General features: G+C 41.5%; 64 protein-coding genes, 7 tRNA genes, 1 pseudogene and 1 riboswitch (1 of these 73 running past the window's edge). Of the genes and pseudogenes, 16 read left to right on the top strand and 56 right to left on the bottom strand.

Going from position 1 to position 56,066, the window contains the following annotated elements; genetic code table 11:
- Nucleotides 1-33 precede the first annotated feature (33 nt).
- The 5 genes from MHH65_RS02825 to MHH65_RS02805 all read right to left on the bottom strand — a co-directional run bounded on the left by MHH65_RS02825 (nt 34) and on the right by MHH65_RS02805 (nt 3,464).
- The gene (locus tag MHH65_RS02825; protein ID WP_098677651.1) at nt 34-1,086 is read right to left on the bottom strand and encodes an LLM class flavin-dependent oxidoreductase; all 1,053 of its coding nucleotides are present in this window, start codon (nt 1,084-1,086) and stop codon (nt 34-36) included.
- Between the two features lie 17 nt (nt 1,087-1,103).
- Nucleotides 1,104-1,727 (bottom strand): nitroreductase family protein, encoded by a 624-nt coding sequence (locus tag MHH65_RS02820; protein WP_024425425.1) that lies wholly within the window; start codon nt 1,725-1,727, stop codon nt 1,104-1,106.
- A complete protein-coding gene (locus MHH65_RS02815; protein ID WP_025093552.1) occupies nt 1,711-2,184 on the bottom strand; it encodes a MarR family transcriptional regulator in 474 nt (157 codons plus the stop codon). The genes MHH65_RS02820 and MHH65_RS02815 overlap by 17 nt, the downstream gene beginning before the upstream one ends.
- 108 nt (nt 2,185-2,292) lie before the next feature.
- On the bottom strand, nt 2,293-2,835 hold the full coding sequence (locus MHH65_RS02810) for a dihydrofolate reductase family protein (RefSeq protein WP_098677652.1): 543 nt from the start codon (nt 2,833-2,835) through the stop codon (nt 2,293-2,295).
- A gap of 77 nt (nt 2,836-2,912) precedes the next feature.
- Nucleotides 2,913-3,464, bottom strand: coding sequence for a TetR/AcrR family transcriptional regulator (locus MHH65_RS02805; RefSeq protein WP_081124034.1), 552 nt, complete (start codon nt 3,462-3,464; stop codon nt 2,913-2,915).
- Between the two features lie 149 nt (nt 3,465-3,613).
- On the opposite strand from MHH65_RS02805, the gene MHH65_RS02800 reads away from it, so the two are divergent.
- The 3 genes from MHH65_RS02800 (at nt 3,614) to MHH65_RS02790 (ending at nt 5,237) form a co-directional block, all read left to right on the top strand.
- Nucleotides 3,614-4,237 (top strand): GNAT family N-acetyltransferase, encoded by a 624-nt coding sequence (locus MHH65_RS02800; RefSeq protein WP_024427797.1) that lies wholly within the window; start codon nt 3,614-3,616, stop codon nt 4,235-4,237.
- Nucleotides 4,238-4,305: 68 nt separating this feature from the next.
- On the top strand, nt 4,306-4,701 hold the full coding sequence (locus MHH65_RS02795; RefSeq protein WP_024425420.1) for a VOC family protein: 396 nt from the start codon (nt 4,306-4,308) through the stop codon (nt 4,699-4,701).
- Entirely contained in the window at nt 4,698-5,237 is a 540-nt protein-coding gene (locus MHH65_RS02790) for a GNAT family protein (RefSeq protein ID WP_024427798.1), read from the top strand. The genes MHH65_RS02795 and MHH65_RS02790 overlap by 4 nt, the downstream gene beginning before the upstream one ends.
- On the opposite strand, the gene MHH65_RS02785 is transcribed toward MHH65_RS02790, so the two are convergent.
- Nucleotides 5,234-5,503, bottom strand: coding sequence for a YesK-like family protein (locus tag MHH65_RS02785; RefSeq protein ID WP_024425418.1), 270 nt, complete (start codon nt 5,501-5,503; stop codon nt 5,234-5,236). The genes MHH65_RS02790 and MHH65_RS02785 overlap by 4 nt on opposite strands.
- Before the next feature lie 41 nt (nt 5,504-5,544).
- Here MHH65_RS02785 and MHH65_RS02780 point away from each other — a divergent pair, with 41 nt between their 5' ends.
- Complete coding sequence (locus MHH65_RS02780; protein WP_098677653.1) at nt 5,545-6,018, top strand: GNAT family N-acetyltransferase; 474 nt, start codon at nt 5,545-5,547, stop codon at nt 6,016-6,018.
- Here the strand turns inward: MHH65_RS02780 and MHH65_RS02775 are convergent.
- The 3 genes from MHH65_RS02775 to MHH65_RS02765 form a co-directional block, all read right to left on the bottom strand.
- Nucleotides 6,010-6,798: a GNAT family N-acetyltransferase gene (locus tag MHH65_RS02775; protein WP_098677654.1), complete on the bottom strand. Its 789-nt coding sequence runs from the start codon at nt 6,796-6,798 to the stop codon at nt 6,010-6,012. The two genes, MHH65_RS02780 and MHH65_RS02775, sit on opposite strands and share 9 nt — an antisense overlap.
- A gap of 140 nt (nt 6,799-6,938) precedes the next feature.
- Complete coding sequence (locus MHH65_RS02770) at nt 6,939-8,141, bottom strand: MFS transporter (protein WP_098677655.1); 1,203 nt, start codon at nt 8,139-8,141, stop codon at nt 6,939-6,941.
- Between the two features lie 31 nt (nt 8,142-8,172).
- Nucleotides 8,173-8,778, bottom strand: coding sequence for a TetR/AcrR family transcriptional regulator (locus MHH65_RS02765; protein ID WP_034284099.1), 606 nt, complete (start codon nt 8,776-8,778; stop codon nt 8,173-8,175).
- A 422-nt stretch (nt 8,779-9,200) separates the two neighbouring features.
- Here MHH65_RS02765 and MHH65_RS02760 point away from each other — a divergent pair, with 422 nt between their 5' ends.
- Both MHH65_RS02760 and MHH65_RS02755 read left to right on the top strand, forming a co-directional pair.
- Nucleotides 9,201-9,653 carry a helix-turn-helix domain-containing protein gene (locus MHH65_RS02760; protein ID WP_025093559.1) on the top strand — a complete coding sequence of 151 codons (453 nt, stop codon included), beginning with the start codon at nt 9,201-9,203 and terminating at the stop codon, nt 9,651-9,653.
- Between the two features lie 56 nt (nt 9,654-9,709).
- Nucleotides 9,710-10,603: an alpha/beta hydrolase gene (locus MHH65_RS02755; protein ID WP_098677657.1), complete on the top strand. Its 894-nt coding sequence runs from the start codon at nt 9,710-9,712 to the stop codon at nt 10,601-10,603.
- A gap of 35 nt (nt 10,604-10,638) precedes the next feature.
- On the opposite strand, the gene MHH65_RS02750 is transcribed toward MHH65_RS02755, so the two are convergent.
- On the bottom strand, nt 10,639-11,787 hold the full coding sequence (locus tag MHH65_RS02750) for a type II asparaginase (RefSeq protein ID WP_098677658.1): 1,149 nt from the start codon (nt 11,785-11,787) through the stop codon (nt 10,639-10,641).
- A gap of 267 nt (nt 11,788-12,054) precedes the next feature.
- Between MHH65_RS02750 and MHH65_RS02745 the strand changes: the two genes are divergently transcribed.
- From MHH65_RS02745 to MHH65_RS02735, 3 genes are read left to right on the top strand one after another with little or no spacing between them, the layout of a single operon-like run.
- Nucleotides 12,055-12,840 carry a S8 family serine peptidase gene (locus MHH65_RS02745; RefSeq protein WP_051627376.1) on the top strand — a complete coding sequence of 262 codons (786 nt, stop codon included), beginning with the start codon at nt 12,055-12,057 and terminating at the stop codon, nt 12,838-12,840.
- A gap of 9 nt (nt 12,841-12,849) precedes the next feature.
- Entirely contained in the window at nt 12,850-13,707 is an 858-nt protein-coding gene (locus tag MHH65_RS02740) for an SAR2788 family putative toxin (protein ID WP_051627377.1), read from the top strand.
- Nucleotides 13,692-14,048: a hypothetical protein gene (locus tag MHH65_RS02735; protein ID WP_051627378.1), complete on the top strand. Its 357-nt coding sequence runs from the start codon at nt 13,692-13,694 to the stop codon at nt 14,046-14,048. Before MHH65_RS02740 ends, MHH65_RS02735 begins: the two co-directional genes overlap by 16 nt.
- A gap of 299 nt (nt 14,049-14,347) precedes the next feature.
- Here MHH65_RS02735 and MHH65_RS02730 read toward each other — a convergent pair whose 3' ends face one another.
- The 5 genes and pseudogenes from MHH65_RS02730 to MHH65_RS02710 form a co-directional block, all read right to left on the bottom strand.
- Entirely contained in the window at nt 14,348-15,109 is a 762-nt protein-coding gene (locus MHH65_RS02730; protein WP_098677659.1) for an SDR family NAD(P)-dependent oxidoreductase, read from the bottom strand.
- A gap of 166 nt (nt 15,110-15,275) precedes the next feature.
- Nucleotides 15,276-15,404 (bottom strand): annotated as a pseudogene (locus MHH65_RS02725) (MmcQ/YjbR family DNA-binding protein); the annotation flags it as partial.
- 103 nt (nt 15,405-15,507) lie between these two features.
- Nucleotides 15,508-16,401: an alpha/beta hydrolase gene (locus MHH65_RS02720; protein WP_034284107.1), complete on the bottom strand. Its 894-nt coding sequence runs from the start codon at nt 16,399-16,401 to the stop codon at nt 15,508-15,510.
- 201 nt (nt 16,402-16,602) lie between these two features.
- A complete protein-coding gene (locus MHH65_RS02715) occupies nt 16,603-18,042 on the bottom strand; it encodes a DHA2 family efflux MFS transporter permease subunit (RefSeq protein ID WP_046313989.1) in 1,440 nt (479 codons plus the stop codon).
- Between the two features lie 79 nt (nt 18,043-18,121).
- A complete protein-coding gene (locus MHH65_RS02710; RefSeq protein ID WP_098677671.1) occupies nt 18,122-18,694 on the bottom strand; it encodes a TetR/AcrR family transcriptional regulator in 573 nt (190 codons plus the stop codon).
- Nucleotides 18,695-18,965: 271 nt separating this feature from the next.
- On the opposite strand from MHH65_RS02710, the gene MHH65_RS02705 reads away from it, so the two are divergent.
- Nucleotides 18,966-19,694 (top strand): glycoside hydrolase family 16 protein, encoded by a 729-nt coding sequence (locus MHH65_RS02705; protein ID WP_046313988.1) that lies wholly within the window; start codon nt 18,966-18,968, stop codon nt 19,692-19,694.
- 42 nt (nt 19,695-19,736) lie between these two features.
- On the opposite strand, the gene MHH65_RS02700 is transcribed toward MHH65_RS02705, so the two are convergent.
- Nucleotides 19,737-20,138, bottom strand: a complete 402-nt coding sequence (locus tag MHH65_RS02700) for a MerR family transcriptional regulator (RefSeq protein WP_008346757.1) — start codon at nt 20,136-20,138, stop codon at nt 19,737-19,739.
- A 218-nt stretch (nt 20,139-20,356) separates the two neighbouring features.
- On the opposite strand from MHH65_RS02700, the gene MHH65_RS02695 reads away from it, so the two are divergent.
- A complete protein-coding gene (locus tag MHH65_RS02695) occupies nt 20,357-21,406 on the top strand; it encodes an NAD(P)-dependent alcohol dehydrogenase (RefSeq protein WP_098677661.1) in 1,050 nt (349 codons plus the stop codon).
- Between the two features lie 329 nt (nt 21,407-21,735).
- A complete protein-coding gene (locus MHH65_RS02690) occupies nt 21,736-22,197 on the top strand; it encodes a CarD family transcriptional regulator (protein ID WP_098677662.1) in 462 nt (153 codons plus the stop codon).
- Between the two features lie 277 nt (nt 22,198-22,474).
- Here MHH65_RS02690 and MHH65_RS02685 read toward each other — a convergent pair whose 3' ends face one another.
- From MHH65_RS02685 to MHH65_RS02615, 15 genes are all read right to left on the bottom strand, one after another.
- Entirely contained in the window at nt 22,475-22,678 is a 204-nt protein-coding gene (locus tag MHH65_RS02685; RefSeq protein ID WP_003214229.1) for a cold-shock protein, read from the bottom strand.
- 367 nt (nt 22,679-23,045) lie between these two features.
- Nucleotides 23,046-23,423 carry a hypothetical protein gene (locus tag MHH65_RS02680; RefSeq protein WP_034284113.1) on the bottom strand — a complete coding sequence of 126 codons (378 nt, stop codon included), beginning with the start codon at nt 23,421-23,423 and terminating at the stop codon, nt 23,046-23,048.
- 337 nt (nt 23,424-23,760) lie between these two features.
- Nucleotides 23,761-23,844 (bottom strand) — tRNA-Leu (locus tag MHH65_RS02675).
- A 48-nt stretch (nt 23,845-23,892) separates the two neighbouring features.
- Nucleotides 23,893-23,975: transfer RNA gene (locus MHH65_RS02670), tRNA-Leu, on the bottom strand.
- A 7-nt stretch (nt 23,976-23,982) separates the two neighbouring features.
- Nucleotides 23,983-24,058: transfer RNA gene (locus MHH65_RS02665), tRNA-Lys, on the bottom strand.
- Between the two features lie 31 nt (nt 24,059-24,089).
- Nucleotides 24,090-24,164, bottom strand: a tRNA-Gln gene (locus tag MHH65_RS02660).
- Between the two features lie 20 nt (nt 24,165-24,184).
- Nucleotides 24,185-24,256, bottom strand: a tRNA-Glu gene (locus tag MHH65_RS02655).
- Nucleotides 24,257-24,265: 9 nt separating this feature from the next.
- A tRNA-Ser gene (locus tag MHH65_RS02650) sits at nt 24,266-24,356 on the bottom strand.
- 4 nt (nt 24,357-24,360) lie between these two features.
- Nucleotides 24,361-24,435, bottom strand: a tRNA-Asn gene (locus tag MHH65_RS02645).
- Between the two features lie 223 nt (nt 24,436-24,658).
- Nucleotides 24,659-26,506, bottom strand: coding sequence for a sigma-54-dependent Fis family transcriptional regulator (locus MHH65_RS02640; protein WP_024427386.1), 1,848 nt, complete (start codon nt 26,504-26,506; stop codon nt 24,659-24,661).
- A gap of 103 nt (nt 26,507-26,609) precedes the next feature.
- Nucleotides 26,610-27,989, bottom strand: a complete 1,380-nt coding sequence (lpdA, locus tag MHH65_RS02635) for a dihydrolipoyl dehydrogenase (protein ID WP_024427385.1) — start codon at nt 27,987-27,989, stop codon at nt 26,610-26,612.
- 16 nt (nt 27,990-28,005) lie between these two features.
- Entirely contained in the window at nt 28,006-29,136 is a 1,131-nt protein-coding gene (locus MHH65_RS02630; RefSeq protein WP_024427384.1) for a dihydrolipoamide acetyltransferase family protein, read from the bottom strand.
- Between the two features lie 17 nt (nt 29,137-29,153).
- Nucleotides 29,154-30,191 (bottom strand): alpha-ketoacid dehydrogenase subunit beta, encoded by a 1,038-nt coding sequence (locus MHH65_RS02625; RefSeq protein ID WP_024427383.1) that lies wholly within the window; start codon nt 30,189-30,191, stop codon nt 29,154-29,156.
- 19 nt (nt 30,192-30,210) lie between these two features.
- Nucleotides 30,211-31,188, bottom strand: coding sequence for a thiamine pyrophosphate-dependent dehydrogenase E1 component subunit alpha (locus MHH65_RS02620; RefSeq protein WP_024427382.1), 978 nt, complete (start codon nt 31,186-31,188; stop codon nt 30,211-30,213).
- A 200-nt stretch (nt 31,189-31,388) separates the two neighbouring features.
- Entirely contained in the window at nt 31,389-31,862 is a 474-nt protein-coding gene (locus MHH65_RS02615) for a SprT family protein (protein ID WP_024427381.1), read from the bottom strand.
- A 99-nt stretch (nt 31,863-31,961) separates the two neighbouring features.
- On the opposite strand from MHH65_RS02615, the gene cmpA reads away from it, so the two are divergent.
- Nucleotides 31,962-32,096: a cortex morphogenetic protein CmpA gene (gene cmpA / locus MHH65_RS02610; protein WP_008346893.1), complete on the top strand. Its 135-nt coding sequence runs from the start codon at nt 31,962-31,964 to the stop codon at nt 32,094-32,096.
- A gap of 20 nt (nt 32,097-32,116) precedes the next feature.
- Here cmpA and MHH65_RS02605 read toward each other — a convergent pair whose 3' ends face one another.
- The 14 genes from MHH65_RS02605 to acpS form a co-directional block, all read right to left on the bottom strand.
- Nucleotides 32,117-34,276, bottom strand: coding sequence for a Tex family protein (locus MHH65_RS02605; RefSeq protein WP_098677663.1), 2,160 nt, complete (start codon nt 34,274-34,276; stop codon nt 32,117-32,119).
- Nucleotides 34,277-34,352: 76 nt separating this feature from the next.
- Nucleotides 34,353-34,952 (bottom strand): PP2C family serine/threonine-protein phosphatase, encoded by a 600-nt coding sequence (locus MHH65_RS02600; protein ID WP_034283944.1) that lies wholly within the window; start codon nt 34,950-34,952, stop codon nt 34,353-34,355.
- The gene (gene sigB / locus MHH65_RS02595; protein ID WP_024427378.1) at nt 34,952-35,740 is read right to left on the bottom strand and encodes an RNA polymerase sigma factor SigB; all 789 of its coding nucleotides are present in this window, start codon (nt 35,738-35,740) and stop codon (nt 34,952-34,954) included. The genes MHH65_RS02600 and sigB overlap by 1 nt, the downstream gene beginning before the upstream one ends.
- On the bottom strand, nt 35,706-36,194 hold the full coding sequence (gene rsbW / locus MHH65_RS02590) for an anti-sigma B factor RsbW (RefSeq protein WP_041107445.1): 489 nt from the start codon (nt 36,192-36,194) through the stop codon (nt 35,706-35,708). Before rsbW ends, sigB begins: the two co-directional genes overlap by 35 nt.
- Complete coding sequence (locus tag MHH65_RS02585) at nt 36,191-36,520, bottom strand: anti-sigma factor antagonist (protein WP_024425392.1); 330 nt, start codon at nt 36,518-36,520, stop codon at nt 36,191-36,193. Before MHH65_RS02585 ends, rsbW begins: the two co-directional genes overlap by 4 nt.
- 59 nt (nt 36,521-36,579) lie before the next feature.
- The gene (locus MHH65_RS02580) at nt 36,580-37,587 is read right to left on the bottom strand and encodes a PP2C family protein-serine/threonine phosphatase (RefSeq protein ID WP_024425391.1); all 1,008 of its coding nucleotides are present in this window, start codon (nt 37,585-37,587) and stop codon (nt 36,580-36,582) included.
- A 10-nt stretch (nt 37,588-37,597) separates the two neighbouring features.
- Nucleotides 37,598-37,999 carry an anti-sigma regulatory factor gene (locus MHH65_RS02575; protein ID WP_024427376.1) on the bottom strand — a complete coding sequence of 134 codons (402 nt, stop codon included), beginning with the start codon at nt 37,997-37,999 and terminating at the stop codon, nt 37,598-37,600.
- A gap of 2 nt (nt 38,000-38,001) precedes the next feature.
- On the bottom strand, nt 38,002-38,370 hold the full coding sequence (gene rsbS, locus MHH65_RS02570; RefSeq protein WP_003214235.1) for an RsbT antagonist protein RsbS: 369 nt from the start codon (nt 38,368-38,370) through the stop codon (nt 38,002-38,004).
- A gap of 4 nt (nt 38,371-38,374) precedes the next feature.
- Entirely contained in the window at nt 38,375-39,205 is an 831-nt protein-coding gene (locus tag MHH65_RS02565; RefSeq protein ID WP_098677664.1) for an RsbT co-antagonist protein RsbRA, read from the bottom strand.
- Between the two features lie 116 nt (nt 39,206-39,321).
- Complete coding sequence (ndoA, locus tag MHH65_RS02560) at nt 39,322-39,672, bottom strand: type II toxin-antitoxin system endoribonuclease NdoA (protein ID WP_024425388.1); 351 nt, start codon at nt 39,670-39,672, stop codon at nt 39,322-39,324.
- Nucleotides 39,673-39,676: 4 nt separating this feature from the next.
- The gene (locus MHH65_RS02555; RefSeq protein WP_003214273.1) at nt 39,677-39,958 is read right to left on the bottom strand and encodes a hypothetical protein; all 282 of its coding nucleotides are present in this window, start codon (nt 39,956-39,958) and stop codon (nt 39,677-39,679) included.
- 294 nt (nt 39,959-40,252) lie between these two features.
- The gene (gene alr, locus MHH65_RS02550) at nt 40,253-41,434 is read right to left on the bottom strand and encodes an alanine racemase (protein ID WP_098677665.1); all 1,182 of its coding nucleotides are present in this window, start codon (nt 41,432-41,434) and stop codon (nt 40,253-40,255) included.
- A 141-nt stretch (nt 41,435-41,575) separates the two neighbouring features.
- Entirely contained in the window at nt 41,576-42,592 is a 1,017-nt protein-coding gene (locus MHH65_RS02545; protein WP_098677666.1) for an outer membrane lipoprotein-sorting protein, read from the bottom strand.
- A gap of 160 nt (nt 42,593-42,752) precedes the next feature.
- Nucleotides 42,753-43,118 (bottom strand): holo-ACP synthase, encoded by a 366-nt coding sequence (gene acpS / locus MHH65_RS02540; RefSeq protein ID WP_041116756.1) that lies wholly within the window; start codon nt 43,116-43,118, stop codon nt 42,753-42,755.
- Nucleotides 43,119-43,212: 94 nt separating this feature from the next.
- On the opposite strand from acpS, the gene MHH65_RS02535 reads away from it, so the two are divergent.
- On the top strand, nt 43,213-43,818 hold the full coding sequence (locus tag MHH65_RS02535) for a rhomboid family intramembrane serine protease (protein WP_041116754.1): 606 nt from the start codon (nt 43,213-43,215) through the stop codon (nt 43,816-43,818).
- A 54-nt stretch (nt 43,819-43,872) separates the two neighbouring features.
- Here MHH65_RS02535 and MHH65_RS02530 read toward each other — a convergent pair whose 3' ends face one another.
- The 7 genes from MHH65_RS02530 to MHH65_RS02500 all read right to left on the bottom strand — a co-directional run bounded on the left by MHH65_RS02530 (nt 43,873) and on the right by MHH65_RS02500 (nt 51,313).
- Nucleotides 43,873-45,369: a PH domain-containing protein gene (locus MHH65_RS02530; RefSeq protein WP_046313966.1), complete on the bottom strand. Its 1,497-nt coding sequence runs from the start codon at nt 45,367-45,369 to the stop codon at nt 43,873-43,875.
- Nucleotides 45,359-45,838, bottom strand: coding sequence for a PH domain-containing protein (locus tag MHH65_RS02525; protein WP_024425383.1), 480 nt, complete (start codon nt 45,836-45,838; stop codon nt 45,359-45,361). The genes MHH65_RS02530 and MHH65_RS02525 overlap by 11 nt, the downstream gene beginning before the upstream one ends.
- Before the next feature lie 114 nt (nt 45,839-45,952).
- Nucleotides 45,953-47,443, bottom strand: coding sequence for a DEAD/DEAH box helicase (locus MHH65_RS02520; RefSeq protein ID WP_061110633.1), 1,491 nt, complete (start codon nt 47,441-47,443; stop codon nt 45,953-45,955).
- A 165-nt stretch (nt 47,444-47,608) separates the two neighbouring features.
- Nucleotides 47,609-47,947: a glutamate synthase gene (locus tag MHH65_RS02515; protein ID WP_034283957.1), complete on the bottom strand. Its 339-nt coding sequence runs from the start codon at nt 47,945-47,947 to the stop codon at nt 47,609-47,611.
- Nucleotides 47,948-48,074: 127 nt separating this feature from the next.
- A complete protein-coding gene (locus MHH65_RS02510) occupies nt 48,075-48,767 on the bottom strand; it encodes an alpha/beta fold hydrolase (RefSeq protein ID WP_061110634.1) in 693 nt (230 codons plus the stop codon).
- 18 nt (nt 48,768-48,785) lie between these two features.
- Nucleotides 48,786-50,150 (bottom strand): UDP-N-acetylmuramoyl-tripeptide--D-alanyl-D-alanine ligase, encoded by a 1,365-nt coding sequence (gene murF / locus MHH65_RS02505; protein ID WP_070326711.1) that lies wholly within the window; start codon nt 50,148-50,150, stop codon nt 48,786-48,788.
- A gap of 80 nt (nt 50,151-50,230) precedes the next feature.
- Nucleotides 50,231-51,313 carry a D-alanine--D-alanine ligase gene (locus tag MHH65_RS02500; RefSeq protein WP_041107469.1) on the bottom strand — a complete coding sequence of 361 codons (1,083 nt, stop codon included), beginning with the start codon at nt 51,311-51,313 and terminating at the stop codon, nt 50,231-50,233.
- A 184-nt stretch (nt 51,314-51,497) separates the two neighbouring features.
- Between MHH65_RS02500 and MHH65_RS02495 the strand changes: the two genes are divergently transcribed.
- On the top strand, nt 51,498-51,818 hold the full coding sequence (locus tag MHH65_RS02495) for a thioredoxin family protein (RefSeq protein WP_034283964.1): 321 nt from the start codon (nt 51,498-51,500) through the stop codon (nt 51,816-51,818).
- 315 nt (nt 51,819-52,133) lie between these two features.
- On the top strand, nt 52,134-52,283 hold the full coding sequence (gene fbpB, locus MHH65_RS02490; RefSeq protein WP_065215285.1) for a Fur-regulated basic protein FbpB: 150 nt from the start codon (nt 52,134-52,136) through the stop codon (nt 52,281-52,283).
- A 98-nt stretch (nt 52,284-52,381) separates the two neighbouring features.
- On the opposite strand, the gene MHH65_RS02485 is transcribed toward fbpB, so the two are convergent.
- From MHH65_RS02485 to MHH65_RS02470, 4 genes are all read right to left on the bottom strand, one after another.
- Nucleotides 52,382-52,717, bottom strand: coding sequence for a hypothetical protein (locus MHH65_RS02485; RefSeq protein ID WP_024427366.1), 336 nt, complete (start codon nt 52,715-52,717; stop codon nt 52,382-52,384).
- Nucleotides 52,718-52,834: 117 nt separating this feature from the next.
- Entirely contained in the window at nt 52,835-53,602 is a 768-nt protein-coding gene (locus tag MHH65_RS02480; RefSeq protein ID WP_024427365.1) for an ABC transporter permease, read from the bottom strand.
- Nucleotides 53,595-54,506, bottom strand: coding sequence for an ABC transporter ATP-binding protein (locus tag MHH65_RS02475; protein WP_025093589.1), 912 nt, complete (start codon nt 54,504-54,506; stop codon nt 53,595-53,597). Before MHH65_RS02475 ends, MHH65_RS02480 begins: the two co-directional genes overlap by 8 nt.
- A gap of 124 nt (nt 54,507-54,630) precedes the next feature.
- A complete protein-coding gene (locus MHH65_RS02470) occupies nt 54,631-55,872 on the bottom strand; it encodes a dicarboxylate/amino acid:cation symporter (RefSeq protein WP_024425376.1) in 1,242 nt (413 codons plus the stop codon).
- A 76-nt stretch (nt 55,873-55,948) separates the two neighbouring features.
- A riboswitch (cyclic di-AMP (ydaO/yuaA leader) is annotated at nt 55,949-56,066 on the bottom strand (it continues 16 nt past the right edge of the window).

Below are 56,066 nucleotides of genomic sequence, written 5' to 3'. Positions count from 1 at the left end.
GATCAAGCCTATTCTCTTGATCGGCCTTTTTATTTATTTTTGCTCTGCTTCCCAGCGGGCAACCTCTTCTCTTACTTTAGGAGCCACTTCTTTTCCAAATAGCTCAATGGCTTTCAGCACTTGATCATGCGGCATTGAACCAACCGGTACATGAAGCATAAAACGTGTGATGCCTACATTTTTTCTAAGGTGAATGACTTTCTCTGCCACTGTATCTGGATCTCCTACATACAGCGCGCCTTCTAAAGTTCTCGCTGCATCAAACGTAGAACGAGTATAAGGTCCCCAGCCGCGCTCTCTCGCTAATGTGTTCATCACATGCTGTGTAGATGGGAAGAATTGATCTGCTGCCAGGTCTGTTTCTGCCGCAACAAATCCATGAGAATGTGATGCTACAGTTAATTTCTCAGGGTCATGTCCAGCGTGCACTGCCGCTTGCTTGTACAGCTGAACGAGCGGTGCGAACTGTCTAGGACTTCCGCCAATGATGGCAAGTACAAGTGGTAACCCTAGTAATCCAGCACGTACGACAGATTCACGGTTTCCTCCACTGCCGATCCAGATTGGAAGCGGATCTTGAACAGGTCTTGGGTACACCCCAACATCCTGAATGGACGGGCGATGCTTTCCGCTCCATGTTACACGCTCTGACTGCTGTAATTTCAACAGCAAATCAAGCTTTTCTTCAAATAATTCTTCATAGTCATCCAGGTCATAGCCAAAGAGCGGGAATGATTCAATAAATGAACCACGGCCTGCCATAATTTCTGCACGTCCGTTTGATAGTCCATCCAGCGTTGCAAAATCCTGAAATACACGAACAGGATCTGCTGATGAAAGAACTGTCACTGCACTTGTCAGACGAATATTTTTTGTTTGTGTGGCTGCAGCCGCTAAGACGACAGCTGGATTCGAAGCGGCGAAATCCTCACGGTGATGCTCACCTACGCCAAATACATCAAGACCGACTTGATCTGCTAAAATAATTTCTTCTACTACTTCTCGAATACGCTGTGCGTGACTGACTGTATTTCCTGTTTGAAAATCGGGTGTTGTTTCAACAAATGTACTAATTCCTAGTTCCATGATGGGAACCCCCTGTCTTATAAATATGTCACAAATTCAGAAACTGGCTTTCTATAGCCTCTCGCTTGTCTGCTCTCTACTTTTTCTTTTCCGAGTGTAATCATTAACACAGGAACCAAATCTGATTGAATGTTTAATACCTTTTTCATTGCTTCGGGATCAAAACCGATCATCGGGCAAGTATCCCAGCCTTTATTTTTAGCGGCAAGCATAAACAGCATGGCAGATAAGGAAGCATTGCGGATCGCCTCTTCCTTCTGGAAATCGGCTCCTCTCTGCACATAAAAGCTCATGGTCTCTCTGACCATTTCTTCATATTGCTGCGCATTGATAATGCCTAGCATTTTTAGGCCTTCATATATGTTCCCTGCGTGCTCATAAGCTTTTGGATCTCCGAGTACGATGATCGCTGCTGAAGCAGAGTGCACTTTATATTGTCCAAATGCCGCTTCTCTTACTTGTTCTTTCAGCTCTTCTGTTTGGACGACAACATATTGTGTATGCTGCAAGTTAAAAGCGGATGGTGCCAGCTTGACCTCTTCAAATATGCTGTTAAGCTCTTCTCTCGAAATCGAGATATTAGGCAAAAAATTTGATGCGGATCGTCTTTCACGTACCAACGTATCAAAGCTGAGTGTCATCTTGTTTCCCCTTTTCGCGAAGTTGTTTTGCACCTAAACCGATTTTTTTCAGTAATTCAATGAGCTGCTCTTTTTCTTCTTTTTCAATAAAGGCTAGATTTTGCGAAATGACCTCTGTGTGTTTAGGGAAAATATCGTCAAACAATTGCTTCCCTTTTTCCGTCAGCCATACATGAAATACCCGCTTATCTGAAGGCGCACATTGCCTTTTCACCAGTTCTTGTTTTTCTAGTTTGTTCACGACATATGTCATGCTTCCACTTGGGATTGAGAGGATATCGCTAATTTTTTGAACAGGCTGAGGCCCTTTACTGTAGAGCAATTCAAGGATCTGAAAGTTTTCAAATCCGATATCATAACGTTCAATGTCTTTTTGGATATTTGTAAAAAGGGCTTGATAGGCTTTCATCCACACGCGGAATAGCCTTAAATCTAATTCATGATCATGCTGCACCATGGCAACTACTCCTTTTTCAAGAAATCCTAAAACTAGGATAAATTTATCCTAACACTAGGATATTTTCTTGTCAACGAGTTTATTTCATAAAAAAAAGACCACCTTGGTTCAGTGATCCTCTTCTTTTAAGATAAAATGCATTTCAGCAATTTGTTTATATTGATTTACTTCCTGTAATGAAAACTTGGATTCCAGATCCGCCGGCGAAAAGAGAGGAATTCCTCTTCCAATGATGACAGGTACGATTTGAAGAAAAAGCTCATCAACCAATCTTTCTTTTATGAAAGATTGAAGCAGTCCCCCGCCGCCGACAATCCAAATATTCCGGCCTGTTTCATTCTTTAATTTTTTCACAAATGATAAGACATCTTCGCGAATGATATGAGTTCCTTCCAGACTGTCTTGTAATGTACGTGACATGATATAACAAGTCTTTCCTTCATAAGGAAACCCATCTGGTGACAGCTGAAGAACTTGTTCATATGTATTGCGCCCCATGATCAGTGTATCGACTGACGCATAAAAGGTGTCATAGCTCGTTTCTTCTTCGCCCTCTGTCCCTATCAGCCAATCGAGCCGGTGATCCTCTCTCGCTAAATATCCATCGATACTCATCGCCCCATAAAAAAGCAGCTTCCTTTTCTCACTCACTCCCACCACTCCCTTACTTCAAATAAGAACATATATTCTATTTTATCAAAAAGGAAAGACAAAGGCTACATAACTTTTTACGATTCCTGTTCCACCTTGAGGAGAAGCTCGTATAATTTATGCGCGAGCTTGCCGGCATCAATGGTCATTTCTTCGTGAATCCATTCCTCGAGTACACCCACGACACCAGACACGACAAAAGAGGCCTCTATTTGCTCATTCTCTGTAATCGGCCGCTGATCAAGCTGCCACTCTTTCATGATTTTTTCTTTGAAAAATGCTTTGAATTGGTTTGTCGTTGGACCATTTGGTTTTACAAATAACGTCAACATATATTGATTCTCTTTCAAGTACTCCGTCGTTTTGTTTAAAAAGGAAAGCATATCAAGAGGATTCTGACTTGGAAAGGTTTCATCATATAACCCTCCGAGCTGATCGAATAGTTCTTTCTCAAGCTGTTCATATAAATCAAACACATCTTGATAGTGCAAATAAAAGGTTCCCCTGCCTAAATCCGCTTTCCTTGATAGCTCTGATACCGTAATCTGCTGCACTTCCTTTTCCTTTAACAGCTCAAGGAAACTTTCCCGAATGGCTCTTTTTGTTTTGATTGTTCGTCTGTCCTTCATGACATCCCCTCCATTGTTGAACAATCAGGCGCCAAATGTCTATTTATGAACAGGATCTCATCCATTGCCGATGTTCGATTGGTTTACTTCTTATTATACTCAACACATGTTCAATAATCTATATGTGTTCAGTAAAGGAGGACCATTATATGTTTCATTTTAGACTTGCTAGAGAGGATGAACTGCCTCAAGTGGCAGAGTTGTTAGATGATTCGTTTCAGGACTATTCATTTTTTGACCTATTATGTGAAAAGGTCTCAAACCGGTCTGCTTTCGCTCGTCAGCTGCATTTGGTCAATACAAAGGTGTATTTTCAGCATCAAATCTGTTTGGTCGGGGTTGAAAACGAGAACATTGTGTCTGCTGCCCTTTTAAAGCATCCGCGTCTTCCTGAACCAAGCGTCATGGATTATGTGTTATCAGGTGGGTTAAAGCTGCTCTTCATTGGCGGTATATCGGCGGTTCAGCATGTGTTCCGTGTGTTAAAGGAGGCGAAAAAGGCATGTTCTTCCTTAAAGCAGCCTTACTGGTATTTAGAAGCACTTGTCGTGGCAAAAGACCAGCAAGGAAAAAAACTCGGAAGCCACATGTTAAAGCAATGCCTTTTTCCCTTTATCGCCCGGCAAGGCGGCGGACTGTTTACACTGATGACACACAACGAGGCCAATCGTCATTTCTACCGAAAAAATGGCTGGATGGAGTTTGATGAAAGGGTACTGCACGGAAAGGAAATGTCCTTGGAAAGCTGGAGCTATAAAACCGTGATTAAATAAGGTATCCTCTTCAGGTGATGATATAATAGAGTCAGTTCAATCAATGATCATACTTGGAGGAGAGACTGATGATACGACGACTTGATCATATCGTGTTGACTGTACAACATATGGAGGACACCATTCGTTTTTATACAAACGTATTAGGGATGAAGGAAGAAACTTTTGGTGAAGGCCGTAAAGCGCTTCGTTTTGGTTTACAGAAGATCAACCTTCATGAAGCTGGTCATGAATTTGAGCCAAAAGCAGCTCATCCTCTTCCTGGATCTCATGATTTGTGCTTTATCACCGATTTAGACATGGACAGTTTGCTGTTGCACCTCCGGAAGCAAGTGGTCCCCATTGAAGAGGGGCCGGTCAGACGCACAGGTACATTAGGTCCAATTGAATCTGTTTATATCCGTGATCCTGATCTGAATTTAATTGAAATCTCTCGATATATAGAGGAGGGTGATCCGTCATGACTCGTATATTTTTGAGACCGATTGAAGAGCAAGATTATCCTGGTATTCAAAGAGGATGCCAGCATGCAGAAACACTTTATATGACTGGCACACGCAAAACGTTCACACTAGAAGAAATTCGCTCCGCCTATACCCGCTTTTTGCAAGATGACAGCAGACGAGATTTCGCCATTTGTCTGCTAGACACGAAAGAGATGATTGGAGATGCGGCGATTGTGGACATTGATCCAATCAATCATACGGCAAGCTTCCGCATTGCGCTTCACGGGCCAGAGCATTTTCAAAAAGGCTATGGCACTGAAGCTGTTCGGATGGTTCAAGCATTTGCCTTTGACACATTAGAACTCAACCGTCTTGAGCTTGAAGTCTTTTCCCACAATCCAAGGGCTTTTCGAAGCTATGAGAAAGCCGGATTTCAATACGAAGGAAAAAGACGCCAAGCGCTCTATTTTAACGGTACATACTCAGATGTCATCATCATGGGCATCCTTCGTGAAGAATATAAAAACATGATGAATACAGATGCTCCTGCTTAAGAAGGGTCATCTTTTTTAAAAAATTGAATCCCAGTGACGATGATTAAACAAATGATGGAAGAGAGAACGATAGAGATACTCGCTAGACTAAGCACCATGCCTTCCCATCTGCCAATAAAAAAACTAACAATCAATAAAACCAAACCAAATAAAATCAAGCATATTGGGACAATGAACCCCGCATGGCGCTGCCGGCGTCTTTTCCCTGCCCACCATGAGAGACACAAGACAACGATCGTAAAAAAGGCGGTTTGCAGCCAGAACATGTGATATCAACTCCTAACCCATAACAATGGAGGTACTTCAAATGAACATTAGACCCATTGAGCAAAAAGACAACCCGTATATCGCAGCGATTATCCGCCAGTCACTAGAATCAGCGAATCTAGCGATTGAAGGAACAGCCTACACTGATCCCCAACTTGACCAGCTTTTCGAATACTATCAATCATTGACTCATGCAGCCTATTGGATTGCTGAAGAGCAGAGTGAGATTGTGGGCGGTATAGGGATTGCTCCATTTAAAAATGGAGTATGTGAATTACAAAAACTTTATTTAAGTCCAAAAGCACAAGGAAAAGGTGCGGGCAAAAAACTGATGGATACGGCGCTGGAGTATGCCTCTACATACTACGAAGCCTGTTATTTAGAAACCCGCCGGGAATTAACAGCAGCTATAGGCCTTTATCAGCGATATGGCTTTTCTCTTCTTTCAGAACCGCTTGAAGGCTCTGAGCATTCTGCAATGGATGCTTGGTATCTCAAAACCTTCTCATCTTGAACCATAAAACAATCGATAGGTTTTGAGCCTCTGAAAGCCTAACTTCTCTGCCAGTTTGATTGAAGCTAGGTGATGGACATCGCAATCCCAATGCGGTGTCCTCTTTTTTTCAAGACAGATGCTGATCATATGCTGAGCTGACAGCAGCGCTAAACCTTTTCCGCGATAAGACTCATCTGTCCAAATATCTATCTCCGCACGATCCATACTTGAAAAAATAGAGACGCATTCACTTACCACGTTCTCTCCATTTAAAATGGCAATCCCGATTCCCTTTGATAGAAAACGAGCTGTTTCTCCCCAATAGGCTTCGTAATAGCTAGGAGGGAAAGCACTGCTTGCAGTCATCACCTGCTCATTTGTCCGCTCTACTCTATAGCCTGGATGAGGCTGAGTGGCATGAGAATATGCCTGTGAATAAACGTACGCATGTCTTTCCATTTCATTCAGATGTAACCCAAGACATTTTTTCATCATTGCATCTGTTAATGGATTTGCTGAAAATAAGGTGAATCGGCCGTTTTGTCTTTTCTGCCTTTCGTACACATCCACAATGAAGGCTGAGCAGCGTAACAGCTCCGCTTCACTCCTTCCTGACACATAATAAATGCCGCATGAAGCTTCGAGAAAATAAACAAGCGGATGCGCTTCATTATCTACATAAAGATTTCCTTGAATAAAACCATCCATGACCGCATCTACAAACACTGGATATGCCGGATCAATCTGCCGAATTCCTTTTTTCATTGATGGTGTCTTTTGCCGTTCTAAGAGATGCACGATTTCTCCTCCTTTCCTTCCATTATAAAGAAAAAGCTGCTGACATTCAGGTCTCTTTTCAGCAAAAGGAATTCTTCTGCATCAATAACGCAATTAAAAAAAGAGACCTTAGTTAAAAGGTCTCTTACTTCTGCATGACATTATTCTGTCGCTGCCTCTTCTGACACTTTTCCCTTCCAAATCAGGGTTAAGCCTAATCCAAGAAATAAGACAACACCTGCGAATAGAAATGGGAAGTGAATATTTTGGTCAAATAAGATGCCGCCAAGTGCCGGCCCGAAAATCGTACCTAGGCTTGTGTAGGTGGAGTTCATTCCTGCGACAAATCCTTGCTGGTTGCCAGCGATTTTAGATAAGAAGGTCGTTAATGCTGGACGTAATAAATCAAACGCAAGGAAAATGACACATGTGACAATCAGAACAACCAAAAAGCCTGAAACAACAGTTGAAACGAAAGCAAGGACAGCCCCGATAATCAGACATAGCTGAATGACTCTTTTTTCTCCTAGGGCATTTACCAGTTTACCAAACACAAGTACTTGTATGATGACAGCCACAATCGAGCTGACGGTAATGATCACGGCAATATCTTTTGGACCAAATCCAAACTTATGATTTGTGAACAAGCTAAAGACTGTTTCATATGCAGATAGTCCAAATGCGAGGACAAACACAATGATAAAGGCGATGAGGTAGCTTGGATGAATTGATTTTTTCAAATCTTTAAAGAAAGTCGATTCTTTCACTTCATTCATTTGCTTCGCTCGCTCTTCTTTTGTTAAAGGCTCCTTCAGCATAAACATAGACGAAATAACGGCAATAAACGCAATCCCTGCCGCAAAGAAGAATGGCAGGCGTACGCCGTATTCTGCAATAAACCCGCCAATTCCCGGGCCAATGATAAAACCGGTACTAATGGCCGCAGAGACATAACCCATCGCCTTTGATCTTTCTTGAACGGTCGTAATATCTGCGACATACGCAGTGACAGCCGGCATAATAAATGCCGCACTAATACCGCCTAGAAGCCTTGCAACATACAGAACATACACGTGTGTACCAAGACCAAAAACGAGTTCTGATAATGCGAATAGAAACAGCCCAGACACAATCATAATCTTTCTTCCGTAGCGGTCTACCCATCTACCTGCAATAGGTGATGCGATGAGCTGAGCAACGGCAAACGCCGCCACAAGGTATCCCATTGTACTTCCTGTTAGATGCATGACATTCATGAATAGCGGCATGACAGGAATAATGAGACCGATGCCTAAAAACGCAATAAATATATTACTTAATAAAATAACGAGTACTGCTTTTTGCTCACGAATCGGTTTTTGCATGATGTTTGTTTCCCCTTTACTGACTCACTTGTTACTCATGATGGTTGATTCCGTGAATAAACAATGAGATCGCCTCTTTTTGTAACTCTTTCTTCTGCTCGATGGTGTCATTTTTATATAACACGTCTAATCCATAAAAAACGGAAAGTAATATTTTCACTTTTGACTCCACATGCTGGATTGACCAGCTGCCATCTTTGTTTCCTTCAAGTAAGATATCTCTCATCACATCATCAAAATCGACATCAATCTTGTTCAGCCGTTCCATGACTTCGTCTGATGTAAAGGCACTGGCACAAAATTCCTCACTCGCTCTCATTAATGGGTAGTTAATGCCCATTTGACTGAGCAGTTCTGCAAACCCGGCAAGCTTGTCGATAGCTCGGTTCAGTGTTTTCTTCTCCTCTTGCCACGTTTCCATCATCAAACGGTGATCCTCTTCCATAATATGAAGAAACAAAAACTCTTTTCCTTTGAAATGATGATAGAGATTGCCTTTACTCACCTCAGCAGCCTCTAAAATATCGCGCACGGATGTTTCTGAATATCCTTTTTTCGCAAATAAATCACGAGAAGCTGTGACGATTTTTTGCTTCGTCTTCTCACTCTTTCCAGCCCCGCTTTGTGTACTTGTCATGTGTCACAATCCCTTTCTACCCTGCATTTCTTCATACGGACAAAATAAAACCGACCAGTTGGTTTATTTTTTTATTATAAATGGATTTTCCTCATAATACAATGAAAAAAGCATTGGACTTCATAAGGAGTGATTCATGTGAAAACAAACAGAACAGTCATTTGCGCTATCACAAAAAAGGACTTATACGTATTTTTCTTCTGCGACCTTTTCATGGCTACTTTGGCGTACTACGTGTTCAAATTCAAGCCAACGACATTTTATGAATGTGCGGGAGTCATGGGAAGTATTCTTTGTCCCTTTTTGATGAAAAAGTGGATATACCGGTGATCTCCCTTTCAAGTATATCCGTCATTCATTTAACTTATCTTTATATTTAATTTCACTTAAATATAAAGATTGCCTATAATAGAAGAGAGGTGATGTCATTGGATGAGGAAATCATTCATTACGGTAAAAAGATCATTGAATACTCGAATGCACTAGGCTCAATTTATGTAGAAGAGTATCAGCGATTTTTAAAACATGAGTATGCAGATTTATCAGCCAAACAAGAGCTGACACTTGAGCTATTGCGCACGAAAACGAGAACAATCAATGAATTAGCTGATTACTTTTCGATTTCTGCCAGCGCAGCTAGCCAGCTTGTATCAAAGCTTGAGAAGCTCGGCTATGTCAAACGAGAAATTAATCCACATAACCGAAGAGAAATCATTGTTGATTTTGCTCAAAAGGGCCATGACTATCACAAGAATACGGAAGACATTCAACTGCACCTTATACAAAAATATTATGCAAAGCTTCCAAAAGAAGATTTAAAAACATTACTATCTCTATACGAAAAAATCTATCAGATTGCAAAAGAAGCGCCTTAATACGGTGTTTCTCTCATCAACACTTAAGTTATCTAAACTATTAAGGGGATGAAAATATGCAAAGCATTCATTTACAAGATGGCCGGTACATCGGTTTGACTCAATACGGTGATCTTGAAGGGTTTCCAGTATTCTTTTTTCATGGGACACCTGGATCAAGAGTGATGTTTTTAGATGATGATCCAATCTCTCAAGAACTCGGCATTCGTCTCATCTGTGTTGATCGACCTGGATTTGGTTTATCTACCCCTCTACCTGACCGTACAATTTTAGACTGGGCAAAAGACGTGCTAGAAGTGGCAGATGATCTTGGTATTCAACATTTTTCAGTGATGGGTGTATCTGGAGGCGGCGCATTCGCTGCTGGTTGTGCCTATCAATTGCCGGATCGCGTCCTTTCAGCTGCACTGATCTCAAGTACAACCCCTTTTCAGAACGGGAAACCGCCGAAAAACATGCTGAAAGAAAATAAATTAGCCTTTTTCCTTAGTAAGAAGTTTCCTTGGCTATTGAAAGCAAGCTATCATTCCCAAAAGAAAATGATTGAGAACAAACCAGAGAAATTTAAGAAGCTGGCCAAAAACGGTAACAAGCATTTACATCCGTGGGATCGGCAATTCCTTCAAACCGATGAGCAGTTAGAGATGATGATGACCCATTTATACGAAGCAACTCGTCAATCGGTGGATGAATGTATTCGTGAACCCATTTTACTCTCGAAACCATGGGCATTCGATATGAAAGATATTCAAATCCCTGTTGATGTCTGGCACGGAAAAGAAGATACAATGGCTCCATTTGTAGAAATAGAAAAAATAGCTCAGGCGATTCCAAACGTCAAAACCCATTATATAGATCAAGCGGGGCACTTTCTTACTGATGTAGACGATATTTGGCGAGATATTTTACTCTCTTTAAAGGAACGTGCTGAACATCAGAAACATGCATAAAAAAAGACCCAATATGACTTGGGTCTTTTTCTTCATTAATACTGTTCATAATACCTTTGCACTTTAACTGGATCTTTTGTCTTCGTCAGTGCCAGCATGAGCAGAATACGTGCTTTTTGCGGGTTTAATGAATCAGAGGACACAAAGTGATGTTCATCATCCGTTTTTTCGCGGGTGACAATTCCATTCCCCGTACGGCTTGATCTCACAACAACCACATCTTTTTTCACTGCATCTGTTGCCCCTTTGATGGCTTCTGTAGACATCGTTCCATTTCCAGCTGCAGCCACGACAATCCCTTTCGCACCTGCTTTGACTGCGGCATCATACATATATTTTTGATCATTTTGATAGCCGTATAAAATATCAACTTGCGGCAATTCTTTTATCTTTGATACATCAAATTCACTTTCAGTCGTATGTTTTCTTGTCGGTTCGTTATAAAAGGACACCACTTCACCAGTAACTTCTCCGATGTATCCTTGCTCAAGTGACTTGAAGGCATCGGTTGTGGTCGTGTTTGTTTTTGTAACAAATCGAGCTGATGCAATTCGGTCATTTAATGTGACCATGACCCCTTTGCCCTTTGCTTCTTTGGCTGATGCAATTTTCACCGCATGATACAAGTTAAGCGGACCATCCGCACTGATTGCCGATGCTGGTCTCATTGAGCCAACGACCACCACAGGCTTATCACTTTTAACAACCAGATGTAAAAAGTAAGCTGTTTCTTCAAGTGTATCTGTTCCATGCGTGATGACAATGCCATCTACTTGATCATCTTTTAATAGTTCATTCACTCGCTTGGCTAATTTTAAAAGAAGAGCGTTATCAACATTTTCACTGCCGACATTCGCAACCTGCTCACCCGTGACATTTGCAATATCCTTCAGCTGTGGAACGGAAGCAATGACTTTATCAATGCCGAGTGAACCAGATTTATAGCCCGTCGTATCTGTATCACTGTCTGAACTGCCAGCAATCGTCCCGCCTGTGGCTAATACCTTAATATTTGATAAGGACTTATTCCCTGTTTCAACGACCTTGTTTTTCTCTTTTGTTTCATTGGATGCGTTTTCTTTTTCGCTTTGAGTATTTTCTTGAGTTCCCGTGTTCGCACAGGCTGCTGTCACCAGTAATAAAACAGAAAGAAGGACAGCACCTAACCATTTTGTCATGTTCATTGGATCATCTCTTTTCCTCATTTGATGGATTTCATGGCTAAATCTCTTTCTATAGGCTTTACTTTATACCATACCTTCATTCATCGGCATGAGGCAAAAGGTATAGAACCAAATGCTGGGAATAATCTTTATATTTTTAATGAGTTACTTTAAAATATAAACAAAATTATAAAAATAAACTAATTAACCTTAAATTTACCTTAACAAAATTATTTATATATGGAAAAAGTTAATTACGTGAGTAGAATATACTATAAAGGAGGTAATATGAAAATAAAGTTTATTTTTCTTTTCTTGTTCATCATATTCACAATTGTTTTCATTTACATACCTAAAAGTGATCACAACATTAAAATAGCAGTCATAGATAGCGGTATTGACGTAAATCATGTTGATGTTTCTGTTATAAAGCGCTTTGATAATAAACAAACAGTGATGGATTCTTTCGGACATGGTTCTGCTATTGCTGAAATTATTAATAAAAACAATGAGAACATAGATTTTTATGATGGAAATATTTTAGACGAGAATGGAAACACAAGTGTAGAAACTTTAATCAAAGCATTAGATTGGTGTATTGAAAACAAAGTGAATCTCATCAATATGAGTTTTGGTCTTTCTGAGAATAATGTAAAACTTAAAAAAAAGATTGACGAAGTCGTTAGTCATAATATTTTAATTATAGCTGCTGCAGGTAATAAATTTGGTTTAAAAAGTGATTATCCTGCTCGTTATAATAACGTGATTTCTATTTCTGCTGTTGATTCTAAAAATAAGATATATAAATTTGCAGCTAAAGGAAAAATCGACTTTGTTTCTCTTGGTGTAGATGTAGAAACAGTGAAAATAAAAAAATTGGCTGAAGTTAAAGTTTTAAGCGGTACTTCTTTTGCTACAGCAAATGCTACAGGGTATATTTCCAAGCTAATACCAGATGACTTTTCGCTACCTTTTAAAGATATTCTTCACAGATTAAAACAGAAAACTCAAACGCTGAATAATGACGAACGAGATTCAACCTATGGTTATGGCCTATTATTAAATAAGAATTAGGAGTATATGATGTTTAAGAATATTATTAAAGTAATATGTTTAGTAATGATATTTTCAATTATTGGACCTAGCATTTCTAATGCGACTATGAATTCAAATGAACATGACGAAATTAATTCAAATGCTATTAACACTCTACAAAACACGGGAGAATTGCATAGTACAGAGGTCATAAAAAACACGAATAATGAACAGGAACTTGAAGTAAGTGTTGAAAACGAAAATTTATTGATCAACAGTAAAGTGATTTTATCTCAAGAATCAGAACAATTACCAATGGTTGAGGCTGAAATTGTTGATGAAGACACAAAAGAGACTGTAAAATATAATTTTGAAATAGCAGATATTGATGTTGCTGAAAAAAGCGACCCTCATCTCTTATTAGTGGATATTGAAACTGGCGAGGAGTACACAGTAAGTGACTCACAAATTCAAGCATCATGGTATCCTTTAGTAGTCGTAGCAATCTATATTGCTCGTGTTGGAATTAACCAAGCAATAAAGAAGTTTGGTAAAACTGCTGTTAAAAATGCTGTTAAAAAACATGGTAAGAAAACCACTACTTCAAACGCAGTCAAAAAAGTGAGTATGTCACGACTAGACTATCATTATAAGAAACACAAAAAAGAATTTGGTAACATTACCAAATCTGAGTATTTAAATAAAGCACGCAAACTATTAGGAGCAAGTAAGAGCAACAATATTTTAGAAAAGAAAAGCAAGAAAAAATTTAATGGTAAACACCGTTATTATAAATATAATAAAAAAACAAATGAATTTTTATCTGTAGAGAAACAAAAAGATAAAGATGTCATTATCACTTTTTTCAAGCCTAAAAGAGGAATTAATTATTGGAAGGACCAGTAGAAATGAATAAAAACGTTTGTTTAATTTGTGGCTATAATGAATTAGAAGAAAGACCTTACTATTCCGATTTTGCAGGTAGTAACGAGATTTGTCCATGTTGCGGTTTTGAGTTCGGAGTAGATGATTTTGATTGTGATGAATTTGATCATGAAGGGTTAACAGACCAAGAAATTGTTGAAAAATCCCATATCATTTGGAGAAAACATTGGATTGAAAACGGACTAGAATTGTTCAATCCTCAAATCTTTTCTCCAGAATTTCGAAACGGAAAATTTTTAAAAAGAGATTACTTAGAGATTCAAATGAAAAAGAATCTTGGATTAGATTTTAATGACATTTAAATGGACAAAGACCACTCAGGTTTTATTCTGAGTGGTTTTCATATTTTAATATATGTCTTTACTACAGCAAAAAAGCATTTAATGTGTAGGTTGTTTTTATTAGGCGTTTTCAGTGATCCAAATACGCTTGACCCAGCAGACATCTTTCAGTGCAGTGATCACTGTTAATCTGGTAAGGGTAGCTGACATACCTCTCCACTTGTTACATACGTCACCAGATCCCCTCCTATGCTTGTACACACAGTCAATCATGCCATAAAAAAAATCACTGAGGAAATCTACCTCAGTGATGGGAATCGTTATTTCATACTTGTACCAGCATGTGAAAAGATCGGATCTTTTAATTCAAATTCGAATGTCTTTCCGTCCACAATACCGACTGTTTTTTCACTATCATAAAGCTCAAGCAGACAAGCTGCCATTTCTTTTGATGTATGATATTTCTTGAAATTGCCTTCATATTCAAATTCGTCTACATCCAATGAACGCTTTGCAAATTCTGATTCTGTCGCGGAAGGTGCTAATATTTTCGCCTGTAATTTGGCTCCTTTTCCTTTCAACTCTAGTGCCAGTCCTTCTGTAAAGGCACTCACGTAAAACTTCGTGGCTGAATAGGTGACGGCATTGCCGACGACTGTATAACCGGCTCGTGAAGAAATGTTAATGAGCTGCGCTCCCTCTACTTGCTCATAATCACGAACAAATAAGGTGGATAGAATCGTTAATGCTTCGATATTCAGATGAAGCATATCCCTTATTTTACTTAAATCTTGTTCTCCTATAGAGCCAAAGTGACCAAACCCTGCATTATTAATGAACGTATCCAGCTCATAATCTGACAATGATTCATAAAATGAATACACTTGCTCTATGTTTGTTAAATCGACTGACTGTATGACTACTTTGATATCGGGATATTGATCATGAATCTTCTTCTTCAATTCTTGGAGTTTATCAAGCCGCCGTGCAGCTAATATAAGATTTTCCCCTCGTGCTGCAAAGGCGAGAGCCGCCTCATATCCAATACCTGAGCTTGCTCCTGTAATGACTGTATAACTCATTTTAAATCCCCCTATTCGCGTCTTCTAACTGGTTAAATTATAACGACAGCGTTTCGCTCAAGTCAATTTTGAAGAGAGTCAAAGGGCAGCATGTCTAACTTAGGACAGCTCCTCAGTCATTTCCTTTTGAATCATTTTGGAGGATATCATGTTGAGATTTTTTTGTTCATTTTTGAAAAACCAATTGGTAGGAATGTTCGATTAACTCCTCTACAAATGAGGATGGAATGTCTGCATCAAGGTAAATGGAATTCCAATGAGTCTTATTCATATAGTAGCCAGGGATAATTCCTTGAGGAAAGATATCTGACCCTTTTTACATTCACTTTTCTTTTTCAGAAACAGTAATAAAAGCACAGGCCCATTGTCTCCTGTGCTTTTGAATCACTCTACTTTTCTTATTCAAACGCCTTCTTTAATTGATCCCCCATCAGATGCCAAGCTTCTTCAGCTATGGCTAAATCTCCGGCGTGCGTGAAGCCGTGTGGAACGCCTTTAAATTGTTTGTACGTGACGTCTACCCCAGCTTCTTTTAACTTGGCAGCATATTGCTCGGCTTCTTCAGCCAGCGAATCCTTCTCTGCTGTGATGACGAGAGCTGGAGGCATTTGTGCTAAGGATGAACGATCTGCAAAAACCGGAGAAACGAGCGGATTGTGCGGATCTTGGCCTTGCAGATAGAAGGAATTAAAGAGTCTCGCCAATTCAACTGGGATCGCTTCTTCAAACGCTGGCTTTTGTGCTGGATCAGTGGCTAGATCAAGCGGCGGATAATCAAGCACTTGATAGGCAATTGGGAGTGTATTTCCTCTTTGAATATTCAATAGACAAGCAGCCGTTGCCAAATTTCCTCCTGCGCTATGTCCGCCAATGGCTAATGCATTCCGATCGATTTGAAGCTCCTCAGGATGTTCATACAGCCACTTCATTACATCGTAGCATTCATGAAGAGCGGCTGGGAAAGGGTGCTCGGGTGCAAGCTGATACTCGACATTGACGACGATACATTGCGCCCGGTCTGCAATGACTGGACACCAGGGATTATCCATTTCAGCACTGCCCATGATAAATCCGCCGCCATGTAAATTCACAAAAACAGGAAGCAGCTGTTTTTGTGTGTTCACTGGCTTAAATACCCACACCTTTGTTTCGCCAGCACTTGTTGGAATGTCATATTCCATTTTGTTCACTTCAGGAGGATTTACTGGCTTTAGTTCCGATTGACTCGCTAATGAACCTTCAGATGGCTGGCGTAATGACGCAGCGATTTTGATTTGTTCTTCTAAGTTCATGATCTCAGACTCCTATCTTATTCATTTCTTAGTTACTCATTCTTTTCCTTTTCCTCTTTTCCTCTTTTCCTCCTACTGAACCAACAGCAAATTTTCAATGTTCACTTTTTACCTATCTCCCCGTTTTTACTCTCTTTGAAACAAGCATTGAGCAAATAAAAAAGCACTGCGGCGCTATGCCCTCAGTGCTTTTCATTTCTCTTATGATACTTGTTGTTCTACCTTCACTCGTTTAATGAAGAAAGCAATAATCAAACCGATGATCGTCATGATCACTGCAAAGATAAATGCATGCTGGACGCCATTTGTAAAGGCGAGCAGCTGATTCACCGGATTTGCGGGATCAGACACATTTTCCATAAAGCTGCGGGCGCCTGAAGAAAGGATCGAGATACCGACCGCAGTACCAATGGCTCCTGACACCTGCTGCAATGTATTCATAATCGCTGTACCATGCGGATATAGCTCTGGCGGCAGCTGATTCAATCCATTTGTTTGAGCAGGCATCATGATCATCGCGATTCCGATCATTAATGTAATATGAAGGGTGACAATGAATCCAATCGACGTATTCACACTTAGATTCGTAAAGCCAAACATCGTCGCTGCGACAATGACAAGACCTGGAATGACAAGCCATTTTGGACCAAACTTATCAAATAGACCACCCATGATTGGAGATAGGAGTCCGTTGATAATTCCACCTGGCAATAGCATTAAACCTGCTGTAAATGTAGAAAGCGCCAAGGATGTTTGCAGATACAATGGTAAAATCATCATAGCAGACAGCATCACCATCATACACACTAAAATCAGAAGTAACCCAATGACAAACATTGGATATTTAAACGGGCTTAAGTTCAGCATTGGTTCTTTCATGTTCAACTGTCTTAAGGAGAACACAAGAATCCCTATGACACCTACTACAATTGCCACGATCACATGCATACTGCTCCAGCCGCCGCCTTCACCGGCACTGCTAAAGCCATACACAATTCCGCCGAAACCAATGGTTGAAAGCACAATTGATAAGATATCGATTTTCGGTCTTGTTGGTTCTGTAATATTTTGCATAAAGATATAACCAAATACGAGTGCAGCCATTAATAAAGGAAGTGAAATCCAGAAAATCCAATGCCACGTCAGCGATTTCAGAATAAGACCGGAGACGGTTGGACCGACTGCTGGTGCAAACATGATCACAAGACCAATAATCCCCATCGATCTGCCTCGTTTATGAGGCGGGATGATGACCAAAATCGTATTAAACATCAATGGCAGAAGCAATGCTGTACCGACTGCCTGCACGACACGTGCTACCATTAAAATACTAAAGACCGGCGCAACCGCCGCAATAAATGTTCCGATGATTGAAAAGACGAGCGATGTAATGAAAAGCTGTCTTGTCGTAAACCATTGAAGAATGAGTCCTGAAATCGGTACGAGAATACCAAGTGTTAATAAATATCCTGTTGTCAGCCACTGAGCAGTCGTCGCTTCAATTCCAAAGTCTAACGTTAAACTTCTCAGCGCCATGTTTAATGCCGTTTCACTGAACAGGCCAATAAATCCAGCCGTGATAAAAGAAATAATTATGGGCAGCGTTCGAATGTCAGAAGCTGCTGCTTTCTGTTTGTTCATATTAAGTTGGCTCCTTTTCTTTTTCAATTTAGATGAACCTTAGGAAGTCAGGGTGGTCAGAAATGAGCCACTTTCATGTCTATTGAAAGACGGATAAAATCTGTTTTTCTGCAGCAAATTGAGCGATTCTTTCGATTGAATAGCCAGATTCATGTATATAAAACATGAGCTCAGGCGTCATTGGAGAGGACATACATAACGTTGTCAGTTCTATGTCCTGTATATTCGCTTCTCCCTTTTCTCTCGCTTCCTCAAGCAAATCACGAATGATTTGTCTAAGTGATTGACTGTAATGACTCTCATACACTTTACTTGTCTGCTCTAAATTCCCAGATATTGTAAGTATCCGAATCCAGTCTAGATGGTGACCGACGATGAGATGAATTTCTTCGAGAACATAGCGCAAACGTTCACGGACCGGCTGATCACTTATTTTGCTCAAGTAAAGATGCAAAGCTGGTATCAGCTGTTCAAATCTCTCCCCAAGGATAGAAAGGCACAAATCACTTTTATTGGCGTAGCGGCGGTAAAGAGTACCCTGCCCAACACCAGCTGTTTTCGCAATTTTATGCATGCTGACATTTTCTACACCAAATTCTTGAAACAAGGAGAATGCAATCTCTTCAATTTCCTCCCCAATATCCTTTTCCACCATGCTCACCTTCTTTACCTTCATCCACATGACACTTATCTCTATGTGTTAAATCAAAACACTTTAGGTTTTTCTTAGGACAATTGTCCCGATATTATCTTACGGACAACTGTCCGCAATGTCAATCATTATTTTTTACTTATGATCCTTCTTTCAATTCTATTAAATAATGCACACTGTTTATCATTATTTAGACCGATTTTCCCTTTTGAAAGAATCATGTATGATCAATAAAGAAAGCGCTTCCATAAAAGGAGAGGAGAATGCGAATATGTACCGTATGAAACGAATGTTGATGCTGCTTGTCACTGGATTAGTCTTGAGTTTGTCCACATTTACAGCGGGTGCCTCGGCACAAACGGGTGGATCGTTTTATGAACCTTTTAACAACTATAATACGGGGTTATGGCAAAAAGCCGATGGATACTCGAATGGAAACATGTTTAACTGTACGTGGCGTGCAAATAACGTGTCGATGACCTCATCAGGTGAAATGCGTTTATCGCTCACAAGTCCCGCCTATAATAAATTTGACTGCGGAGAAAACCGCTCCACACAAACTTACGGCTATGGGCTATATGAAGTCAACATGAAGCCAGCCAAAAATGTGGGGATCGTCTCTTCTTTCTTCACTTATACGGGACCGACTGATGGCACGCCTTGGGATGAGATTGACATTGAATTTCTAGGAAAAGATACGACAAAGGTACAGTTTAACTACTATACCAATGGTGTAGGAAATCATGAAAAGATCGTCAACCTTGGTTTCGATGCAGCGAACTCTTATCACACGTATGCATTTGACTGGCAGCCAAACTCTATCAAATGGTATGTCGATGGACAATTAAAGCATACCGCCACCACTCAAATTCCTCAAACACCAGGGAAAATTATGATGAACCTGTGGAATGGTGCAGGTGTCGATGAATGGCTCGGCTCCTACAACGGTGTTACCCCGCTCCACGCACATTATAACTGGGTGCGTTACACAAAAAGATAACTCTATCAAAAAACCTGTGACAAGTCACAGGTTTTTCTTCGTTTAATTAGAATGAGTTTTCAGCTGATGAGCGAGTTTTTTCTCATGATTGTGGATAATATCTTCATAACTTTCTATTTTGAAATCCAATCGTTTAATGGTCTCTTCGATTTCCTTTTGTTTTTGAACGAGTCTTTCTCGTTCATTGACCAAAATGTTTTTTCGCGAAGATAACGTATGATCATCATCCTCAAAAAATAAGGCTGTATATTCTCTAAGCGCATCAATCGAGAGCCCTGCATTTCTCATACACTTGATAAATTCAATCCATTGAAGATCATCCTCTGTATAATCACGAATCCCATGATCATCACGTTTGATTTCCCTAATCAAACCAATATTTTCGTAATATCTAAGTGTCGCAGTGGATAAATCAAGCTGTTTTGCTGCTTGTGCTATTTTCATTGTGCCCTCCTTCTTTCTCTTACCTTCCGATCTCCCTTTCCTCATCATCTCCATTTTGAAAAAGAAAGCAAGATGCTTTTGGCTCAATTCTTGATATCAGAATGTTGTAACAGCCTGGATTTATTATTACAGAAGGTTTTCTGTTGACTTATAGTTCACTTTAAGACGTACAGTATAGAGGAAAGAATCGAATCTTATTTTTGAAAGGATGATCAAGAATGTGTCAGACGCACCAATCAAACGTTTTAAGTGTATCACATGCAAAAGCGAATTTTGAACGGACGACCATTGAAAGAAGAGCGCTTCGTCCACATGATATTTTAATTGATATTCAATTTAGCGGGATCTGTCATTCAGATATCCACAGCGCTTTTGATGAATGGGGCGGCGGCATTTTCCCGATGGTTCCAGGTCATGAGATCACTGGGGTCGTTGCAGCTGTAGGGGATGATGTGACGAAGTTTGAGATCGGAGACCGTGTAGGTGTTGGCTGCTTTGTGGATTCCTGCGGCACCTGTGAGTATTGTCAAAATGGAGACGAGCAGTATTGCACAAAAGGGGTCGTCCAAACGTATAACAGCCGTGACTATGACGGGGAGCCGACTTATGGCGGCTACAGTCAAAAAATTGTCGTGACTGAACGATTTGTTGTCAGCATTCCTGATCAACTGCCCCTTGATGCCGCAAGCCCTCTTCTCTGTGCTGGCATTACAACTTATTCTCCATTAAAGCACTGGAAGGCAGGCCCTGGCAAAAAGGTTGCGATTGTCGGAATGGGCGGACTCGGTCATGTGGCTATTCAATTCGCGAGTGCTCTAGGCGCTGATGTGACGGTATTGAGCCGCTCTTTGAATAAAAAAGAAGAGGCACTGTCATTTGGCGCAAAAGACTATTTTGCTACAAGTGATCCTGATACGTTTCAGACACTAGCCGGACAGTATGACCTTATTCTCAATACGGTCTCTGCCAACATTAATGTGGATGCCTATTTGTCCTTACTCCGTGTAGATGGAACCTTGGTGAACGTCGGTGCACCGCCTAAGCCGGATCAATTCCACGTCTTTTCATTAATTTCCGGCCGCCGCAGCATAGCTGGTTCACTCGTTGGCGGCATCCAAGAAACACAAGAAATGCTCGATTTCGCAGCTGCTCACAACATCGCACCACAAATTGAAGTCATCAATGCTAATCAAGTTGATGAAGCGTATGAACGAGTGCTGAAAAGTGATGTTCGTTACCGGTTTGTGATTGATATTTCGACGTTGTGATCGGATTCTTTTTTGAAAGACTAGCTCAATGGCTGGTCTTTTTTTAACATGATTTCCTCATAAACAGCTGTTTACGTTTGAATGACTTGATACGGATATAAAGGCTGGCACCCGAGCTGTTATTGTGGATATCTCCTGTTTTTCTTATAGCGAGGAGGATATGTTCAAATGAAAAAAAACACATCCAAAATTCCCACAAAATAACCCCCCTTTTTTAGAACAAAATTTATTGACAACAAATAAATAAACATGTTATTATTGAAAATTTGATTATTTTCCCCATAAGTGTGGTACCCTTAAAGTAGATACATTATATGGAGGTGGATGATATGTTTCAAATTGGTGATAACATTGTTTATCCAATGCACGGAGCAGGTATAATTGAAGCCATAGAAGAAAAAGAATTCTCTGATGAAAAACAACAGTATTATGTGATTAAAATGTCAATCAGTCATATGAAAGTAATGATTCCAACACGGAAAATGTCAGGTTCACGTATTAGACCTGTTACAGATATACTGGCTTTAAAGAATGTAATGCACATTTTCCAGCATGGCAAATCAGATCAATTACTGACATGGAAAGAACGGCATACAATTAACACAAACAAAATAAAAACGGGTAACATCCAAGAAGGTGCTGAAGTTGTGCGTGATCTGATGCGTATGAAGAAAGAGAAAGCACTCAATGCAAGTGAAAAGAAAATGCTGGATGATGCCCATGAATTTTTGCTAAGTGAATTAGAAGTCATCAAAGGGATTACAGAAAAACAAATTAAAAGTTTCTGTTAAGAACCTCTTCCACACTCACCATTTTTGAATACATGTTCTCTACGAACATTTCCATCCTTCAATTTATTAAAGAAAAAAAGAATTTATTTAGGCAAATTCCGCATATTGTAAATCCAATATGCTATACTGTTGATAAACCTTTGAAGCATGAATTTTTTTACGATTACCTTGTAACACCTCCCTACTTGTACGCTGAGTAGGGTTTTTTATTGAAAAAATGCGTGAAAGCATAAAAAAACAGGCTCTCTACAGAGAACCTGTTTTAAAAGGATGAAGATTAAGCAGTTTTTTGAACGTTAGCAGCTTGAGCTCCACGAGAACCTTGCTCTACGTCAAATGTTACTTTTTGACCTTCGTCTAAAGATTTGAATCCGTCACCTTGGATAGCTGAGAAATGTACGAATACATCGTCGCCTTCTTCACGTTCGATAAATCCAAAACCTTTTTCTGCGTTAAACCATTTTACTGTACCTTGTTCCATGTTTGTTGCCTCCTCGTGCGTATACCACACAATGTATTATACTATCCTTGCCCAAAGTATCCTCAAGACGAAAAGTCTTTCTTCATGCTATCCTTTACGCCGAACAAAAATAATTATTCTTATTGTAGCATGAATCGGAAATAATTGCAATTTAGGATTTAAAAGAACAAAATCAACGATCCCACATAATTTTGTTCTTCTCTGACTTTAAGATAATTTTTTCTAAAAAATGGACGTTCAATCTCGAAAGGAATAAACAAGTTCATAACGTCATTCCATTTTTCAGACATCTGTCAGTATTATTTAAAAGTGGTAATAACGAAAACATTACTGTACTCTTAGAAAATTGATGTCATTTCTATTTCAGCTAATATTCAACATTTTTATTCCTATCTATTATTAAAGTTACTATAAGACTAGCTACGCTGACTAAAGTTCCTGCGATAGAAACAACAATTGTCAAAAAGCCATCTGGAATAAAAAATCCTATTGGAATTAGTACCAGAAAAGAGAGAACAATAAAACATTGGTATACACCAGATATAGTTCTCACAATCAAGTTACTGAAAAAAGACATCACCAACGGAGGAATGAATAAAAAAACCACTATTCCAATTGATATTATTAAGATGCGAGGCTGATCAAATGAAATGACATTATCTCCAGGGGAATTTTGGGCAGCCACTAGCATAACAACTATAGACATCATTAGAGTAAGTAAAACTAGAGAAAACCTTTTTATCATGCTATAACTCCTTTTTCATATTGAATAGTTTTATAGGGACAGGCTAATTTAGTCAACCAATTTTTATGTTGACACAAATCGCTGTATTTTCTGGATAATCATGAATTGGTCATGAGCTTATAAATTTTTTGAAGTTGACCTTATGCAACTTAATTCCATTTTATCAAATTATCTCATCAAAACCTTTATTTAACAATATAAAAAATGAAGGAAGCTAGAAGCTGAATAAAAGAATTTATTCATGATGTTCTTATGGACAACAACCGCATCATGACTGGTAACTATACTTTAGAGGATACAAAAAAAACCAAAGGTCTACAAACTTTGGTTTCTTAGATGCGGCCGAGAGGACTTGAACCTCCACGGGTTATTCACCCACTAGGCCCTCAACCTAGCGCGTCTGCCATTCCGCCACGACCGCGTGTATGATGTGCTCATATATTCATAAGTGCACTGTTTGAAAAAACAATGCGGGTGAAGGGACTTGAACCCCCACGTCATAAAGACACTAGATCCTAAGTCTAGCGCGTCTGCCAATTCCGCCACACCCGCGTGACAATGGTGAGCCATGAAGGACTCGAACCTTCGACCCTCTGATTAAAAGTCAGATGCTCTACCAACTGAGCTAATGGCTCATCTGCTATGCAGAAAAACATATATAAAAAATGGCTGGGCTAGCTGGATTCGAACCAACGCATGACGGAGTCAAAGTCCGTTGCCTTACCGCTTGGCTATAGCCCAACGAATCAAAAAACAAAACATGACCCGTACGGGATTCGAACCCGTGTTACCGCCGTGAAAGGGCGGTGTCTTAACCGCTTGACCAACGGGCCATACAATAATGGCGGAGAAGGAGGGATTTGAACCCTCGCGCCGCTTACACGACCTACACCCTTAGCAGGGGCGCCTCTTCAGCCACTTGAGTACTTCTCCATTATGGCTCCGCAGGTAGGACTCGAACCTACGACCGATCGGTTAACAGCCGATAGCTCTACCACTGAGCTACTGCGGAATAATAAGACATGTTTCATTATATCTATGCCAGAAAAATGTGTCAAGAATTTTTAAGTGTTTCATTCCTGTCTCATTAGCGACGGCTTTTATAATTTAACATATACTAATATAACAGTCAAGCCTTTCTTCCTTCCTTTTTGTTTTCTGTTTAGACATGACAGAAAGACCCCGACCTCTAATTGAAAGACCAAGGCCTCCTTGCTGCTGCGCTCTTTATGGGTTCATGACAGCTTATACTTCCGCATCCACTTGTAAAAGGTGCTTCTTGGCACGCCTGCTGACCTCGCTGCTTCTGACACATGGCCCTTCGTTTTGTGAAGTGCGTCTATCACTGTTTGCTTTTGAATGCGTTCCCTAAGCGTGAGTTCTTTTGGATTCTCGGTATACTCTGGTAGATGCAGCTTCTGCTTTTTCTGATCCATCGCCTCTAATACCGCCGCATATTGCGATTCACCAATCCATCCTCCTTTAGGAAACAGTACCCTTATATGTTCAAACAGATTAAAAAGCTCTCGTATGTTTCCTGGCCAATGGTACGCTTCAAGCTTACGAAAAAATGATTCAGGAAATGCTGCATTCCATTGGTGTTTCTTTTGGTAGTAACGATATAAATCAACAATGTCTTCTTTTCTTTCCCTAAGCGGCGGGATGTTGATTGGATAGACATGAAGACGGTAATACAAATCTTCTCGTATTTTATCTTCCTTCAACAGTTCGTTCATATTCCGGTGTGTCGCTGTAATGATTCTAATATCCAAAGGGATTTCGTGTGTCCCGCCGAGCGGTACGACTTTCCTTTCTTCAATGACCCTAAGAAGCGCCACTTGCATCGCATAAGGGATTTCTCCAATTTCGTCTAAAAAGAGCGTTCCTTTTTGCGCCTGTTCAAACTTCCCCTTTGCTCCATGACGTTTTGCCCCTGTAAAAGCCCCTTCAGCATAACCAAATAGTTCGCTTTCTAACAGGCTTTCAGGTATGGCTCCACAATTAACGGCAATAAACGGTCCTTCATGTCTTTCACTAGCTAAGTGAATCGCTCGAGCGGCCAGTTCTTTCCCTGTACCTGTTTCTCCCCAAATATAGACATTTGCATCTGTTTGTGCTGCTCGTTTTATTTTGCTGAGCGTCTGTTGAAATACCGTACTTGTTCCAGATTCCCCGGGAAATTGAGCAAAAGAAACGGTTATATTGCTCTTCGCTGCTTCTTCAAACGAAAAAGACATCCCAAGCATCTTTCCGTCCTGCTCTGACTGAATGATCTGCTTGTCTCGTGTAACAAATGTATCGTCCATGAGCAGCTCAACATCCATTCCGTACCAGTCTGAAAATCGGTCTCTAATCGGCTTACTTGCCAAAACAATCTGCTTTTTCTCATTACAGACAACATACGGCTCGTCCGCTTCTACCTGCTGGAGACAATGACTGATCAGCTCCATCTCTTTTCTTTTTTGCTGGACCTGAATTTCTCTCTCTATGGCATATGCAACTGTTGAAGCCATTCCAAGCATAAAAGGATGCCTTTGATCCGCCATACAGGAGATATCAATGACTCCTATGATCGTGCCGTCTGCATCACGAATAGGGGCCGCTGAACAACTCCAATGGTGGGAAGCGACTGAAAAATGCTCAGTTCCGTTGATCGCTACAGCTTCCCCAATGACCAGTGCCGTTCCAATAGCGTTCGTCCCCACATCGGCTTCGGTCCAGCGCGCGCCCTCCATAAAATTTATTTTTTTCGCTTCTACCAGCGTCCTTTGGCTTCCTGTCAGACTTAGCACATAACCATCTGCATCGATGAGTAAAGCCATCATGTCAGATTCTTTTAATTGCTGACTGATTTTATTTAAGTAAGGAAGAGCGGCATTTAGAAATAGTGAGTACTTCTTTTTTTGAACACTGAATAATTCCTTTTCTAAAAACGACTGTCCTTTATCTAAATACGGGTTCACATTTGCCTGTTTACATCTGTGCCATGACTCCATCACTCTCTTATCCAGACGAGATCTATCAAGCAAACCTTCATGAACAAAACGTTTCCAAGTATTTAAATAACAAGGCGTCGGATTCATTCCATCCTCTCCTCTGGGGGCTTTTTATCCATTATAGATAATTATAAAAGCGCTTTCAATTATTGGCTGACCCAGGAAGTCAATCGGATAGAAGGTTTCTCTATCAGCAGTGCACCGCTCGTCCATTTGTTTGCAGCAAGGCTTCGTGTATCGCCTCAGAGAGTGTCGGATGTGCCGCAATAAACTGCTCTAATGTATCAGCTGTCAACTCTGTATGCATCATCACCGCCGCTTGTCCAATCAGTTCTGTGGCATTCGGTCCGATGATGGATACACCTAAAATTTCTTGATATTGCGGTTCGACAATGACCTTTACTTGACCAGCTGGCTGATTTAAAATTAGTGCTTTTCCATTTGCAGAGAATGCAAATTTCCCTATCCGAATCTCCCCATATTGTTTTCTAGCATTCTCTTCATTTAAACCGACACTAGCGATTTCTGGAGACGTGTAGATGCACCTTGGAATCACGTGTTCATTGACCTTTACATCTTCCCCTGATGCATGTGATGCCGCAATCGTTCCTTCATGAAAAGCAGCATGAGCAAGCTGAACGCCGCCTGTCACATCACCGCACGCATAGATATGCGGGAGATTGGTTTGCATATGCTCATTCACGCAGATGCCGTTCCTGTCAAATTCAATGCCGATCTGCTCAAGATTCAGCTCTTCCAGCCTCGGCTTTCTGCCAATGGCGACTAAACAATGATCAGACTGGATGTCACAGCGCTCCCCATGAACCTTCTCAACGGCCACTTTTTTTGAGCTTGCATCAAGCTGTTTGACTGCTGCTGATGTCAAAATCTCTACACCTGCTTTTTGAAGCTGATCGTGAAGACAGTTAGCTGTATCGTGATCTTCTTCAGGTAAAATGTGTGCTGTCTGTTCCACCATGACAACCTTTGATCCCATTCTGCTAAAGATGCTTGCAAACTCACAGCCGATCACCCCTCCACCAATGATACAAAGCGAATCTGGTATTGAAGGGAGCGTCATGGCATCCTTACTATCAATGATCCACTCTCTATCAAATGGGGCGAAAGGTAAAGCAGCAGGTTCTGATCCCGTAGCAATAATGAATTGTTTGGCTTGAATGATTTCAGATTTCCCTTCACTTTCTATCAATAGCTCATGAGCTGAAAGAAATGATGCTTTCCCATTTAACACGCTGATTTTGTTTTTATTCATCAAATAACGAACGCCATCAGTCAGCTGCTTGACGACTGACCGCTTTTGCTTTTGAACGGCATCCCAATGAATAACAGGCTCCTTTTCTGAAAGCTCAATTCCAAAATGTCCAGCTGATTTCACATGCTCGTACATATCGGCGCTTTGCAAAAGTGCTTTCGTTGGAATACAGCCTTCATTCAGGCAGGTACCTCCTAACTGGCCTTGGTCGATTAATACAACCTCTCTGCCAAAACGGGCGGCTGTTATTGCCGCCACATATCCTGCTGGCCCGCCTCCTATAATGACAAGCGTCATTCAATTCACCTTCTTCCTATAAAAGAATGGATACTGGTTTTTCTAAATATGCTTTGACAGTTGATAAAAATTCGGATGCCGGCGCCCCGTCCAGCACACGGTGGTCAAATGTCAGACTGAGTGGCAGGATCGTCCCTTTACATAATTCATTCCCATGATAAACAGGCATGTGATCCGCTTTGCCAACGCCAAGAATACCTGCTTCCGGCGGATTCAAAATCGGTGTAAAATGTTCCACACCATAGGCGCCTAGGTTAGTGATTGTAAAGGTAGAGCCTTCAATTTCATCGTGGAGAAGTCTGCCTTCACGTGCTTTTTTGCCATACGATTTGATGCTCTTCGCCAGCTCAATAAGTGAAAGCTTTTCCGCATGCCGAATAACAGGCACTGCCAGCCCGTGATCTAAAGCAGCAGCGATTCCAAGGTGAACATACTCAAAAGTTTCGACTCTATCATTCTGATATTGACTGTTCATTGCAGGATGCTCTAGCAAGGAAAGAACCACTGCTTTGGCTACAAAATCGGTCATGGTTAATTTCATATTGTGTCGTGCTGCGGCTGTTTCGTTCAACTCAGACTGTAATGCTGTCAGCTTTGTCACATCCGCTTTCATCGTTATTGTTAATTGTGCACTTGTTTGCAGGCTCTCCATCATTCGCGAGGCAATGGTTTTCCGCATCATGCTGACTGGCTGATGCTTTGGTTCATTTTGTTGGTTTTCTTTTTCATCAGGAAGTGCCCGAAGCACATCCGCTTTCGTGATTCTCCCATCTGGACCTGTTCCCACTAGTGTATGAATATCCAGATTAGCGCTTTGAGCAATCTTACGTGCCACTGGGGAGATTTTCTTTCTCTCTTTCTTTTGTTTTGGCGGCAGGTCTTTTTCTTTCTTTTCCTCGACCTGTTCATTTCCTTCTCCGATATAGCAGATGACCGTGCCAGGCGGCACACCTTCTCCCTCAGGCACTTTTATATCCAATATGGTTCCTTCTGCAGGTGATTCGATCTCCATTTCAATTTTTTCAGAGTTGATGCTTGCAATGCTTTCCCCTTTATTTACGGTTTCACCGACCTCTTTATTCCAGACAGATACCGTTCCTTCTTTCATTGACATGCCCAATTTCGGCATCACAACCTCGACAGCCATCTCCCTCTCTCCTTTCTTTAGTTCAAGATCTTGTCATGACTCTTTCCAACCATCTCTAATACGGTGTTCACAACCTTATCAGGTGTCGGCAAATAGATATCTTCAAGCGGTGGTGAAAACGGAACCGGTGTATGAGGAGCCGTCACTTTTTTGATTGGAGCGTCAAGTAAATCGAATCCTTTATCCGCAACCAGAGAAGAAATATCTGCGGCAATTCCGCACCTTGGATTTGCTTCATCTACAATGACAAGCCGATTTGTTTTTTCTACTGAAGTTAGAATGGCCTCTTCATCGAGCGGTGACAAGCTTCTTGGATCAATCACCTCTGCTTCAATTCCACGTGCAGTTAATTGCTCTGCCGCTTCAAGTGCTGTATGAACTTGTTTGCCTACTGCAAAAATGGTCACATCTGAGCCTTCTCTTTTCACATCTGCTTTGCCAAGCGGCAGCGTGTAGTATCGCTCTGGAACATCTCCTGTGATATTGTAAAGCGTTTTGTCTTCAAAAAAGATGACAGGGTCCTGATCCTCGATGGCTGCCAGCAGCAATCCTTTGGCATCGTATGGTGAAGAAGGCACCACTACTTTCAATCCAGGGATGCTTGTAAATAGCGCATACAAGCTTTGCGAATGCTGAGCAGCTGCTCTAAAACCCGCCCCATGTGTCGTTCTGATCGTGATCGGCACCTCTGCTTTTCCGCCAAACATATATCGGAATTTTGCTCCTTGATTCAGCACTTGATCCAGACAGGTGCCGATAAAATCATTAAACATGAGTTCTGCAATTGGCCTTAACCCTGTGGAAGCTGCTGCCATGGCCGCACCTACATAGCCAGCTTCACTAATCGGTGTGTCAAGAACTCGCTCACGTCCAAACTCCTGAACGATTCCTTTCGTTACACCAAGCACACCGCCCCATGCTTCATCATCCTGTAAGTGATCGACATGAGCACCTCCAGCAACATCTTCCCCCATTAAAATGACATCCTCGTCTCTTCTCATGGCAAGTTTAATCGCTTCATTTAATGCACTAGACATGCTGATTTCTCTTGTCATTTTCCTCTCCCCCTTTGATTTATTGATACGAAACATACACGTCGGTCAATAATTCGGTCTGATCTGGATATTCACTTTCTTCACTGAATGTAACGGCTTCATCTATCGCTTCTGCTACAGCCGCTTCAATCTTTGATAGCTCCCCATTCGTCAGCAGCTGCTGCTTGATCAATTCATTTTTAAAAAGAGCGATCGCATCTCTCTCTTCTTGGTGTTCTGTTTTTTCTTGATTGGTTTTATAACGCTGGGCATCTCCTTCGAAATGGCCATAATTTCGATATGTCATGCATTCAATTAATGTCGGACCTTCTCCATTTTTTGCTCGTTCAATTGCTTGTTCTGCGGCTTGATAAACGGCCATCACATCTTTTCCATCTACTTGAATCCCAGGAATGTCATAACCGGCCGCTCGATCCACGATTGATTTGCAGCTTGAAGCATAAGAAAATGGTGTCGCTTCCCCGTACCCATTGTTTTCTGCAATGAAAATGACGGGCAGTTTCCAGATGGCCGCGAGATTGATTCCTTCGTGGAAAGTCCCTTGATTGTTTGCACCATCTCCAAAAAAGCAAACGCTTACATTTTCTGTCTTTTTATATTTGGCTGTGAGGGCTGCCCCGCACGCAAGAGGAAAGCCGCCTCCAACAATTCCGTTGGCACCGAGCATTCCTTTATCAAAATCTGCAATGTGCATGGATCCGCCTTTGCCTTTACAGAGACCTGTGGCTTTCCCATAGATTTCTGCCATCATTCCTTTTAGATCACAGCCTTTCGCTATACAGTGGCCATGGCCCCGGTGTGTACTTGTAATACTGTCTTTTTCATTCAGATGAGCACAGATTCCTACGGCAACAGCTTCTTCGCCAGCATAAAGATGGACAAACCCCGGCAAAATTCCTTTTGTAAAAAGCGTGTGCACCCGGTCTTCAAATTGGCGGATTTCCTGCATCTTTTGATACATCCATACGGCTTTTTCTTTACTCAATGCCATTTCCATTTAGTAAAACCTCCTATCTTTTTTGCTTGCACTTCTATACAAGCAAAAATCGTGCCAACATGACGACGCATAAACACTTAGGCTTTGTCTGAATCACACTGATGAAAAAAGAGACAAAATGAGACATGCGTCTCTTTTTGTCTCAATATGTCCACACATCAATTGGAACAAAAAAAAGCATCCCCGTAGAGGAATGCTTATCACAATGAATCGATTGTGCGCAGCCACTTTAATTTTCCTTTGCAGACGCCGCATACATAACGAGAGGTATCAAACCGTCTTTTCCTTATAAAAGACCGGCCGCATCCTGTGCAAATATATTCATGGCGTTTCCCCGCACGGCGCTTATTTTGTACGGTCTTTAGCGGTGTACAAAAACGCGGGGCTCCTACTTGCTTTAATAACGCTTTAAAATCACGGTCGCGATGCTGATAGCCCTTTCCTTCAAGATGCAGATGATAATGACACAGCTCATGCTTGATGATTCCGATTAATTCTTCTCGTCCATGCTCCTCTAGGTATCGGCGGTTTAGTTCAATGTTGTGTGTACCAAGTAAATATCGCCCGCCTGTCGTTTTTAACCGGTCATTAAAAACAGCCTGATGGCGGAATGTCTTGCCAAAGAACTGCTGGGAAATGTGCTCTGTTAACTGCTGTAATTCTCTCTCGTTCAATCAAGATCGTTCCTTTCTATAAAAACCTCGAACGGGACAATTTCCCCTAAGCATACATTGAAGGTACATCCACTGTTTCGATCAAAGGAGGAATGGGCGATGCCCAACTGGCTGAAAAATCAGATGCAGAAGGCATTTTATGAGAAAAATCATTATCAAATCAAATTGCTGAATCAATGCTGGTACTTCTATAGAAAAAAACATTCAGTCACATCAAGGCACACCCCATCCTAAGGTGCGCCTCGTTTTTTTGTTTACTCTGGTTTCAGCATGGTGAGGGCAACGCGGCCTTTTGCCTGGTCAACGGAGTCCACCCATACGGTCACAATGTCACCAACTGATACAACATCAAGCGGATGCTTCACAAAACGGTTGCTTAGCTTGGAAATATGCACAAGCCCATCCTGCTTTACGCCAATATCAACGAATGCACCGAAGTCTACAACGTTTCTCACCGTTCCTTGCAGCTCCATTCCTTGCTTCAAGTCTTCCAATTTCAACACATCTGTTTTGAGCAGCGGTTTTGGCACTTCATCCCGCGGATCACGCTCAGGTCTAGTCAGCTGATCAATGATATCTCGAAGTGTAATGGTCCCAATGTCAAGCTGCTGGGCTGCTTCGTCCAGTTTAACTTCAGCAATCTTCTCTTTTAACTGCTCTGTGCCAAGATCGTCTGGCGTCATGTTGATCATGCGTAAAAACTGTTTTGTTTCTTTATAGCTCTCAGGGTGAATACCTGTACGATCAAGCGGGTCTTGTCCATCTGTAATGCGAAGGAAACCGATACACTGCTCATATGTCTTAGCACCGAGCCTTGGAATATCCTTCAATTCTTTTCTGCTTGTGAATCTCCCAATCTCTTCGCGACGCTTGATGATATTCCCTGCGACGGCTTTTGAAAGGCCTGATACGTATTGCAGCAGCGCCTGTGAGGCTGTATTGACGTTCACACCGACTTGGTTGACGACTGTCTCAACAACGAAGGTTAACGAGCTGTTTAATTGCTTTTGACTCACGTCATGCTGGTATTGGCCCACACCGACAGACTTCGGATCAATTTTCACGAGCTCTGCTAAAGGATCTTGTAATCTTCTAGCGATTGAGATGGCGCTTCGTTCTTCGACTTGCAGATCTGGAAACTCTTCTCGTGCCAGCGCTGACGCGGAGTAAACACTTGCTCCAGCTTCATTCACGATCAAATAAGACACCGGCTGATCCAGCTCTTGAATCAAGTCTGCAATGAATTGTTCTGTCTCTCTTGAGGCTGTTCCGTTTCCAATCGCAATGACTTCGATGTTTGATGATTGAATGATCTCTTTGACTTTTTGTTTCGCTTCCGCTTTTTTCTGCACGGGCGGATGCGGGTAAATGACGCCAATATGATGGACTTTGCCTGTATCATCCACGACAGCTAATTTACAGCCTGTCCGAAATGCGGGGTCGACTCCAAGTACACGCTTCCCTTTCATCGGCGGCTGAAGCAGCAGTTTTCTTAAGTTTTCAGCAAAAATATGAATCGCTTGTTCCTCTGCTTTTTCTGTCAGCTCTTTTCTTATTTCTCGTTCGATGGAAGGCTGAATGAGACGTTTATACGCATCATCGATTGCCGCTTCAATAAACGGTCTCACCGTTGTCTGTCTGCCTTTTAGAACTTGTTTGTCGAGATAGAAGCGAATATTTTCAGCAGGTGGTTCGATGGCTGCCTTTAAAATGCCCTCTTTCTCCCCGCGGTTGACCGCTAGTACACGGTGCGGAACAATCTTTTTGATTGGCTCTTGATAATCGTAATACATTTCATAGACGTTTTTCTCATCGCTTTCGACGTCTTTTCCTGATGTGACCAGACTGCCCTTTTGGTACGTTTCACTGCGAATCCATTTTCGCATATCGGGATCATCTGCGAGCTGTTCAGCAATGATGTGCTGCGCACCCTCAAGTGCCTCTTCTACATTTGTTACTTCTTTTTCTTCGTTAATAAAAGCAGCTGCTTTCTTCCCGACCTGGTCGCTTGGCAGCGTGAGTAAATATTCCGCCAGCGGCTCCAGCCCTTTTGCTTTGGCTACATTCGCCTTTGTTTTGCGCTTTTGTTTGAATGGCCTGTATAAATCTTCGACCTCTTGCAGTTTATGAGCCTGCTCAATTTTCTGTTTTAATTCATCGGTTAGTTTGTCTTGTTCAGCAATTAAGCGAATGACTTCTTCTTTTCGGTTCGTGACATTTTGGATATATGTATAGCGCTCTGAAATGGTTTGAATTTGCACCTCATCCAGTGAGCCTGTCTGCTCTTTCCGATAACGGGCAATAAACGGGACGGTGTTGCCATCCTCTAAGAGCTTGATCACACTTTCAATTTGTTTTGTTGAAAGCTTTAATTCTGTCGCAATTTGTTTCAATAAAAAGTCAGATGTCTTCATACTTTGCATCCTCTCACTGTGTCTTCTCTTTTAGTGTATCAAAAAAACCGGCAAAACAGAAAAAAGGTCAGCTATTTTACGTGAGCTGACCAAGTACATAGGTGAGATCGTCCTTTTTGTCTTGTGTGTATGTTTCAAGCTGTTTGGCGATGTCTTCAACTGAATGTCCATGCTTTAAACACATGCGCATGTTTGGCACATTCAGTCCGTCTGAATACATAATGAATATCGATCCTTTTTCGTAGGAATAGGTGTATGTTTTATATTTTCTAGGTTTCCCTGATAAGTATCCTGATGTCGGAAGTGGATAAATATAGTCGCCAGAAGGTGCATTCAAGATAAACCGAATATTGCCAACCGAACAATAGGTAAATTGCTGCTGGGAAAAATTCACCTTTAATATGGCCACAGTGGCCCCGCGTTTATTTTTCATAGCCTGATTGCATCTGTCGATGAGGGCCGCCACATCCTCATGTCCATATTCTTCGACAATTTCGCTGACTAAAGAAGATGATTCATTGGCGTACTGGCCGCTGCCCAATCCGTCTGCTACAGCACAAATTAGTTCTTCATCATCTGCTTTAATAAAAAAACTGTCCCCGCAGCATGGTTTTCCTTCTTTATTCGATTGATAGATAATGGCGTTTACATGCTCATGCTGTTCAATCTGTTTCATTACCCTAGCTCCATAGACGCATCTTCTGATAATGCATCTCGCAGTTTTTTCACTGCCTTCCGCTGAAGTCTCGATACATGCATTTGAGATATGCCAAGTAAATCGCCTGTCTCTTTCTGACTCTTATTTTGCAAGTAAGTCAGATTGATAATCTCTTTTTCTCTATCCGACAGCACATGAAGCACACTCTCAAGCATCATTTTTTGATTCACACGTTCGTAGCCCTCTTCCTGTGAGCCGACAACGTCTAAAATCGTCACAGTACTTCCTTCAGAATCAGCCTCTACGCCTTGGTCAACAGACAGCGCTTGATAGCTTTTGCCCATCTCCATGGTTTCAAGTACTTCTTCTTCTGTTACATCTAAGTATTCTGCAATTTCTTGGACTTTAGGTGATTTCTGTGTCTCTGTTGTCAAATGATCAACTGCCATTTTGATTCTTGGTCCAAGCTCTTTAATCCGCCTTGGTACATGGACACTCCATGTCTTATCTCGTAAAAAGCGTTTGATTTCCCCGATGATGGTTGGAATGGCAAAGGCTTCAAATGATTTACCGACGAGCGGGTCGTATCGTTTAATGGCGCCAAGTAAACCAATCATGCCAACTTGTCTGAGGTCCTCATGAAAGCTTTTTCCTTTAGAATATTTTTTCGCCAGCATATCAACCAAGTTTGTATAGCATTCGACCAGCGTGAGCTGCGCCTGCTCGTCTTGATTGGTTTGATAGCTTTGGATGAGGCGGTCTACTTCATCTTTAGTTAGTTTCATAGTTTTGGATGGTTGTGTCATGGTCAACTCGCTCCCTGTTTAAAAACTTTGTCATCGCCACGGTAACTCCGGAGTTTGCTTGCACCTCGACTTCATCCATCAATGTTTGCATTAAGTATAAACCAAGACCTCCTTCTGCCAATTGATCCACCGTATGAGCAGATGTGTACGGTCCCAGGTCTTCCTGTTTTTGCTTAAAGTCAAAGCTACCGCCTTTGTCAGCGACAATGATTTCTAGACGATCCTCGTAGACAAGAAAGCGAACAGCCACCTCTCCATCTTCGCCGTCTTCACCTTTATAGGCATGCTGAACTGCATTTGTACAGGCCTCACTGACGGCAATTTTTAAGTCCTCAATCTCTTCATAGGCATAGCCCATCCGGCTCGCTACGCCTGACAGAGTCAAACGAATGATGCCTACATATTCTGGTTTTGCCGGTATTTTCATCTCGATTCGATCTACTGATTCGTTCATTGTACCCCACCCTCTGACTTTGCAGAAATGTCAATGATGTCCTTTAATCCAGTGATTTCAAACAACCTTACAAGCCGTTCTGACAAGTTCTCAAGCTTTAATGTGCCACCTGCTTTTTGAGCCGCTTTAAACAGCCCAACGAATACACCTAAACCTGTACTATCCATATACGTAACATCCTTTAGACAGATTTCAAGATGCTCTCCCGCCTCAGCTTTAGGCATGAGCGTTTCTCTTAGCTCAGGAGCGGAGTACACATCAATTTCTCCGCTGACACTGATTTTCGTTTTTTGATCTATTTGATGCTCTTTTACAGACATATTCATTATGCATTCACCTCGAAATTCTTGTTTCCTAAAGTTTTATATACCCGCATGTTCACTTTCTAAACCTTTCTTTTGAGAACAAGTAAAGTAAAGTCATCGTGCAGCTGAAAATCCTGCAGTTTGAGTAAGCTGGCGTAGATGGCATCCACCATTTCTTGAGCTGAGTAGGATAGGTGCTCTGATATGAGTGTTTTGATGTCCTCCCGCTCTAAGAAACCATCCTCTGACTTGGATTCTGTGACCCCATCAGAGAATAAGATCACCATGTCTCCTGCGTCCAAATGCTTCTCGTACTGTCTGTAGTCAAAGTCTGGTGCGATCCCAAGGACAAGCCCTTTTGCATCTAAATCGTAAAATGTGTTCTCTTTTTTGCAATAGAAAAAGCCCGGCTCATGACCAGCCGATGCGTATTTAAACTCATGCGTTTCTTTATTATAGCTGCCATAGAACATCGTGATAAACATACTTGGGTCTACGTTTTGCTCGACAACACGATTCAGGGTTTTCAGCACCTTTGTTGGGCCGCTCCCTGACTCTGGCAAGGAATCCATCGCATATTTAATCATCGACATACAGAGCGCAGCCGGGATTCCCTTTCCAATGACATCTGCGATCGCGATATTGATTGTATCGTGATCCGTCACAAAGTGGTAATAATCTCCACTCATCTGTTTTGCCGGTACACTAATTGCACCAATATCAAAGGTATCTCCTTCTGGAATTTTCGTTTCCAGAAGGGTTTGCTGAACATTTGCAGCAATTTCAATTTCAGATTTTATTTCTTGCTGGATGCCTCTGAGTGTTAAATGTTCTTGGTAGGCAAGTCCGTACCCAATCATGACTTCAATTAAGAAGTCTAGTGAATGAAAAACATCTTCCGGCAAATCAGGGTAAAGCTCCTGAATCACTTTTCGGTGAACACTCACTATTTCTTCAGGAGGTATTTGATGCTCAATGGTTTTACGGCTAAATTTTTGAGCTTGATAAAGCGATGTTTCAGTTAAATCACTGATATAACGACTGAGCAGCTGATGGTACCGCTGCTCCATTACCTCCTTAAAATCCATGGTTTCCCTCCTAGCGAAGCCACTTAACAGCTTGTATCTCCGTTCCTTGTTCTGGTGCAGAATCTAATTTAAATTCATCCATCAGCCGTCTGACGCCCGGAAGACCTGCTCCGAGTCCGCCTGATGTTGAAAATCCGTCTTCCATTACTTTACGTATATCCATGATACCCGGCCCCTCATCGGCTGCGATGACTTTGAGTCCACGCTTTCCGCGCTCCATCACTTCTTCTATACAAATCTGACCTTTACCAGCGTATAAATAGATGTTTCGAGCTAATTCTGAAATGGCCGTCGTAATTCTTGCTTGGTCAACTGTTCCAAATCCAAGTTCTTTTGCAACATTGCGCCCCAATTGTCTTGCTGCGACTATGTCCCATTCCGTCAATATTCTTACACAGGATTGGTCTTTCATATCTATTCCCCCAATTCCCGCTTCAGTGTCTCAAGCCCTTGTTCAAGATCTAGTGCTGTCTGAATTTCTTCAAGCGATATTCCAAGTTCAATCAGCGTCACAGCGACTGCCGGCTGTATTCCTGTTAATACAACTTTCGCCCCCATGAGCTTGGACATCGTGATCACATCACCTAATACCTTTGCAATAAAGGAATCAATCATGTCAACGGATGTGAGGTCAATGACAACACCGTTTGCTCCTGTTTCATGAATTTTATTCAGCAAGTCTTCTTGAAAGTGGAGAGCTGTTTGATCATCAAGCTCCCACTGTATCGAAATCAGAAGACAGTTATATAGTTTTAAGATTGGAATCTTCGGGTGATTTCTCACTGGGTTATCCCTCCAATGAAACAATTTTTCGATTTGTCATTTCCAAAGCAGTTTGAATTCCTTTTTGAAGGGTATTCTTTGTTGTAACTTGAGATAAATCAATTCCAAGGTTCACAATGGTTTGGGCTATTTCTGGACGAATACCGACAAGCAAGCACTTCGCACCTACTAATCTCACAGCCTCTGATGCTTGAATGATATGATGCGCTACCATTGTGTCAACGACAGGTACACCCGTAATATCAATTAAGACGACTTGTGAGCGATGTTTGACGACACCGTTGAGCAGATTCTCCATAATTTTTTTAGCACGTTCTGTGTCAATTGTTCCAACAAGCGGCATGACGGTAATGTGCTCAAATACTGGGATCAGCGGGGCAGAAAGTTCCTGCAGCGCGATTTTTTGAAGGTTGACTGTTTTCTCCCATGAGATGGAATACTGGTTTAAGATCTCGTTATGAATAGGTGTGATGAATCGATCAATTTGCCAGATGAGGTCATGACTTTCTTCTGTTGTATCTTTGTCATCGTTCATTTTTTGATATAAATGTGAACGGATTTCTGTTAGACCATTTGCCAGTAACTTAAGTGATATACCCATTTGAACAATTTTTAAAGCAAAAGTTTGCACTTTTTCTTCAAAATCTTCAGCATACCCTTCTGAAAGAGATGTAATGATTAATTGAACATATTCCGAACAGATGGTTTCATACATATTGTCGTTCAGCATCATGTCCGTTTCTTTTTCTCCGAGTCGTCTAAAAATGTCCGTCCACTCTTTTTGTAATTCCTCTCGATGCTCTCTTGCAAAAGCTAACACGATATGATTCGACATGTTTTACCCCCTACGTACATAAACAGCACTTCTTTTAGTCTTTCTTCATTATAACGTTAATAAAAATTGAACACAAAAAAAAGTTGCTCCCAAGAGAGCAACCAAATCTCACCATATTAAAAATCAATAAGAGCCAAACTAACTTGTAAGGCTTCATCAACCTTCTCCATCATCTCATCATCAAGATGTGTGATTTTATCTGTCAATCTTTGTTTATCGATTGTACGAATCTGCTCCAAGAGAATGACAGAATCTCGTTCAAAGCCGTAGCGCTTTGCATCAATTTCGACGTGAGTCGGTAATTTCGCTTTTTGTATTTGGGCTGTTATGGCTGCAACGATAGCAGTCGGGCTGAAGCGATTTCCAATGTCATTTTGAATCACCAATACTGGGCGAACCCCGCCCTGCTCGGAGCCAACAACAGGAGATAAATCAGCAAAGTAAACATCACCGCGTTTAACAATCAAATGTTTAACCCCCGCTGACTAATCGCTCAACTGTATTCTCAGCCTCAAATTCTGCGTATTGTGCCTCTGAAGAGATATTCAGATTAATTTTCGCCATCTCCATGTAGCCGCGTCTCATCGATTCACGATTTTGTCGAATATTGCGTTCACGAATATACGTTTTTGTCGCTCGGTAGATCAATTCATTTCTTGTTACCTTATCCTGCTCTGCTACTCGTTCGATTTCAGACATCAAAGCCTCCGGTAGTCGAATCTTCATTTCGTTTGTTGCGCTGGATTCAGACAAAAAACATACACCTCCACAAAACTTACGGATACCGTTTCGATCCATTCCAAGACTAATCATACCATTATTCAATGCGCAAGCAAAGCTGTTTTTTCATGATTTCTTATTAGAACATGAAGCGGCTGTTCACCCGTAAATCAAAGATGATAATGGAGTTCCTCTTTCACATTATACGCTTTTTTCCGAAAATCATACGGTATTTCCAAAATCTCTAAAAAAGGGAGAATGTTTACCCCTTCTTTGTAGAATAAAAAGGAACGATGTCAGTTTGACGATCGTTCCTGTGAAAGCTGTTTAGAAAAAGCTTGGCCCGCTTTGAAGCAGCGGATTCCGCACATGCACCCTTTTGCCGTCCTCTATATAAACTCTTGGGACGCGGTGGCCAATGGAGCAAGTGACTTCATAGTTAATGGTTTCAAGCCTTTTGGCAATTTCATCGACTGATACCATTTCTTCACCTTGTCCACCAATCAAAACGACTGGCTCCCCTACTGGAAGATTCTCTTTCAGTTCAACCATGAATTGATCCATACATATCCTTCCGGCAATCTTCCGGCGCTTACCGCCAACAAGTACTTCCGTTCCTGCCAGCTTCCGGATCCACCCGTCTGCATAGCCGACTGGTACCGTACCGATCCATGTATCTTGATTAGCTGTATACGTCGCCCCATAGCTGACACTCTCACCCTTTTGAATGAGCTTCACATGGGCGAGTTTTGTATGAAGAGACATGGCTTCTTCCAGCTTGAAAGGAAGTTCATCTTTGATTTCCTCTGATGGTGACAGCCCGTACATACTGATGCCGAAGCGAACCATATTAAACAACACTTCTTTAAACCTCAAACCTGCTGCACTATTGGCACAATGAACGAGCAGCTTTTCCGTATGAAGCGGCTGAAGCAGGGTTTGAAAGGTGTCGACCTGACGATCAAAATAGTTCTCATCCTTTTCATCCGCTGTCGCAAAGTGAGTAAATACTCCTTCCAGCTGTAAATAAGAATGCTCGCTGACAAGCTTCTTTACTTCATTCACTTCCTCTAACGTTTTCACACCTAAACGGTTCATTCCGCTGTCTATTTTCAAATGAAAACGAATGGGTTGTCCCATCTCCCCTTTCATCATATCGACGATTTCCCTCAGCCACCTGGTGGAGTAAGCGGTCATGATCACATTGTATCGAACAGCGGTTTTGACATACTCCGGCGGTACTGCGCCGAGTACAAGAATCGGTGCTTTAATGCCTTGATTTCTTAAAGAAATGGCCTCATCTAAAAAGGCTACAGCCAACAAGTCTGCACCTGCTTTGAGGGCAGCTCTTGCCACTTCTATATCTCCATGTCCATATGCGTTGGCTTTCACAACAGCCATCAGTTGAACATTTTGACCGATATGATCTTTCATATGTGAAACATTATGCTTGATTGCTGTTAAATTAATTTCTGCCCATGTGTCTCTATAAAAGGCATTTGTGTCCATCAGTCACACTTCCCTATTGAATGATTCAATCCCCTCATATGATACTAAAAATCAAGAATAATGTGAAACAAATCAAAGAAAATCAGCCCTTGCACAGGGCTGATGCTTCATTTATCAAGGCTTTCTGCCTGAGAATCTCATTTATTTAGCTGACTGGCCTTCTACACTCTTTGCAACCATCAAAAGCTCTTCCTTCGATAGATCACTTGAGGAAATTAAGTAGTCAACTCCGTCAGATGTCCATGAGAGGGATTGATCTGTCAGAACCCCTACTGTCATACCAAGATCGACCGGCTCGCCGTTCATCGTGACAGGCGTAGATGCTTCAGCTACTCTCGCTTTTTCCTGGATGAGTGTGAAGGATTTCTTGCCGCCGTACGTAATTACATAACGCTTCCCAGCATCTGTCGTCATTTCTTTCTCTTCCATCTTCTTCACGCCTTCTGGCATATCAACTGGTGTTTTCACCGCAAAGCTGTCAGATGGGTCTGCACTTGTGGCAACATCCATTTGAGAGAGCGTCATGTTTTTCTTCTCATCAAATGCATCTTTGTCAAAGGATTTATTGAATTCAAAGTGAGAGAATTCCACTTTCACCATTGGCTTTTTGTCGCTATCCAGCACTTTTACACTGGCAGGCGCCATTGTTTTCTTATGAAAGGTAATCTCTTGGGTAGGCAGCATTTGGTTGTGCTGATAATTGGTCTTCGTTTCGAACACATACTTTGACTCTTTCGCTTTGAACTGAGCTGCACTGTCATTTTTAATGTCCTTCACAAGTGATTCGAATAAATAGACCTGACTGCTATTATTCGGCCAATCACTATGGAAACGGAAGCTCTTGTTCAATGAAGGTGTCAGCACAAACACACCATTGCCATTTCTTAAAATGACTTGACTCTGATCCTTTTTCGGATTTTCTAAATAGACACGGTAAAGCTCCGGCTTTTTGTACCAAATTTCTACCTGGTACTCCTGCGGGTCATTTCCTGTCTCAATGGTCATTTTTGCTTTGGCTTTGTATGATGTCATTTCCTCTGCCTTTTTGTTTAAATCTCCAACGATATCCTTCTGAGATTTTTGACCGCATGCGGAGAGAATCAGTACAAAAAGGATTCCCGTTACAAGCAAAACAAAGCTTTTTCTCACCCTTTTCAACCCCTTCGTTAATTGTGTTAAAAGGAAGAAACCGCTTGTTTGACTTTAACAGTACGCCTCAAGAGTTAACTGCGTACCGCGAACCATCAAAGCCTGTTAGCAACTCGCCCTTCCTTATCGCACTACCCAATATATGAAGGGGGGACAAACAATATGCAGACTAGCTTGACAACCTTTCAATTAAAACTTGTGCAGCAGCATATTCCTTTGTATGGGTTATCGACACATGGACCTGATCGCCCTCTGCTTTCTCGCTTTTGATGAAGGGTTTCCCCTTATCGTCTTTTTGAATGTCTATGTCATGAAAGCTTAAATGCTGACCGATTCCCGTTCCGTATGCTTTAGCGAAGGCTTCCTTTGCCGCAAAGCGTCCTGCCAAAAATTCCAGCTGTCTTTTTTCACTGAGTGTAAGAAAGACGTCCTGTTCACTTAAAGTCAAAATTCGTTCCGGTAAACGGGGCTGTCTGCTGAGCACCCGCGAAAGACGGTCGATCTCTACAATATCAATGCCTATTCCTTTGATCATGAGGTACCTCCTATGATACTCGTACTAATTTGAGTGTTCGCTTCATAAACGTGTTACTATAAACTTACCATTATCTAGTCAAAAGGGGTTTGTTATGTTTATTCGAACGGAGAGCTTTCAACAATTTATTAGATCGTATCCAATCGTAACAGCGATCCTTGCTTTACAAATCGGCCTGTGGCTTATATTTGCGGTTCCTATCCCTATTATACAGCTTGGTCAGGATCATCTCGTCGGTTTCAATTATGGTGTAGCAGCTGGGGAATGGTGGCGTCTCGTCACACCTATTTTTCTGCACGGAAGTCTCACGCATATTTTATTCAATTCCATGTCCCTTTTCTTGTTCGCTCCAGCGCTTGAACATTTGCTTGGGAAGGTTCGATTTCTAATCATTTATCTCGGTGCAGGATTCATTGGCAATCTCGGAACCTATTGGGTGGAGCCTTTAGAGTATGTACATGTTGGCGCTTCTGGTGCGATCTTCGGTTTGTTTGGGGTTTATCTATACCTTGTCCTGTTTAAACCGCACATGATGGACCGCGGGAATTCACAAGTGATTTTAACGATTCTTGCTGTTTCTGTCATCATGACGTTCGTCAATTCGAACATCAATATCATGGCTCACTTATTTGGATTGATCGGCGGTATGATTCTAGCACCGATTACGCTGCTTTTCCATTCGAAAAAAAGACGCTATTAATCTCATAAAAAATGTCGATCACTCCTCAAGCAGGAGCTGATCGACATTTTTCGTTTAAGACGATTGATTTTTTTCATACGAATACCAATCAAATACACGTGCCGCATCTTCTTCCTCAAGGTGATGCACACCAAAGGAATCAAGCAGCGCAGAGGATTTCACAAAGGTGTGAATACTGGCGACCCGACCTTTCTTTTGGAAAAAAGATTGCGTCATCGTATAGTTTTGCATTCGTTTTCTCAAGACAATGCCAGTGGTCTTGCCAATGCCTCTTGATGTCATTTGAATCAATGAATCTTTGATTGTATATCCTGATTGTTTATAAGCTAAATAGCCAAAGAATAGAGCAAGCGGTAACGGAATGAGTCCCAAATATCCCCATGGCGGAAAGCGTACCGACAGGATGATACCTACAAGTAACGGCACAAAGCCATATGAGATCAGGTAGCGCTTGAGCGAACGTTTTGGCACTTTTTTCAGCTCTGTTTCTGGTGCTACATGATAATGATCGGTGAATTGTGACAGCAATTCATTTATTTTTTTCTTCCGAATGAGCGGAAATAAGACGGAAGAGGTTTCTTTCTCTGTGATCGAACCTCCCGCACTAACAAGCATCACCGTCGCAAAACCAAAAGGCTCACGGATCATATTCTCTTTGATTTTCACTGCTTGAATTCTCGCAAGTGGAATGGTCATTTGATGTCTCTCGATGAGCCCTCTTGTAATGATGATGTCATTCCCTTTTCGTTTTGCAGCAAAATTCGCATACTGAAGTGCTGTTACCCCAACACTCAAGATCCATGCGATCAATACGGCAAGAAATATCAAAATCGCATAGATTTCAATGCTCGCATGGCTTAAAAAAGAGAACTGCTTGAAGAACCCGTCCAAAGGGAGAATTTCATCTATTTGCGTGTAGATGGCGAGACACCCTGAGATAATGACACCGATACCGCTTGAAGTGGTCGCAGCCAAAAGCAATTCTGGCACACCCATACGATAGGAGACATTGATTTCTTCCTGCATAGGTTTTTGCGCAGTCAAATGGCCATTCAGATCACCTGCTTCATCCGTCATTTCTTCTTCCTGCAAGCTTTTCTTCCGGTTGAAAATCGACTGCTTTAATTGTTCCGCTTCTGCTTTTGTAATCGCGGTCAGGCTCACTTCTGGACCATCCGTTCCGCCTGCCGTTTCGATTTGAACCCGCACTAAACCGAAAATCCGCTGGAAAATACCTTCACTTGTATTGACCGTTTGAATTCGTTCTAACGAGATATATTTTTTCTTTTTCGTAATCACACCCGATTCCACACGAAATTCATCGTCTTCCATCCGGTAAGTGAATCGTCTCCATTCTAAAATGGTAAAAACGGCTTTCCACAAAAGAAGCACACCAAGAATGATAAATGCATAAAAGCGAATGCTCGAATTCGAGTTCACAAAAATCAGCACGAAAAAAGGGATAATGAAGTTTTTGATCATGGATACAGCATCTGATATAAAATCAATGAACATCGAAATGGGGTGTACACGTTTTGGTTCAGACATCATCTTCCGTCACCCTTGCTAAACGAGATATGTAATCACGAAGCTCATCTGCCTCTTCTAATTCTAGCGCCGGTATATCATGAACTGTGGCAGCAGTCGAAATTTGAACAGAGGCCAAACGGTAGCGCCTTAAAAGCGGTCCTTGAGATGTATCAACATGCTGAACACGAACCATTGGCACAATTACACGTGTGACGCGAATGAGTCCATGCTGTATTTCAATTTCATTTTCGAATACTTCGTAGCGCCAGATGTGGTGGCGGATTTTTGGTATGAGCCAAATGCCAAAAATGACCTGTAAGACCCATAAACCAGAAAGGATCGCTCCAATCCAATATGGCCATTGAAAATAGTAGCTGGCAACAAATACCCCAATGATGATGAGTAAGAAAATCAATGAGATAATTCCATTTTGAAGACGCCATACCTTTAAACCATTTAAACTAATTTGACGTTGCGGCTGTTTTCTCACATTCTTCCCCCATTCTCTTACTTTTCTATCAATATATTACGTAACAAAGCCTAAAAAGTTTCAATTTCAGCCTGTTAAAAAAAGCGAACCCTGCAAAGGATTCGCTCTTGTATGTTAGTTGTTATAAGATTTCTTTTGACGACGATCGTTAGAAGAACGATTGCGGTCATTTGAAGAACGCTTTTTATCACCGTAAGATGAACGGCCTTTCCCGCGATAGCCGCCTCCGCCGCCACCGTCTCTACGTTTAGAAGAGCTGCGGTTGTTACGATTGCGTTTTGAAATCATTGGTGCTTCATCTGTCAAACGAACAGGCGTTGCATCCGGCTCTTTTGTCATCATTTTGATGGCAGCCGCAACCACTGTCACAGAATCATGATCTTCCAGCAATTCAGCAGCAGCTGTCATGTAGAAGTTCAAGTTGTTTTCACTGATGATTGTACGCAGACGATCAATGGTTACTTGCTGTTGTCCTTCGATTGCCTCATCTAGTGTTGGTTCTTTCATACGATCCATTTTACGTTTAGTCGTTTGCTCAATCGCACGAAGCATATCTTTTTCACGTGGTGTGATGAATGTCATCGCCATACCTGTACGTCCAGCACGTCCAGTACGTCCAATACGGTGAACGTAGCTTTCTGGATCTTGCGGTACGTCAAAGTTATACACGTGTGTGACGCCTGAGATATCAAGTCCACGTGCTGCAACGTCTGTTGCTACAAGCACATCGATTGAACCTTCTTTGAATTTACGAAGCGCAACCATACGTTTTGCTTGAGTCAGGTCACCATGAATTCCTTCAGCTGTATAACCTCTAAGGTTAAGTGCTTCAGTCAATTCGTCAACACGGCGTTTCGTACGGCCGAAGACAATTGAAAGCTCAGGTGATTGAATGTCAAGAAGACGAGTCAATGTATCAAACTTTTTACGCTCGTGAATATCCAAGTAGAACTGTTGGATGTTAGAGACTGTCATTTCTTTCGCTTTTACTTTTACGTGTTCTGGGTTTGTCATAAAACGCTCTGCAATGCGCTTAATTGGTGCAGGCATTGTCGCAGAGAATAAAAGTGTTTGGTGTTCACTTGGTACATTTGAAAGGATCGATTCAATGTCTTCAATGAAACCCATGTTTAACATTTCGTCTGCTTCATCAAGCACAACTGTTTCAACATTTTGAAGACGCATTGTACGACGGTTAATGTGATCGAGTAAACGTCCTGGAGTCCCTACGATGATATGAGGATTTTTCTTGAGCGAACGGATTTGGCGGCCGATATCTTGTCCACCGTAAATCGGAAGTACGCGCGCACGCTTGTCTTGGCCGATTTTATATAGCTCTTCAGATACTTGAATCGCTAATTCTCTTGTTGGCGCAATGATAATCGCTTGGATGTTTGGAGAAGCTGGGTCAATTTTTTCTACAAGAGGAATACCAAATGCTGCAGTTTTTCCTGTACCTGTTTGTGCTTGTCCAATGACATCTTTATTCTGAAGACCGAGAGGAATTGTTTCCGCTTGAATCGGTGTTGCTTCTTCAAATCCCATGCGGTTAATAGCTTTCATGAGACTTTCGCTTAATTGAAAATCTTGAAACGTTATAGTCAAATTATTCAAACTCCTTCTAATTGCTGTTTCAGTAATCTCGTGAATGATCATTAAAAACTGCCCTTTTCCGAAAGGACAGGTCCATTATATACAAAGCCCGAATTACCCTACCTTATATCTTACCATTACCCTATTTGTTTTTCAACAAGACAGAAATGGATATATCTACTGTTCTACAATGACAGATTCACCTTCACTTTGATCTCCGTCCATCCATTTCCACTTTTCAAACAGTTGAATTTTTCCGTTATCCAGCTGCTTTGGAGTGGAATTGCAAGTCCCGCTTCTCATGCTGCCGTCCTTGCTTACATGGTGATATCTAAAATGAAGTGTTCCATCCTCATTCACAGTTCCTACAAGTACGCCAGATATAATACTGCCGCCTTGATATGTGCCCGTTAATATATTCCCGTCCTGACGATATTGAAATATGGTTCCTGCTGATACTTCTCCGTTACTCGAATTAGACTGCGGGACAAAGGTTTTTCCGTCATATTGAAACAACCGAATCAACCACCTTTTCTTTCCTATTGTACCATATGCCTGTCACTCATTCGACAAAAATGATGCAAATTTTAACAAGTGGGATTCAATTTATATTAGTTTAGCCACATTTTAGCTTTTCTATAGATTAAATTGCTTTTTTTAAAAAATGTTCTACTTTCTCAAACAATTGCTGGGCACATGGCTCATGACAAACATGATGTTTACAATCGGGCAAATAAAACATTTCTTTCTGGCGAGACGGGACTTTATGATAAATAAATTCTGCACTTGAAGCGGGCACAATTCCGTCGCTTTCACCTTGAACAATTAACACAGGCAGATGAAGCTTCTCAAGCGAATTCTTCGTTTGCTTTACCAGCTTCATAAATTCTATCGCAGCTGACAGCGGCGTGCTTGTGAGCTTATGACGATATCGATCATACAAAGGGTTTGTATCAATTAACCCAGACAGGGACTCCTTTACCATCTGCCTTGTGTCTTGCATCATTTGTTTTGGGTTCACATATTTAGCCGCAGCACTTAATAGGACGAGACGGGCAACTGGGTACTTCGCTGCTAAATAAGAAGCAATCATTCCGCCCATAGAAAAGCCGATCAAATACATGGTGTCACAAGTTCGATAAAGGGATAGAAGTTCGAGTTCAGCTGTCGCTATCCATTCTTGATAAAGAATGCCTTTTAACTGAAGCTCCTCTCCATGCCCCGGAAGCGTAACAGACTGCACATTCCAATCTGCCGCCTGTTTTAAATATTGCGCCAGCGGTTCTACTTCATAAGGGGCACCAGTAAAACCGTGGATACATAAACAGCCAATCATTCTGTCACCTTCTCACTTTTATAGTGCAGTAATGACTTCTTCCAATTTCATACCGCGTGAGGCTTTGACAAGCACAACATCGTCAGGCCCTGCCACTTCAGCTAGTTTTTTCTTCAGGTCCTCTTTGTCCATAAAGGAGAAGACGTGCTCAGCCCCGAATGATTTTTTCGCTCCTTCAGCAATGAATGCACCTAGACGGCCATACGTCATGACATGATCAATAAATTCTGGCTTGATGTAACGGCCTAATTCATAATGATACGTTTCTTCTTCGCTGCCCATTTCGAGCATATCTCCAAGTACAAGAATACGATTGGCGAAGCCGTCCATATCTCCCACAAGATCAATGGCTGCTTTCATAGAAGTAGGACTTGCATTATATGCATCATTGATGACAGTGATTCCTTTGTCTGTTTTAATCAGCTCAAGACGCATCCCCGTCAACTTCGTTTGCATCAGTCCTTGGGCAATTTGTCTTTCATTCAGCCCAAAATGCTGGCCTATAGCAATAGCAGCAAGTGCATTCTTCACATTATGTTTCCCTAATACAGGAATGAGAAAACCTTGGGCATACCCTTCGACCTGAAATTCTGTTCCTTCTGCAAGCTGGTTGATGTGCGTTACCTTGATATCACAGTCCTCTGCTTCTCCAAAGGTTTTCACACGCTGAGAAAGTGAACTTGCTCTTTCGCGAAGCAAAGGCTCATCACCTAAGTAATAAAAGATGCCGTCTTCTTTTAATCCTTTTACGATCTCACATTTTGCATCAGCAATGGCTTCTCTTGATCCTAAATCTTGCATATGTGATTCCCCGATATTTGTGATGACTGCCGCATCAGGCTCAGCCAGATCTGATAAAAATTCGATTTCGCCTTTTGCACTCATGCCCATCTCCAAAACCGCAATATCGGTTCCTTCTGGCATTGCAAGAATGGTGAGCGGAAGACCGATATGATTATTAAAGTTACCGTTTGTTTTATGAACTCGATACGCTGTTTGCAAGACGGAATGAATCATATCTTTCGTTGTGGTTTTCCCATTACTTCCTGTAATACCGACAACACGAGGGTTTTCTTCTTTTAAGTATGATTTCGCCAGCTGTTGAAGGGCAGCTAGTGTATCCTCTACAAGAATTACCGGAACGCCTTCTGGCGGATTGGCTTCTTTTTGATTCCAAAGAACAGCTGATGCTCCAAGCTCCACTGCTTTCGAAGCAAATGTGTGACCATTAAAATGTTCTCCGATAAGCGGGATAAACAGGGCGCCGTTTGATACTTTTCGTGTATCTGTTGTCACTCCGTGAATCTGTTCTTCGCCAAAAGCTTGATTAGATAGGGTTCCACCAGCCATTTGGGCGATTTGTTTCACTGTACGTTTGATCATGATTTTTCGCCTCTCTTTCTCATTTCACGTTTGAAGGAAAAGAGACACTACCTAAGGATAGTGTCTGCTTGCTGCTCACATTAAAAAGTTGTTTTAATGGTTTGTTTTTCTTGATGGCGTTCAATTGCAAGTGACACCAGCTTTTCAATTAACTCTGGATACTCTACACCAGTGTGCTTCCAAAGTAATGGGAACATACTAAATGGTGTGAATCCAGGCATTGTATTCACTTCATTGATCAACACTTCACCTTTTTCTGTAAGGAAGAAGTCTGCACGTACGAGACCAGATCCATCGAGGGCTTTAAATGCCTTAATTGCCATGTCATGAATCGTCTTATATTCATCCTCTGACACACTCGCCGGAATGATCAAATCTGTATCGCCGTCTTCATATTTTGCTTTGTAATCATAAAAATCTGTTTTAGGCGCAATCTCACCAACGACAGAGCATTTCGGCTCATCATTCCCTAATACACCAATCTCGATTTCTCTTCCAACGACGCCTTCTTCTACGACCACACGACGATCATATTGGAAAGCGAGGTCAAATGCAGTCTGCAGTTCTTCTTTGCTGCGGCATTTGCTAATTCCAACACTTGATCCCATGTTGGCAGGTTTCACAAAGCATGGATAGCCCAGTACTTTTTCCACCTGTTCTAAGCTGTCTGGTGTCGCTTTCTCGTAGTCTTTTTTATTGAAAGAAAGGTGCTTTGCTTGTGCAAGTCCTGCTTGTGCAAAAACATCTTTCATCATGACTTTATCCATACCCGCGGCAGACGCGAGAACGCCGTTGCCGACATACGGGATATTTAACAGTTCAAGTAATCCTTGCATTGTGCCATCTTCTCCATTTGGTCCGTGCAGCAACGGGAAGACAACATCAATTTTCTCATCAGCCGATGCAGGCTGTGGAAACATGCTTTCATTTAAAGAAGTTGGTAAAAACGTCTTTGCGTTCTGTTCAAATTGAAGCATTTTGACGTTTGATACTGGTTCAGTGAGTTTTTCTCCTCTTAACCATTCACCCTCTTCTGTAATATAAATTGGATGTATATCGAACTTCTCAGTGTTAAGTGCTTTTGTAACTGCAAGGGCTGTTTGCAGTGATACATTATGTTCGGCTGACTTTCCGCCGTAAATCAATCCTAAACTTATTTTCAATGGATACTCCCCCCACTAAAATTCATCTTTACTATCTTATCACTTTCAAGCAAAAATGCTCTAATTAATTTTTGTTGTTACGTAATTGAAATGATTTGTAAAGGTTGTAAGCGCCTCCCGAGCATTTGTATGTCATTCGCCTTTATTTTATATTAAAATGACATTGAAAAGGAGTTGTGACAAATTGAAAAAAATCACAAGTACTGAACAATTCAATGAAATGATTCAATCAGACAAAGAAGTCATCGTTAAATTCTTTGCAACATGGTGTCCTGACTGCACAAGAATGGACATGTTCATTCCAGACATCCTAGAAGCTTATGCTCACCATGAATGGTTTGAAATAAATAAAGATGATTTCCCAGAATTAGCTGAAACGTATCAGGTAATGGGCATTCCAAGCCTGTTAATTTTCAAAAATGGTGAAAAAACAGGTCATTTACACAGTGCAAACGCAAAATCGCCTGAAGAAGTGACAGAATTTCTTCAAGAGCACGTTTCTTAATTGATGAAACGAAGGACATCAGCAAACTCTTGCTGATGTCTTTTTTCTTTTTAAATCTCTTCATAAGACGAGCTGCACAGCCAAAACGTTTCAAATTGATGTTTTACTTACGACAAGTCATGACAAAATTATTTCCTGGGAAAGAATGCAGCGTCGAACGAGCTTGGAATATGTCGGTTACGTGAATTTTCTGAATTGAATCTTTACTTCTGACATTTGTCTTTGTATAATGGAGTTGCTAATTGAAAATGATTATCAATTTCATCTATGTGAAATCCTATAGACGTCCATTCTAATAAGGGAGCGATAAGTCACATGTCTAAGAAGAAAATTAAAACCTATCAGCAATTGATTGAAGAGAACAAAAAGGCCATCATGCGCGATCCTCAAATGATGGAAAGTATTTACGAAACCATCGACAAAAAACACCAGAAGCAGCTTGCAGCTGCTGGGCGTGAATCATAACTATTAGAGGAGCAGTCATCACTGACTGCTCTTTTTGTCTGCTTCAACAAAATAAAAAAGCCGATAAAATCTGTTATTCGATTTTATCGGCTTTTGTTTTAATTTGCTTTCGCTACACGGTCCTGCTTCATTCCTAAATAAATGAGCATATATGTGAGATAACCCATTGTCATCGTTAAACCACCGAAGAAAAATTGAGAAAAGACTGGTTCCTCAAATGTCGTGACGGCAGCAAGAACGATCCAGCTCGCATATAAATAGACCATGAACCATTTCATGTTTCTTTTAAGTGTATACAGAAAGAAAAGACCCGCTAACGAAAAGATCCCCAGCGCTAGTCTGAAATAAACAAGGTGATCAAACTGGAAGGCAAAAGACACAAACGAAAACGACAGCAGCAACAAAATTGGTAAAGCCGTAATGAAATTTTTCACGATAGTGCCACCTCCATGACTCCCTCTTATTATAAGACAAAATCAGCCGGTTATCGTGAAATACAGACTCGTTTTCACAAAGATGTCACGAATTTTTCTTGTTATTTGACACAATTTTTACACATTTACATCACGTTTCCAAAAAAGAATCCAAGCCGATCCAATAAAGAAAACAAAATGCGCCCCTACTATAAATAGAGAAAACAAAATGCTCATCCCATGAAAAGGCGGCGGTCCTTGAAAGCTGTACTGAGTAAAGTCCGTATTCGCGAAAAGGAGGATTTTCCCCCACTGATTTTCTAAGAGAGACATGATCGGTACAAGTGATTTCGCCGCATATAAAACAAAAAACGAGGTCACAAGGGCAACAAGACTGTTTCTAAACAAACTGGAACACATAAAAGCAAAGCTTGCCATCATGATCACTTCCACCCACTGAGATCCAATGACGGCAAACGTATGCTGAAATAATTGCCCCGTTCTTTCATCAAAATCAGTACCGAAGAAAATAAGACCAAATAGAAAAGCCAAAACATAATAAAAAACAAACAAATAAATGACTGTCAGCACAAGTGTGATGTATTTTGACAGAAAAATGTGCAGTCTTGTTTTTGGCCGGATCAATAGAAACTTGATCGTCCTTTTCTGAAACTCTGTTGAGATCAAGGTCGCGCCAATAACAACAGCAAGTACCTGCAAAATAAACACGACGTTCGTGGAATAAGCAAAATAGTTCGCGACTGTGTCTTGTCCACCAAAGCTTGATATGACTCGTTTCAAGGTTAGGGCCATGGCCAGTTGAAATACAACGATCAATAAAAGAGCAATGAATGTGATCTTTTTCTTCATGATTTTCTTATGCTCATTCTTGATGAGGTTAAGCATCTGTCGTCCCGCCTTCCGTCCATTTCATAAATGCCTCTTCAATTGACTGCTTTTGAGGCATCATTTCAAGTACATCAAACCCCGCCAGCACAAGCTGTTTGTTCAGCTCTGGCACACGTTCTTTGTTCAGTTGAAGCAGTACACGCGCTCCATTTCGTTCATATGTATAGTCGTGTGCGTCAAGCCATGAGACCGCCTTTTCTACTGGCTGAATATTCATCAGCACCTGCTCTTTCCCCTCCATATCCCGGAGATGAGTACTAGCTTTGATCTGTCCCTTTTGAATGATAATCATTCGGTCACATAGCTCCTCTACCTCATGCAATAAATGCGTCGCAAATAACACCGAGGTTCCTTCTTCCTTTACAAGCATTTGTAAGTGCTCCCGGAATTCCTTCATTCCTGCAGGGTCCAGTCCATTTGTCGGTTCGTCTAAAATGAGCAGGTTCGGCCGATGCAAAATAGCTTGTGCAATCCCAAGCCTTTGTTTCATCCCTAGTGAATACGTCTTGACCTTCTGATGAATGGCATCCTCCAGACGAACTCTTTCCACCACTTCCTGAATGCGTTCCTCCGTCACGCCATCGTGCATCGCTGCATACATTTCAAGGTTTTCAAAGCCTGTTAAATACGAATAAAATTCTGGGTTTTCTATGATCGCACCAACAGATGACATCGCCTTAAGAAAATCCTCATCTTGTGAATATCCATTGATCATGATGTTGCCATTGTTTTTTTTCATCAAGCCAACGATCAATCGAATCAAAGTTGTTTTTCCAGACCCATTGGGTCCAAGTAATCCAACAATTTCTCCTTGCCCAATATCTATAGAAATATCCTGCAAGATCATTTTCCGGCCAATTTGTTTATCGACTTTCTCTACTTTTAAAACAGCAGACTGCAAAGTGGTTCCTCCTTCTGAAAAGCCTGTGACGGCAGTTATGACAGCTCATCCTGTAAAAAGTATATCACGCGAGACAAATCAATCCATGAAAAAAAGGACTGATCCAGCCAGTCCTTCTTGCTTATTACAGTGATAAGTTAGGTGTCGGTGCTTCTTTCTCGTGTTTCTTTTCAGTTTCAGAAACAATGACCGCACATGCTGCGTCACCTGTAATATTAACTACGGTTCTTGCCATATCTAATAAGCGGTCTATGCCAAGGATCAGCGCTATTCCCTCAACAGGAAGATTCACGGAATTTAACACCATGGCCAGCATGATGAGCCCTACCCCTGGGACACCTGCTGTACCGATACTTGCTAAAACAGCTGTTAAGACAACCGTCAGCATTTGAACAAGCGTCAGTTCAACCCCATACACTTGAGCGATAAAAATGGTCGCAACACCTTGCATAATGGCTGTGCCATCCATATTAATGGTTGCACCCAGCGGCTGCACAAAGCTTGAAATCGGCTCTGGCACCTTTAAACGCTTTTGCGCTGTTTCCATTGATACCGGCAGTACTGCATTACTGCTTGATGTACTAAACGCAACAACCATCGCTGGTGAAAATCCTTTAAAGAATGCCATTGGATTTCGTTTAGCTAAGATAGCAATGGTTGATCCATATGTCAGGAAGAAATGCAGGATAAGCGCAATTAACACGACCGAGAAGTAAAGTCCCATCGCTTTCATGGCATCCAGCCCCTGACTGCCGATTGCCGTTGCAATCAAACCGAATGTCCCGTACGGTGCAAATTTCATCACAACACCGACAAGATACATCATTAATTCATTTCCTTGTTCAAACAGCTTCAGCAAGCCTTCCGTTTTTTTACCAAGCATGGCTATGCCAAGACCTAAAAATACACAGAAGACGATAATTTGAAGCATATCTCCTTCAACTAGCGATTGGACTGGATTGGTTGGAATAATGTTGAGTAGTGTTTCTGCCATTGATGGGGCTTCCTCTGCGGAATAATCAGCCGCTTTTGTATCAAAATCGCCGAAGGCTCCCGGCTTGATCAATAAGGCTAATGAGATGCCAATAATGATGGCAAAAGTCGTAGTGAGCAGGAAATAAGTAATGGTTTTTGCGCCGATTCTGCCTAGCTTCTTCGGATCGCCAAGGCCTGCTACACCGAGCGTGATCGAAAAGAATACAATGGGCACAACAAGCATTTTAATCAGGTTTAAGAAGATTTGACCTAGAGGTGTAAATAAATAAGGGTCTAACACTTTGAATACATTTGGAGCAAAAAGGTTGAGCAGCAATCCTGTGATTGCACCTACAAACAAGGCAATAATAATTTTCGTCGCCAGCTTCAATAAAATCTCCCCTTCCTCGTCAAAAAGCCCACGAGAGAGTCTTCTCGTGGGCCTGCGTGTCCATACGTGTACCACTGTCTACTCTCTTCACGCTGATGAGGTTAGCTGACGGGTTAGGACGAAGAGATGTCCTTTTTTCTCAGATAAGAAAAATTCACCCCAAAAACATGGGTCCCCCATTCCTTTAGAAGGAT

It is taken from the genome of Bacillus sp. FSL L8-0654 (assembly GCF_038629965.1).
GTDB lineage: Bacteria > Bacillota > Bacilli > Bacillales > Bacillaceae > Bacillus > Bacillus safensis.
The sequence above is the reverse complement of the archived record's forward strand: the minus strand, read 5'-3'. Positions and strand labels throughout refer to the sequence as shown.

Bases quoted from the DNA above. Each gene is read 5' to 3' on its own strand.
- MHH65_RS02730 (WP_098677659.1), bottom strand. From the start codon at position 15,109: ATGAGTTATACAGTCATTACAGGAGCAAGCTCAGGTATTGGATATGAG.
- cmpA (WP_008346893.1), top strand. From the start codon at position 31,962: ATGCCCAACTGGCTGAAAAATCAGATGCAGAAGGCATTTTATGAGAAA.
- fbpB (WP_065215285.1), top strand. From the start codon at position 52,134: ATGTCTAAGAAGAAAATTAAAACCTATCAGCAATTGATTGAAGAGAAC.
- acpS (WP_041116756.1), bottom strand. From the start codon at position 43,118: ATGATCAAAGGAATAGGCATTGATATTGTAGAGATCGACCGTCTTTCG.
- MHH65_RS02580 (WP_024425391.1), bottom strand. From the start codon at position 37,587: ATGGATTTTAAGGAGGTAATGGAGCAGCGGTACCATCAGCTGCTCAGT.
- MHH65_RS02685 (WP_003214229.1), bottom strand. From the start codon at position 22,678: ATGGAACAAGGTACAGTAAAATGGTTTAACGCAGAAAAAGGTTTTGGA.
- MHH65_RS02600 (WP_034283944.1), bottom strand. From the start codon at position 34,952: ATGAAACAGATTGAACAGCATGAGCATGTAAACGCCATTATCTATCAA.
- MHH65_RS02630 (WP_024427384.1), bottom strand. From the start codon at position 29,136: ATGGCTGTCGAGGTTGTGATGCCGAAATTGGGCATGTCAATGAAAGAA.
- MHH65_RS02740 (WP_051627377.1), top strand. From the start codon at position 12,850: ATGTTTAAGAATATTATTAAAGTAATATGTTTAGTAATGATATTTTCA.
- MHH65_RS02795 (WP_024425420.1), top strand. From the start codon at position 4,306: ATGATACGACGACTTGATCATATCGTGTTGACTGTACAACATATGGAG.
- MHH65_RS02755 (WP_098677657.1), top strand. From the start codon at position 9,710: ATGCAAAGCATTCATTTACAAGATGGCCGGTACATCGGTTTGACTCAA.
- MHH65_RS02575 (WP_024427376.1), bottom strand. From the start codon at position 37,999: ATGAAAGACCAATCCTGTGTAAGAATATTGACGGAATGGGACATAGTC.
- MHH65_RS02715 (WP_046313989.1), bottom strand. From the start codon at position 18,042: ATGAACAAACAGAAAGCAGCAGCTTCTGACATTCGAACGCTGCCCATA.
- MHH65_RS02785 (WP_024425418.1), bottom strand. From the start codon at position 5,503: ATGTTCTGGCTGCAAACCGCCTTTTTTACGATCGTTGTCTTGTGTCTC.
- MHH65_RS02585 (WP_024425392.1), bottom strand. From the start codon at position 36,520: ATGAATATGTCTGTAAAAGAGCATCAAATAGATCAAAAAACGAAAATC.
- MHH65_RS02745 (WP_051627376.1), top strand. From the start codon at position 12,055: ATGAAAATAAAGTTTATTTTTCTTTTCTTGTTCATCATATTCACAATT.
- MHH65_RS02605 (WP_098677663.1), bottom strand. From the start codon at position 34,276: ATGAAGACATCTGACTTTTTATTGAAACAAATTGCGACAGAATTAAAG.
- MHH65_RS02510 (WP_061110634.1), bottom strand. From the start codon at position 48,767: ATGATTGGCTGTTTATGTATCCACGGTTTTACTGGTGCCCCTTATGAA.
- MHH65_RS02620 (WP_024427382.1), bottom strand. From the start codon at position 31,188: ATGGAAATGGCATTGAGTAAAGAAAAAGCCGTATGGATGTATCAAAAG.
- MHH65_RS02480 (WP_024427365.1), bottom strand. From the start codon at position 53,602: ATGCTTAACCTCATCAAGAATGAGCATAAGAAAATCATGAAGAAAAAG.
- MHH65_RS02760 (WP_025093559.1), top strand. From the start codon at position 9,201: ATGTCATTGGATGAGGAAATCATTCATTACGGTAAAAAGATCATTGAA.
- MHH65_RS02790 (WP_024427798.1), top strand. From the start codon at position 4,698: ATGACTCGTATATTTTTGAGACCGATTGAAGAGCAAGATTATCCTGGT.
- MHH65_RS02770 (WP_098677655.1), bottom strand. From the start codon at position 8,141: ATGCAAAAACCGATTCGTGAGCAAAAAGCAGTACTCGTTATTTTATTA.
- MHH65_RS02700 (WP_008346757.1), bottom strand. From the start codon at position 20,138: ATGAAAATAGCACAAGCAGCAAAACAGCTTGATTTATCCACTGCGACA.
- rsbW (WP_041107445.1), bottom strand. From the start codon at position 36,194: ATGAACGAATCAGTAGATCGAATCGAGATGAAAATACCGGCAAAACCA.
- MHH65_RS02535 (WP_041116754.1), top strand. From the start codon at position 43,213: ATGTTTATTCGAACGGAGAGCTTTCAACAATTTATTAGATCGTATCCA.
- MHH65_RS02695 (WP_098677661.1), top strand. From the start codon at position 20,357: ATGTGTCAGACGCACCAATCAAACGTTTTAAGTGTATCACATGCAAAA.
- MHH65_RS02565 (WP_098677664.1), bottom strand. From the start codon at position 39,205: ATGTCGAATCATATCGTGTTAGCTTTTGCAAGAGAGCATCGAGAGGAA.
- MHH65_RS02825 (WP_098677651.1), bottom strand. From the start codon at position 1,086: ATGGAACTAGGAATTAGTACATTTGTTGAAACAACACCCGATTTTCAA.
- MHH65_RS02705 (WP_046313988.1), top strand. From the start codon at position 18,966: ATGTACCGTATGAAACGAATGTTGATGCTGCTTGTCACTGGATTAGTC.
- MHH65_RS02815 (WP_025093552.1), bottom strand. From the start codon at position 2,184: ATGGTGCAGCATGATCATGAATTAGATTTAAGGCTATTCCGCGTGTGG.
- MHH65_RS02530 (WP_046313966.1), bottom strand. From the start codon at position 45,369: ATGATGTCTGAACCAAAACGTGTACACCCCATTTCGATGTTCATTGAT.
- MHH65_RS02820 (WP_024425425.1), bottom strand. From the start codon at position 1,727: ATGACACTCAGCTTTGATACGTTGGTACGTGAAAGACGATCCGCATCA.
- MHH65_RS02750 (WP_098677658.1), bottom strand. From the start codon at position 11,787: ATGAACATGACAAAATGGTTAGGTGCTGTCCTTCTTTCTGTTTTATTA.
- MHH65_RS02780 (WP_098677653.1), top strand. From the start codon at position 5,545: ATGAACATTAGACCCATTGAGCAAAAAGACAACCCGTATATCGCAGCG.
- MHH65_RS02805 (WP_081124034.1), bottom strand. From the start codon at position 3,464: ATGAAGGACAGACGAACAATCAAAACAAAAAGAGCCATTCGGGAAAGT.
- MHH65_RS02800 (WP_024427797.1), top strand. From the start codon at position 3,614: ATGTTTCATTTTAGACTTGCTAGAGAGGATGAACTGCCTCAAGTGGCA.
- murF (WP_070326711.1), bottom strand. From the start codon at position 50,150: ATGATCAAACGTACAGTGAAACAAATCGCCCAAATGGCTGGTGGAACC.
- MHH65_RS02720 (WP_034284107.1), bottom strand. From the start codon at position 16,401: ATGAACTTAGAAGAACAAATCAAAATCGCTGCGTCATTACGCCAGCCA.
- MHH65_RS02690 (WP_098677662.1), top strand. From the start codon at position 21,736: ATGTTTCAAATTGGTGATAACATTGTTTATCCAATGCACGGAGCAGGT.
- MHH65_RS02640 (WP_024427386.1), bottom strand. From the start codon at position 26,506: ATGAATCCGACGCCTTGTTATTTAAATACTTGGAAACGTTTTGTTCAT.
- MHH65_RS02765 (WP_034284099.1), bottom strand. From the start codon at position 8,778: ATGACAAGTACACAAAGCGGGGCTGGAAAGAGTGAGAAGACGAAGCAA.
- MHH65_RS02625 (WP_024427383.1), bottom strand. From the start codon at position 30,191: ATGACAAGAGAAATCAGCATGTCTAGTGCATTAAATGAAGCGATTAAA.
- lpdA (WP_024427385.1), bottom strand. From the start codon at position 27,989: ATGACGCTTGTCATTATAGGAGGCGGGCCAGCAGGATATGTGGCGGCA.
- alr (WP_098677665.1), bottom strand. From the start codon at position 41,434: ATGGACACAAATGCCTTTTATAGAGACACATGGGCAGAAATTAATTTA.
- MHH65_RS02680 (WP_034284113.1), bottom strand. From the start codon at position 23,423: ATGATAAAAAGGTTTTCTCTAGTTTTACTTACTCTAATGATGTCTATA.
- sigB (WP_024427378.1), bottom strand. From the start codon at position 35,740: ATGACACAACCATCCAAAACTATGAAACTAACTAAAGATGAAGTAGAC.